Origin of the sequence: Nocardia sp. CC227C (assembly GCF_030767025.1) — a bacterium.
GTDB lineage: Bacteria > Actinomycetota > Actinomycetes > Mycobacteriales > Mycobacteriaceae > Nocardia.
Map to the genome: position 1 here is coordinate 57,162 of NZ_JASITE010000014.1, position 54,683 is coordinate 111,844.

At 69.8% G+C, this 54,683-nt stretch carries 57 protein-coding genes and 2 tRNA genes (2 of these 59 cut by a window edge); 29 read left to right on the plus strand and 30 right to left on the minus strand.

Translation table 11 applies throughout. The annotated features are described in order from the left end of the window. On the plus strand, positions 1-624 hold the 3' end of the coding sequence (locus tag QMO76_RS26045) for a tetratricopeptide repeat protein (protein WP_306363959.1). It extends 1,083 nt beyond the left edge of the window; 624 of the gene's 1,707 nt are visible here — the last part of the coding sequence; its start codon lies beyond the left edge, outside the window; its stop codon occupies positions 622-624. A gap of 371 nt (positions 625-995) precedes the next feature. Here QMO76_RS26045 and QMO76_RS26050 read toward each other — a convergent pair whose 3' ends face one another. Continuing rightward, positions 996-1,802: an MBL fold metallo-hydrolase gene (locus QMO76_RS26050; RefSeq protein ID WP_306363960.1), complete on the minus strand. Its 807-nt coding sequence runs from the start codon at positions 1,800-1,802 to the stop codon at positions 996-998. A 46-nt stretch (positions 1,803-1,848) separates the two neighbouring features. Here QMO76_RS26050 and QMO76_RS26055 point away from each other — a divergent pair, with 46 nt between their 5' ends. Then, positions 1,849-2,277, plus strand: a complete 429-nt coding sequence (locus tag QMO76_RS26055) for a MerR family transcriptional regulator (protein ID WP_306363961.1) — start codon at positions 1,849-1,851, stop codon at positions 2,275-2,277. Here QMO76_RS26055 and QMO76_RS26060 read toward each other — a convergent pair. Both QMO76_RS26060 and QMO76_RS26065 read right to left on the minus strand, forming a co-directional pair. Beyond that, entirely contained in the window at positions 2,274-2,783 is a 510-nt protein-coding gene (locus tag QMO76_RS26060) for a GNAT family N-acetyltransferase (RefSeq protein WP_306363962.1), read from the minus strand. The genes QMO76_RS26055 and QMO76_RS26060 overlap by 4 nt on opposite strands. A 41-nt stretch (positions 2,784-2,824) precedes the next feature. Further along, positions 2,825-3,169 carry a helix-turn-helix transcriptional regulator gene (locus tag QMO76_RS26065; RefSeq protein WP_306363963.1) on the minus strand — a complete coding sequence of 115 codons (345 nt, stop codon included), beginning with the start codon at positions 3,167-3,169 and terminating at the stop codon, positions 2,825-2,827. A 92-nt stretch (positions 3,170-3,261) separates the two neighbouring features. On the opposite strand from QMO76_RS26065, the gene QMO76_RS26070 reads away from it, so the two are divergent. Both QMO76_RS26070 and QMO76_RS26075 read left to right on the plus strand, forming a co-directional pair. Next, positions 3,262-4,458: an MFS transporter gene (locus QMO76_RS26070; RefSeq protein WP_306363964.1), complete on the plus strand. Its 1,197-nt coding sequence runs from the start codon at positions 3,262-3,264 to the stop codon at positions 4,456-4,458. A gap of 148 nt (positions 4,459-4,606) precedes the next feature. Beyond that, the gene (locus QMO76_RS26075; protein WP_306363965.1) at positions 4,607-6,046 is read left to right on the plus strand and encodes a pentapeptide repeat-containing protein; all 1,440 of its coding nucleotides are present in this window, start codon (positions 4,607-4,609) and stop codon (positions 6,044-6,046) included. Here QMO76_RS26075 and QMO76_RS26080 read toward each other — a convergent pair. Then, a complete protein-coding gene (locus tag QMO76_RS26080) occupies positions 6,043-7,278 on the minus strand; it encodes a sorbosone dehydrogenase family protein (protein ID WP_372342084.1) in 1,236 nt (411 codons plus the stop codon). The two genes, QMO76_RS26075 and QMO76_RS26080, sit on opposite strands and share 4 nt — an antisense overlap. Before the next feature lie 263 nt (positions 7,279-7,541). On the opposite strand from QMO76_RS26080, the gene QMO76_RS26085 reads away from it, so the two are divergent. Then, the gene (locus QMO76_RS26085) at positions 7,542-9,533 is read left to right on the plus strand and encodes a peptidoglycan DD-metalloendopeptidase family protein (RefSeq protein ID WP_306363966.1); all 1,992 of its coding nucleotides are present in this window, start codon (positions 7,542-7,544) and stop codon (positions 9,531-9,533) included. Positions 9,534-9,537: 4 nt separating this feature from the next. On the opposite strand, the gene QMO76_RS26090 is transcribed toward QMO76_RS26085, so the two are convergent. Then, the gene (locus tag QMO76_RS26090) at positions 9,538-10,191 is read right to left on the minus strand and encodes a class I SAM-dependent methyltransferase (RefSeq protein ID WP_372342085.1); all 654 of its coding nucleotides are present in this window, start codon (positions 10,189-10,191) and stop codon (positions 9,538-9,540) included. Between the two features lie 80 nt (positions 10,192-10,271). Between QMO76_RS26090 and QMO76_RS26095 the strand changes: the two genes are divergently transcribed. The 4 genes from QMO76_RS26095 to QMO76_RS26110 all read left to right on the plus strand — a co-directional run bounded on the left by QMO76_RS26095 (position 10,272) and on the right by QMO76_RS26110 (position 13,153). Next, positions 10,272-11,387, plus strand: coding sequence for an alcohol dehydrogenase catalytic domain-containing protein (locus tag QMO76_RS26095; RefSeq protein ID WP_306363967.1), 1,116 nt, complete (start codon positions 10,272-10,274; stop codon positions 11,385-11,387). 325 nt (positions 11,388-11,712) lie between these two features. Then, positions 11,713-12,453, plus strand: a complete 741-nt coding sequence (gene dapB, locus QMO76_RS26100; protein WP_306364107.1) for a 4-hydroxy-tetrahydrodipicolinate reductase — start codon at positions 11,713-11,715, stop codon at positions 12,451-12,453. Positions 12,454-12,464: 11 nt separating this feature from the next. Further along, positions 12,465-12,674 carry a hypothetical protein gene (locus QMO76_RS26105; protein WP_306363968.1) on the plus strand — a complete coding sequence of 70 codons (210 nt, stop codon included), beginning with the start codon at positions 12,465-12,467 and terminating at the stop codon, positions 12,672-12,674. Next, positions 12,671-13,153 carry a hypothetical protein gene (locus QMO76_RS26110; RefSeq protein WP_306363969.1) on the plus strand — a complete coding sequence of 161 codons (483 nt, stop codon included), beginning with the start codon at positions 12,671-12,673 and terminating at the stop codon, positions 13,151-13,153. Before QMO76_RS26105 ends, QMO76_RS26110 begins: the two co-directional genes overlap by 4 nt. Positions 13,154-13,191: 38 nt before the next feature. Here the strand turns inward: QMO76_RS26110 and puuE are convergent, their stop codons facing one another. From puuE to QMO76_RS26150, 8 genes are all read right to left on the minus strand, one after another. Further along, on the minus strand, positions 13,192-14,076 hold the full coding sequence (puuE, locus tag QMO76_RS26115) for an allantoinase PuuE (RefSeq protein ID WP_306364108.1): 885 nt from the start codon (positions 14,074-14,076) through the stop codon (positions 13,192-13,194). Positions 14,077-14,105: 29 nt separating this feature from the next. After that, positions 14,106-15,137, minus strand: a complete 1,032-nt coding sequence (gene alc / locus QMO76_RS26120; RefSeq protein WP_306363970.1) for an allantoicase — start codon at positions 15,135-15,137, stop codon at positions 14,106-14,108. Beyond that, positions 15,134-16,348: an aldolase/citrate lyase family protein gene (locus QMO76_RS26125; protein ID WP_306363971.1), complete on the minus strand. Its 1,215-nt coding sequence runs from the start codon at positions 16,346-16,348 to the stop codon at positions 15,134-15,136. The genes alc and QMO76_RS26125 overlap by 4 nt, the downstream gene beginning before the upstream one ends. Further along, positions 16,345-17,091, minus strand: coding sequence for an aspartate/glutamate racemase family protein (locus QMO76_RS26130; protein WP_306363972.1), 747 nt, complete (start codon positions 17,089-17,091; stop codon positions 16,345-16,347). Before QMO76_RS26130 ends, QMO76_RS26125 begins: the two co-directional genes overlap by 4 nt. A 5-nt stretch (positions 17,092-17,096) precedes the next feature. Next, positions 17,097-18,596: an NCS1 family nucleobase:cation symporter-1 gene (locus QMO76_RS26135; protein ID WP_306363973.1), complete on the minus strand. Its 1,500-nt coding sequence runs from the start codon at positions 18,594-18,596 to the stop codon at positions 17,097-17,099. A 91-nt stretch (positions 18,597-18,687) separates the two neighbouring features. Further along, the gene (locus QMO76_RS26140) at positions 18,688-19,425 is read right to left on the minus strand and encodes a GntR family transcriptional regulator (RefSeq protein ID WP_372342086.1); all 738 of its coding nucleotides are present in this window, start codon (positions 19,423-19,425) and stop codon (positions 18,688-18,690) included. Between the two features lie 106 nt (positions 19,426-19,531). Then, positions 19,532-20,053, minus strand: a complete 522-nt coding sequence (locus QMO76_RS26145; protein ID WP_306363974.1) for a hypothetical protein — start codon at positions 20,051-20,053, stop codon at positions 19,532-19,534. Between the two features lie 324 nt (positions 20,054-20,377). Further along, positions 20,378-21,238, minus strand: coding sequence for an alpha/beta fold hydrolase (locus QMO76_RS26150; RefSeq protein WP_306363975.1), 861 nt, complete (start codon positions 21,236-21,238; stop codon positions 20,378-20,380). Positions 21,239-21,470: 232 nt separating this feature from the next. Between QMO76_RS26150 and QMO76_RS26155 the strand changes: the two genes are divergently transcribed. Beyond that, positions 21,471-22,073 (plus strand): maleylpyruvate isomerase family mycothiol-dependent enzyme, encoded by a 603-nt coding sequence (locus QMO76_RS26155; RefSeq protein WP_306363976.1) that lies wholly within the window; start codon positions 21,471-21,473, stop codon positions 22,071-22,073. Positions 22,074-22,352: 279 nt separating this feature from the next. Here the strand turns inward: QMO76_RS26155 and QMO76_RS26160 are convergent, their stop codons facing one another. Continuing rightward, on the minus strand, positions 22,353-22,697 hold the full coding sequence (locus QMO76_RS26160) for a DoxX family protein (RefSeq protein ID WP_306363977.1): 345 nt from the start codon (positions 22,695-22,697) through the stop codon (positions 22,353-22,355). 82 nt (positions 22,698-22,779) lie between these two features. On the opposite strand from QMO76_RS26160, the gene QMO76_RS26165 reads away from it, so the two are divergent. Next, the gene (locus tag QMO76_RS26165; protein WP_306363978.1) at positions 22,780-23,655 is read left to right on the plus strand and encodes a sigma-70 family RNA polymerase sigma factor; all 876 of its coding nucleotides are present in this window, start codon (positions 22,780-22,782) and stop codon (positions 23,653-23,655) included. 147 nt (positions 23,656-23,802) lie between these two features. Then, positions 23,803-24,210: a transcriptional regulator gene (locus tag QMO76_RS26170; RefSeq protein ID WP_306363979.1), complete on the plus strand. Its 408-nt coding sequence runs from the start codon at positions 23,803-23,805 to the stop codon at positions 24,208-24,210. A gap of 11 nt (positions 24,211-24,221) precedes the next feature. Here the strand turns inward: QMO76_RS26170 and QMO76_RS26175 are convergent, their stop codons facing one another. Continuing rightward, a complete protein-coding gene (locus tag QMO76_RS26175) occupies positions 24,222-24,680 on the minus strand; it encodes a DUF6194 family protein (protein ID WP_306363980.1) in 459 nt (152 codons plus the stop codon). Between the two features lie 43 nt (positions 24,681-24,723). Between QMO76_RS26175 and QMO76_RS26180 the strand changes: the two genes are divergently transcribed. Continuing rightward, positions 24,724-25,476: a MerR family transcriptional regulator gene (locus QMO76_RS26180; RefSeq protein ID WP_306363981.1), complete on the plus strand. Its 753-nt coding sequence runs from the start codon at positions 24,724-24,726 to the stop codon at positions 25,474-25,476. Between the two features lie 64 nt (positions 25,477-25,540). Here the strand turns inward: QMO76_RS26180 and QMO76_RS26185 are convergent, their stop codons facing one another. Beyond that, complete coding sequence (locus QMO76_RS26185; protein ID WP_306363982.1) at positions 25,541-26,572, minus strand: AraC family transcriptional regulator; 1,032 nt, start codon at positions 26,570-26,572, stop codon at positions 25,541-25,543. A 432-nt stretch (positions 26,573-27,004) separates the two neighbouring features. Here QMO76_RS26185 and QMO76_RS26190 point away from each other — a divergent pair, with 432 nt between their 5' ends. Continuing rightward, complete coding sequence (locus QMO76_RS26190; RefSeq protein WP_306363983.1) at positions 27,005-27,469, plus strand: DUF5946 family protein; 465 nt, start codon at positions 27,005-27,007, stop codon at positions 27,467-27,469. A 326-nt stretch (positions 27,470-27,795) separates the two neighbouring features. After that, complete coding sequence (locus QMO76_RS26195; RefSeq protein WP_306364110.1) at positions 27,796-28,248, plus strand: flavodoxin family protein; 453 nt, start codon at positions 27,796-27,798, stop codon at positions 28,246-28,248. Between the two features lie 14 nt (positions 28,249-28,262). Here QMO76_RS26195 and QMO76_RS26200 read toward each other — a convergent pair whose 3' ends face one another. The 3 genes from QMO76_RS26200 to QMO76_RS26210 are packed head-to-tail and all read right to left on the minus strand — an operon-like array spanning position 28,263 to position 29,946. After that, positions 28,263-29,102: a helix-turn-helix transcriptional regulator gene (locus QMO76_RS26200; protein ID WP_306363984.1), complete on the minus strand. Its 840-nt coding sequence runs from the start codon at positions 29,100-29,102 to the stop codon at positions 28,263-28,265. Further along, a complete protein-coding gene (locus QMO76_RS26205; protein WP_306363985.1) occupies positions 29,099-29,650 on the minus strand; it encodes a DUF6879 family protein in 552 nt (183 codons plus the stop codon). Before QMO76_RS26205 ends, QMO76_RS26200 begins: the two co-directional genes overlap by 4 nt. Next, entirely contained in the window at positions 29,650-29,946 is a 297-nt protein-coding gene (locus tag QMO76_RS26210) for a hypothetical protein (RefSeq protein ID WP_306363986.1), read from the minus strand. Before QMO76_RS26210 ends, QMO76_RS26205 begins: the two co-directional genes overlap by 1 nt. A gap of 719 nt (positions 29,947-30,665) precedes the next feature. On the opposite strand from QMO76_RS26210, the gene QMO76_RS26215 reads away from it, so the two are divergent. The 3 genes from QMO76_RS26215 to QMO76_RS26225 are packed head-to-tail and all read left to right on the plus strand — an operon-like array spanning position 30,666 to position 33,632. After that, a complete protein-coding gene (locus QMO76_RS26215; protein ID WP_306363987.1) occupies positions 30,666-31,334 on the plus strand; it encodes a response regulator transcription factor in 669 nt (222 codons plus the stop codon). Beyond that, positions 31,331-32,617 (plus strand): sensor histidine kinase, encoded by a 1,287-nt coding sequence (locus QMO76_RS26220; protein ID WP_306363988.1) that lies wholly within the window; start codon positions 31,331-31,333, stop codon positions 32,615-32,617. The genes QMO76_RS26215 and QMO76_RS26220 overlap by 4 nt, the downstream gene beginning before the upstream one ends. Further along, the gene (locus QMO76_RS26225) at positions 32,604-33,632 is read left to right on the plus strand and encodes a hypothetical protein (protein ID WP_306363989.1); all 1,029 of its coding nucleotides are present in this window, start codon (positions 32,604-32,606) and stop codon (positions 33,630-33,632) included. The genes QMO76_RS26220 and QMO76_RS26225 overlap by 14 nt, the downstream gene beginning before the upstream one ends. Positions 33,633-33,662: 30 nt before the next feature. On the opposite strand, the gene QMO76_RS26230 is transcribed toward QMO76_RS26225, so the two are convergent. Continuing rightward, complete coding sequence (locus QMO76_RS26230; protein ID WP_306363990.1) at positions 33,663-34,109, minus strand: hypothetical protein; 447 nt, start codon at positions 34,107-34,109, stop codon at positions 33,663-33,665. A gap of 147 nt (positions 34,110-34,256) precedes the next feature. Here QMO76_RS26230 and dapA point away from each other — a divergent pair, with 147 nt between their 5' ends. After that, positions 34,257-35,165: a 4-hydroxy-tetrahydrodipicolinate synthase gene (gene dapA, locus QMO76_RS26235; RefSeq protein WP_306363991.1), complete on the plus strand. Its 909-nt coding sequence runs from the start codon at positions 34,257-34,259 to the stop codon at positions 35,163-35,165. Beyond that, a complete protein-coding gene (locus tag QMO76_RS26240; RefSeq protein WP_306363992.1) occupies positions 35,162-37,171 on the plus strand; it encodes a ribonuclease J in 2,010 nt (669 codons plus the stop codon). Before dapA ends, QMO76_RS26240 begins: the two co-directional genes overlap by 4 nt. 153 nt (positions 37,172-37,324) lie before the next feature. Here QMO76_RS26240 and QMO76_RS26245 read toward each other — a convergent pair whose 3' ends face one another. Next, positions 37,325-37,885 (minus strand): hypothetical protein, encoded by a 561-nt coding sequence (locus QMO76_RS26245; protein WP_306363993.1) that lies wholly within the window; start codon positions 37,883-37,885, stop codon positions 37,325-37,327. Between the two features lie 30 nt (positions 37,886-37,915). After that, entirely contained in the window at positions 37,916-38,299 is a 384-nt protein-coding gene (locus QMO76_RS26250; protein ID WP_306363994.1) for a DUF4189 domain-containing protein, read from the minus strand. Positions 38,300-38,537: 238 nt separating this feature from the next. On the opposite strand from QMO76_RS26250, the gene QMO76_RS26255 reads away from it, so the two are divergent. The 3 genes from QMO76_RS26255 to QMO76_RS26265 all read left to right on the plus strand — a co-directional run bounded on the left by QMO76_RS26255 (position 38,538) and on the right by QMO76_RS26265 (position 45,324). Continuing rightward, the gene (locus QMO76_RS26255) at positions 38,538-39,161 is read left to right on the plus strand and encodes a TIGR03085 family metal-binding protein (protein ID WP_306363995.1); all 624 of its coding nucleotides are present in this window, start codon (positions 38,538-38,540) and stop codon (positions 39,159-39,161) included. A 154-nt stretch (positions 39,162-39,315) separates the two neighbouring features. Beyond that, on the plus strand, positions 39,316-42,195 hold the full coding sequence (locus QMO76_RS26260; RefSeq protein WP_306363996.1) for a BTAD domain-containing putative transcriptional regulator: 2,880 nt from the start codon (positions 39,316-39,318) through the stop codon (positions 42,193-42,195). Positions 42,196-42,732: 537 nt separating this feature from the next. Further along, positions 42,733-45,324 carry a DNA translocase FtsK gene (locus tag QMO76_RS26265; RefSeq protein WP_306363997.1) on the plus strand — a complete coding sequence of 864 codons (2,592 nt, stop codon included), beginning with the start codon at positions 42,733-42,735 and terminating at the stop codon, positions 45,322-45,324. A 3-nt stretch (positions 45,325-45,327) separates the two neighbouring features. Here QMO76_RS26265 and QMO76_RS26270 read toward each other — a convergent pair whose 3' ends face one another. Genes QMO76_RS26270 through QMO76_RS26285 form a run of 4 tightly spaced genes read right to left on the minus strand, consistent with a single transcriptional unit; the run spans position 45,328 to position 47,340 of the window. Then, positions 45,328-45,699, minus strand: a complete 372-nt coding sequence (locus QMO76_RS26270) for a hypothetical protein (protein WP_306363998.1) — start codon at positions 45,697-45,699, stop codon at positions 45,328-45,330. Positions 45,700-45,702: 3 nt separating this feature from the next. After that, complete coding sequence (locus QMO76_RS26275) at positions 45,703-46,188, minus strand: roadblock/LC7 domain-containing protein (protein ID WP_306363999.1); 486 nt, start codon at positions 46,186-46,188, stop codon at positions 45,703-45,705. Further along, positions 46,185-46,991 (minus strand): hypothetical protein, encoded by an 807-nt coding sequence (locus QMO76_RS26280; RefSeq protein ID WP_306364000.1) that lies wholly within the window; start codon positions 46,989-46,991, stop codon positions 46,185-46,187. Before QMO76_RS26280 ends, QMO76_RS26275 begins: the two co-directional genes overlap by 4 nt. Beyond that, complete coding sequence (locus QMO76_RS26285; protein WP_306364001.1) at positions 46,981-47,340, minus strand: hypothetical protein; 360 nt, start codon at positions 47,338-47,340, stop codon at positions 46,981-46,983. The genes QMO76_RS26280 and QMO76_RS26285 overlap by 11 nt, the downstream gene beginning before the upstream one ends. Before the next feature lie 380 nt (positions 47,341-47,720). Between QMO76_RS26285 and QMO76_RS26290 the strand changes: the two genes are divergently transcribed. After that, positions 47,721-48,143, plus strand: coding sequence for a hypothetical protein (locus tag QMO76_RS26290; protein WP_306364002.1), 423 nt, complete (start codon positions 47,721-47,723; stop codon positions 48,141-48,143). Between the two features lie 33 nt (positions 48,144-48,176). On the opposite strand, the gene QMO76_RS26295 is transcribed toward QMO76_RS26290, so the two are convergent. Both QMO76_RS26295 and QMO76_RS26300 read right to left on the minus strand, forming a co-directional pair. Then, positions 48,177-48,250: transfer RNA gene (locus QMO76_RS26295), tRNA-Arg, on the minus strand. Positions 48,251-48,318: 68 nt separating this feature from the next. Then, a tRNA-Leu gene (locus tag QMO76_RS26300) sits at positions 48,319-48,393 on the minus strand. Positions 48,394-48,855: 462 nt separating this feature from the next. Here QMO76_RS26300 and QMO76_RS26305 point away from each other — a divergent pair. Beyond that, positions 48,856-49,077: a DUF397 domain-containing protein gene (locus QMO76_RS26305; protein ID WP_306357853.1), complete on the plus strand. Its 222-nt coding sequence runs from the start codon at positions 48,856-48,858 to the stop codon at positions 49,075-49,077. Between the two features lie 93 nt (positions 49,078-49,170). Here QMO76_RS26305 and QMO76_RS26310 read toward each other — a convergent pair whose 3' ends face one another. Both QMO76_RS26310 and QMO76_RS26315 read right to left on the minus strand, forming a co-directional pair. Then, positions 49,171-50,091 carry a helix-turn-helix transcriptional regulator gene (locus QMO76_RS26310; protein WP_306364003.1) on the minus strand — a complete coding sequence of 307 codons (921 nt, stop codon included), beginning with the start codon at positions 50,089-50,091 and terminating at the stop codon, positions 49,171-49,173. Positions 50,092-50,314: 223 nt separating this feature from the next. Next, positions 50,315-51,055, minus strand: a complete 741-nt coding sequence (locus QMO76_RS26315) for a GntR family transcriptional regulator (RefSeq protein WP_306364004.1) — start codon at positions 51,053-51,055, stop codon at positions 50,315-50,317. A 212-nt stretch (positions 51,056-51,267) separates the two neighbouring features. On the opposite strand from QMO76_RS26315, the gene QMO76_RS26320 reads away from it, so the two are divergent. The 4 genes in view from QMO76_RS26320 to QMO76_RS26335 are tightly spaced (each overlapping or abutting the next) and all read left to right on the plus strand, a layout consistent with a single transcriptional unit that may run on beyond the window. Beyond that, positions 51,268-52,413, plus strand: coding sequence for an ABC transporter substrate-binding protein (locus tag QMO76_RS26320; RefSeq protein WP_306364005.1), 1,146 nt, complete (start codon positions 51,268-51,270; stop codon positions 52,411-52,413). Further along, positions 52,413-53,303, plus strand: coding sequence for an ABC transporter permease subunit (locus tag QMO76_RS26325; RefSeq protein ID WP_306364006.1), 891 nt, complete (start codon positions 52,413-52,415; stop codon positions 53,301-53,303). Before QMO76_RS26320 ends, QMO76_RS26325 begins: the two co-directional genes overlap by 1 nt. After that, entirely contained in the window at positions 53,291-54,103 is an 813-nt protein-coding gene (locus QMO76_RS26330; RefSeq protein ID WP_306364007.1) for an ABC transporter permease, read from the plus strand. The genes QMO76_RS26325 and QMO76_RS26330 overlap by 13 nt, the downstream gene beginning before the upstream one ends. After that, positions 54,100-54,683, plus strand: partial view of an ABC transporter ATP-binding protein gene (locus QMO76_RS26335; protein WP_306364008.1) — the 5' portion only. It continues 463 nt past the right edge of the window; the window shows 584 of its 1,047 coding nt (coding positions 1-584); the start codon lies at positions 54,100-54,102; the stop codon falls past the right edge of the window. The genes QMO76_RS26330 and QMO76_RS26335 overlap by 4 nt, the downstream gene beginning before the upstream one ends.

Here is a 54,683-nt window from a genome sequence, read left to right on the forward strand (position 1 = left end):
GCGGCCAGGGGATTTCTCGTCGTGCTCGTCGGCGGCCTGGTGGGCGTTGGCGCGGTCGCGGGTCTGGCCCGGTGGTCGCGGCAGCCCGACGCCGCCTGGGCGCTGGCCGCCGTGGTCAGCGCGGTGGCGCTCACCCTCGCCATGGAAACCCTTGTCACACTGCTGGTTCAGGCCCGCCGTCGCCGCCTGCGCCGCCTCGCGGCCATGCTCGCGGTCCTCATCGCCCCCGTGATCGTGGCGGCGGCCGCGGCCTTCTGGTGGACCGCCGGACACACCGCCGCGGCCGACTACCGCGGCACCGACCCGGACCCGGTACCGGTCACCCCGGCGGTGACCCCCGCACCGACGACCACCACCTCGGCCACCCCGACGGCCACCCAGGCTCCCCCGCCCGCCGAGCAGGTGGCACCCGCCCCGGACGCCCCGCCCCCCGGCGAGCCGGTCCCGCCCCCGCCCGGCGAGCCGGTCCCACCGCCCCCGGGCGAACCGGTCCCACCGCCCCCGGGCGAGCCCGCCCCGCCGCCACCCGCGGAACCGGCACCCCCGGCCCCGGAGCCCGCCCCGCCCGCGGACGTGCCGCCTCCACCGGCCCCCGTGGAGGGGGAAGTGCCGCCCCCGGCGTAGCGTCGCCCGCCCGCCCGTGCGCTCCGCTGACGCGGGGCACACGGGCGGAACAGCGTATGCCGCACGGGCCCGGCTTCGATCGCCCGCGCATCTCGGTCCTGCTCCGGTATTCGCCTGTGTCGCAGGCGATGGCGCATTTCCGGCCTCCGCTACCCACCGTGCGCAGCTGACTCGACCGCTGCGTGAAATGTGGGGGGCGATACGGCCGCCACTCGGCGCGCTGACAGACCCTGCCATGGCCTGGCGCTCCGGACGAGGGTCGACCGCGACCCGATCCTGTCGTCGCGCGTCCGGCACATCGCAGCGCGACGGCGCGCCGCCCGTCGCCGATCCGGTGCCGATATGGGCGGGGCTGTGTCCGCGGCCGATGGCTATTCGTGCGCCGTGGTCTGCCGGGCCTGGAGTTGCCAGGGGTCGTGGGCGTTGAACAGGGTGACCTCGTCCGGGTGGGTGCGCACGAGTTCGCGCAGGCGGGCCTGGGTGCCGAGGCGGAGGTCGCGGTCGAATTCGGTGGACTGCTGGAGGAGGTCGAGCAGCGGGTGCGGCTGGGGTGGGAGGTCCAGTTCGCGGTGGTAGAAGAAGGCGTCGCCGCAGTGCAGCAGCCAGTGGTCGTCGTGGCGGACCGCCACGCCCATATGTCCCGGGGTGTGGCCGCCGAGCGGGACCAGGCGGAAGTCCGGGCTCAGGCCCTGGACCGGCGACGAGGTGAAGCCGAACCACTCGTCGCCGGGTTCGGGGGCGTAGCTCACCCATTTCGGTCCGTGCGCCCAGTGCGCGGGGCGGTACCGCCCGGCCGCGGATTCGGCCAGCGCCGTGGTCAATTCGGCGGCGTGGACGTGCACCCGCGCGTCCGGGAAGTCCGGCAGCCCACCGGAGTGGTCCACATCGAGGTGGGTGAGGATGATGTGGCCGACATCGCCGGGGGAGTAGCCGAGCCGCTCGAGCTGGCGGATGGCGGTCTCCCGCTCGTCGAGTGCCGGTCGGGCGAAGGCGATCCAGTCGGGATCGAGGGTGCCCTCCGGATTCCGCACGTTCTCCAGCCCGAGCCCGGTCTCGATCAGCACCAGGTCGTCCTCGGTCTCCACCAGCAGGCAGTGGTTGACCGTGGCCGCCGGAGCCACGTCGTAGGTCGCTTCGATCTCGGCCATGGAGCCGCAGTTGAGGTGATGGATCTTCATGGGCGCTAGTCTGTGACTTGAAGCGCGCTTCAAGTCAAGGAGTGATATGTCCGAGGCCCTGTTGGATATCGCCGATGTCGCGGCCCGATCGGGGATGGCCGCCTCCGCCCTGCGCTACTACGAACAGCAGGGGCTCATCGCGTCGGCGGGCCGCAACGGGCTGCGCCGCACCTACGAACCGGAGGTGGTGCCCCGGCTGGCGCTCATCGCCTGCGCCCGCCGTGCCGGTTTCACCATCGCCGAGATCCACCATTTCCTGCGCGCCACCCCCGACGACACCGCGCTGCGCGCCCAACTGGTCCGCAAGGCACGGGACGTCGACGAGGACATCGCCCGGCTCACCCGCATGCGCGACGGTCTGCGGCATGCGGCCGTCTGCACGCACGCGCGGCTCGTCGACTGTCCGGAATTCACGCGCACCTTCGCGCCGCCGGGTGCGAAATCACCCGGCGGCGACGGCTGTTCGGACGACTAGGCCAGCTCGCGCCGCATGGCGATGCGGGGCCAGCGGTCCAGGCCGACCTCGGCCTCGTGGGCGCGGATCTCCCGCAGTTCCGGGGTGAGCTCCGCATCGGGCACCCGGCGGAAGCCGAGCCGCTCGTAGTACGGTGCGTTCCAGGGCACTTCGAGAAATGTGGTGAGGCTCAGCGCGGCCAGCCCCCGCGCTCGGGCGAAGTCGGCCAACCGTTCGATCATGGTGCGCCCGATGCCGTGGTGGGCGAATTCGGGGAGGACCGAGACCTGGCAGATGTGTTCGGTGTCGTCCACCGGCCTGCTGACGAGGTACGCGACGGGCATGCCGTCGTCGTCCACGGTCACCCAGGCCCGGCCCGCGCGCAGGTGTGCGTCGAGGGTCTCGATGCTGGGCGGGTCGTCATCGGCGATCTCGAGCATGCCGAGGGTGCGGAAGGGCTCTCCGGCGGCGATCTCGATCTTCTGCAGCGTGGGCAGGTCCTCCGTCGTCGCGACGCGAATACGCATGAAACGACGGTAGCGCGGCAGGGGGTCCGATGGATGCAGGGTCAGCCGTCGGATCTGTACTGATTGTCGGTGCTGTCACCGGACCGGTTGGCGGCCCCGATCACGGCCTCGAGCAGGCCGGGCAGCGCCGCGCCGATCTCCGCGGTGCGCAGCCGGACGAAGGTCTGGCCGTCCACGGATTCGCGGTCGGTGAGCCCGGCCTCGCGCAGGATCTTGAAATGGTGGGCCGCGGTCGATTTGCTGATGGAGTCGTAGAGCGCGCTACAGCGCAGCGGTTCGCCCGCGGTGCCGAGCCGGCGCACCATCTCCAGGCGAATCGGGTCCTGGAGCGCGCCGAGCACCGTGGACAGCGGCGCCACGGCGGGCTTCACATCGGTGTCGGACATGAGCTACCTCACTCGCAGACAGGTTTGACGATCATCGAACCCCGAGTATGGTCAGGTTCGATCACAGTCAAACTTACCTGATGGAGAGTTCGATGGCAGCGGATGTTGCGGTTCGGGCCGAGCCGAGCAGACAGACCTGGGCGTACGCGCTCGTACTGGCCGCCAGCGGCGTGGCGCTGGGGGTGTCCGGGGTACCGGCCCCGCTCTACGGCATCTACCAGCAGGAGTGGCATTTCACGCCGCTCACCACCACCTTCGTCTTCGCCGCCTACGCCGTGGCGGCCCTGGGCGCGGTCCTGGTGTCGGGACGGATCTCCGATGCGGTGGGCCGAAAGCCGGTGCTGCTGGGAGCCTTCGGGATCATGGTCGCCGGACTGGTGGTGTTCCTGCTCGCCGACAATGTGGCCATGCTGTTGCTGGCGCGGGCGCTGCACGGCGCGGCGGTCGGCGCGACGGTGGTGGCGGGCGCTGCGGCGCTGCTGGACCTGCGGCCCAAGCACGGCGCGCGCTCCGGACAGCTGACCGGTGTGGCCTTCAACGTGGGCATGGCCGTCGCCATTCTCGGGTCGGCGCTGTTGGCGCAGTACGCGCCGTATCCGCTGCGCACGCCCTATGTGGTGATCACCGTGGTCTGCCTGTTGGTCGGCGTCGGCGTGCTGGCGCTGCGTGAACCGCACACCGCCCGGGTGGCCGGACCCATCCGCATTGCCAAACCGGCGGTGCCGCAGGAGATTCGCGGCGACTTCTGGTTCTCCGCACTCGGCGTGATGGCGGCCTGGTCGGTGCTGGGCGTGCTGCTGTCGCTGTATCCGTCGCTGGCCGCGGCCCAGACCGGGGTGCACAATCTCGTCTTCGGCGGCGCGGTGGTGGCGGCCACGGCCACGGCCGGGGCGCTGGCGCAGTTCTTCGCCACCGCCATTCCGGCGCGTCGTGCGGCCATCGCCGGGGATATCGGCATGGCGGTGGCGCTGCTGCTCACCCTGCCCGCCCTCGCCACCCACAACGGGGTGTGGGTGCTGGCCGCGGGGGTGGTGCTGGGTACGACCTTCGGACTCGGCTTCGGCGGTTCGCTGCGCCACCTCTCCGATGTGGTGCCGCAGCACAAGCGCGGCGAGACCATGTCGGCCTATTACCTGCTGGCGTACTCGGCCATGGCGCTGCCGACGGTGGTCGCCGGGTGGGCGGCGACCACCTGGGGGTTGAACACGGTGTTCCCGTGGTTCGTGGGCGCGGTGGCGGTGGCGTGCCTGGTGGCGGCGGGCCTGGGGCTGCGGCGGCGGACGGTCTGAGGGCCGCGCGGTGGGACCGTCGGGCGGACTTCGTTTTTCGGACATAGCGGCTGATCGTGAACCATCCGGTCGGCATTGAATCTCATGGAGCGGAACGGGAATCGGGGCTCCCTGTGCGCTCCCGCGCCGCGGTCGTTACCATCTCGCTATGCGGCGTTGGGGCTGGTTCGGGTCCAGAACCGAGCGACGGACCCGAACGGCGCTCTCGCCGTCGGTGTTCCTGGCGGTGTTGAGCGGTGTGGCGGTGGCGGCTCTCACCTGGTGGGTGTTGTGGTTACTGTTCGGCGCGACCGATGCGCCACCCGATCGGCTCGATCTCGCCGAGATCGCGCTCTGGGTGACCGCCGGGGTCGGCGTCGCGGTGGCGCTGGTGCTCGCCGCCCGACGGCAGCGCGACCACGACCGCGGCCGCTTCTCGGAACTGTTCGGCGCGGCGGCCCTCCAGCTGGGTGCGGCGGATGTGGCCGTGCGGCTGGCAGGCGTGTACGCCATGGCCGGGGTGGCCGACGAATTCCCCGAACGCGCCCGCCGTCAGCAGTGCATCGACGTGCTGTGCGCCTACCTGCGGCTGCCGTACGCGGCCAAGGAGGGCGTCAACCACCTCGTCTCCCGCACCGAGCGGCTGGAGGAGGACGGCGCGGGGGTGGAGCGCGTCTATCACTACCGGCAGAACGACCGGCAGGTGCGCGACACCATCGTGCGCGTCATCGCCGAACACCTGCGGGAGACCGCCGAGAGTTCGTGGTCGGCCTGCGATTTCGACTTCACCGAAGCGGTACTGGAGAACGCCGACTTCCAGGACGCGGTCTTCGCGGGCGACAGCACCCGCTTCACCAACACCGATTTCGTCGCCTCCCGCGTCACCAGCTTCGAGGGAGCGCGCTTCATCGGACGGCGGGTCAGCTTCCAGGGCGCGGCATTCCGGGGCCGCGGCGTCACCTTCCAGCAGGCGCGTTTCCGGCCGCTGGAGGCGGACCGCTCCGAGCCCGACAGCACGGCGGTGAGCTTCGCCGAGGCCAGCTTCTCCTGTCCGACCAGCTTCGAGTCCGCCGAATTCTCCGGTGCGCGCACCACGTTCGACCGCGCCACCTTCGCCAACCAGCGCACCAACTTCGGCGAGGTGAGCTTCGGATCGGCCTTCACCTCCTTCGGCCGCGTCGTCTTCGACGGTGACCGCATCTCCTTCGACAGCGCCGAATTCTCCGGGGCCAAGGTCGCCTTCACCGGTGCGCGCTTCTACGCCGAGGGCACCAGCTTCGACGGCACCCAACTCGGCGCGCGCCAGCGCTGGCGCTCCGGCGGCACCCAGGAGATCGACTTCGCCGACGCCGAATACCACGGTGCGGTGTCCTTCGCCGACGCCGTCTTCGAGGCCCGCTCGGTGTGCTTCACCGGCGGTGACTTCTTCGGCGACATCTCCTTCCGGCGCGCCGCCCTGCACGCCCGCGAGGTGTCCTTCGAGCGGCCCAAGGCGTGGGTGGGCACGCAGTTCGACTGGGACGACGATCCCGGGGCGAAACCGGAGAACGTGAAGCCGGAGCACTGGCCGCCGCGCCCGGTGAGCTCCCAGCTGGAACCGCTGATCTAGCGCGCGGGGAAGCGGACGATCCGATCGTCGCCGTCGCGTACGTCACCGCGGCCGTCGGTGTTCGAGGTGGTCAGCCAGAGCGCCCCGTCGGCCGCCACCGTCACCGTGCGCAGCCGCCCGAGCCGATCGGTCAGGCGCGCGGTCGGGGTGCCGAGCGCGCCGTCGCGCAGCGGTACCGTCCACAGCCGCTCACCGCGCAGCGCGGCCACGTAGAGCGTGTCCCCGGCGATGGCGATCCCCGACGGCGACGCCTCCGAGGTGCCCCAGGTCAGCAGCGGATCGACGAATCGTCCACCGCCGCCGAAGCCCTCCACCTCCGGCCAGCCGTAGTTGCCGCCCGGTTCGATGAGGTTGATCTCGTCGGCCTTGTTGCGGCCGAATTCGGCGGCGAACAGGCGGCCCGCCCCATCCCACGCCAACCCCTGCACATTGCGGTGGCCGAGGCTGTAGACGGGGGAGCCGGGCGTGGGATTGCCGGGTGCGGGATCGCCATCGGCGGTGAGGCGGAGGATCTTTCCGTTCGGGCTGGCCGGATCCTGGGACAGCGCCGGACGACCGGCATCGCCGGTGCCGACGTAGAGCATGCCGTCGGGCCCGAAGGCGATCCGGCCGCCGTCGTGGATCGACGCCGCCGCGATGCCGGAGAAGATGACTTCCGCCGGTTCGCCGAGACGGAAGCGCACGATGCGGTTGTCGTCCGCGGCGGTGAAATAGGCGTACACGTAACGGTCTTCGGCATAGTTCGGGGAGACCGCGATGCCGAGCAACCCGCCCTCCCCGGCCGCCGCCACCTCCGGCACCTCGTAGACCGGCTCCGCCGTCGATCCCGGCACCACCCGCAGGATCCGCCCGGAATCGCGTGCGGCCACCAGTGCGCTGCCATCGGGCAGGAAGGCGAGCCCCCAGGGCGCGTCCAGTCCGTGCACCAGATCCTGCCCCGCGTCCAGGTCCGGCACTCCCGCGGAACTGCTGGGCGCGAGCGAGGTGGCGACGACCCGCGAATCACCGGAGCGGTCCGCGACGTCGCCGCAGCCCGTCAGCGCGGCTGACGCGAGGACGCTCGCCGCGACCACTCGCAGCGGCACCGAAGTCCTTGTCCACCACCGCGGTCGGCCGGAGCCGCCGTGCGGGTGGCCGGAGCCGCCGTGCGGGTGGCCGGAGCCGCGGTGCGGGTGGCCGGGGCGGGGTGCCGGGGTCGCGAGGACGGTGCCGATCGGGGGGATTCCGCGCATACCTCCCATCCTGCGCCGTCGCGATCGTGTTCGGGAGGAGATCGAGCCGAGCCGGGCGGTGAACACTCCCGGGAGATGCCGCCGCCCCCGCCGCGGGCATGGCAGAATGACCACGCGATCTGTGCCGATCACGCCCGACCCGTTCGCGCCGAAGGAGCATGACCGATGCCTCGCTCAGTGCAGTCCACCGCATCGGCGGTCGGCGCACCTGTTCCGGCGGTCGTGGCCGACTCCCTCGCCGCGCAGGCCGGGAGCGCTTCCGCGTGAAGGGCTCTCGCCTGGGGTTGATCGCGGGCGGCACGGCGCTGGCCCTGGTCACCCTGCTGCTGGTGATCGTCCTGCCCGCCAGCGACGATGCCTGCGAGCCCGGTATGCCCGCCATCGCCACCACGACTCGCCCTGCGACGGAACCGAATTGCCCGGCCACCGGCTCGCCGGCCGAGGCCGGTCTGCAAGAGGGGGCGCTGCGCGCGCTGCGCTGCGTGGTCGCCCGCTTCGGCATGATGGACATGCGCGGGCGCATCGACGACAGCGCCTACCCCGACCACCTGAGTGGCCGCGCGGTCGAATTCATCGTGGGCTCCGACGGCATCGGGCAGGCCGAGGGCGACGCCATCGTCGCCTTCCTCCAGGAGAACGCCGCGAATTTCGGTGTGGAGTACGTGATCTGGAAGCAGCGCAGCTGGACGCCCGACGCGGCGGCGGGTGTGCGCTGGACGCCGCTCGCGGATCGCGGCAGCGACGAACTCAACCATATGGACCGGGTGCAGGTCACCGTGAAGGAACAGGCGACCACTCCGGCCCTCGGCGACCCGACCGTTTCGCTGGCGGCCATGCCCGGTCCGGTCAACGAGGCGGGCGGTCTGCGCCCCAACGGCTCTCGCAGTTTCCCGCTCGCGGCGAACTCCTACACCGTGTCCGATGTCTTCGGTTCGCGCGGCGGCGGCCACCACGGCGTCGACCTGGCCGCTCCCTCCGGCACCCCCATCTTCGCGGCCGCCGACGGCCGGGTGGTGGCCGCGGGACCGGCCTCCGGATTCGGCGGCTGGGTGGTGATCGACCACCTCGACACGGCGGGCAACCGCTACTCCACCGTCTACGGACATATGTACCTGCCGCAGATCTATGTGAAGGTCGGCGATGTCGTGCGGGCCGGACAGCACATCGCCGATGTCGGCAATGCCGGTGAATCCACCGGTCCGCACCTGCATTTCGAACTCGTCCCCGGCGGCCGCATGACCGGCGGGCGGGCGGTGGACCCCATGCCGTGGCTGGAGGGCGGCGCCATGCCGTCGCTCGAGGATCTGGTCTCGGTGTTCTGCGACAACGGTTTCGGCAGCCCGGGCGGCAACCTCGCCAGCGGCAAGGTGCCGCCGGAGCTGGAGATCTGGTACCGGCGCGCCGGGTCGCTGTGCCCGCAGATCAGCGCCTCGCTGCTGGCCGCGCAGGGCCAGGCCGAATCCGGCTTCCAGCGCGGTGCCGTATCACCGGCGGGCGCACAGGGTTTGGCGCAGTTCATGCCCGGCACGGCGGTCTCGGCCGCACCGGACGGTCAGCCCTACGTCATCGACGCCGACGGCAACGGCGTGGCCAGCGTGTGGGACGACGGCGACGCCATCATCGGCCAGGGGCGCTACATGTGCGCGCTGGCGGAGAAGGTGCAGGGCTGGGTCGACCAGGGCACGGTGGCCGGTGACGTCACGGCGCTGACGCTGGCCGCCTACAACGCTGGTGAGGGAGCCGTGCTGGCCTCGGGCGGCATGCCCAACCAGTACGCCGCCCACTACACCGAGACCCGGCCCTACGTGGCGCGAATCCTGGCCGCGGAGGCCGGATTCCGCAGTATGGGCAGCGCCGGGCGCTTCGTCCCCGATCCGGGCGCGGATCTGGGTCCGCAGATCGTGGAGGCCGCGCACGACTGGGTCGGCACCCCCTACGTCTTCGGCGGCGGCGGACCGCAGGGGCCGTCCGCCGGTGGTTTCGACGAAGCGGGCTTCACCGCCGCGGCCGTCTCCGCGGCCAGCGGCGGCACCATCACCCTGCCGACCACGGTGGAACAGCAGTGGGAGGTCGGCGTAGAGGTGCCCGTCGGCCGGGTCGCGCCCGGCGATCTGGTCTTCAGCGACTTCCGTGCCCGCGGGCCGGTGGTGGTCGGCATCTACACCGGCGGCGGTGCCATGGTGTACGCGCGGGCCGACGGCACGGTGCGGGAAGCACCGGTGCCCGGCGATATGCGGGTGCGCCGCATCGGGTGACGGATCAGCGACGGCGGGCCACCGTGATCACATCGGGAACCAGGAAGTCCGGCAGCGGTGGCCGGTGCACCTTGCGCTGATCGGTGACCTCGAAACCGGCCCGCTCCAGCAGCTGTCGCGTCTCCTGCGGTGAGGGCGCGTGTGCCGGGAACTTCGGGCTGCGGGTGAGCCGCTGGAGGGGGCGGCTGGCCGGGGCGGACGGATGCACGGTGGCGACGGCCACCAGACCGCCGGGAGCGAGCACCCGGTGGAATTCACGCAGCGCCGCCGGGTGGTCGAAGAAGTGGAACGCGCTGGTGGTGACGACCGCGTCGAGTTCGCCGTCGGCCAGCGGGAGCCGCTCGGCCGGGCCGTGCACCCAGCGCACCGCCGTGGAACGCCGCCCGGCCCGGGCGAGCATGCCCGTCGAGGCATCCACGCCGTACACCACCTCGGGGTGCAGTTCGCGCTGGATGCGGTCGGTGAGAATGCCGGTGCCGCAGCCGATATCGGCGATGCGGCGGGATCCGGCGGCGCGCAGTTCGGCCACCACCTGATCCTGGGGCGGCCGGTACACGAGGCGTTGCAGCGTCGCGCTGTCGTACGCGCGGGCGACCTGTCCGAAGAAGTCGGTCACCACATGGTTGAGCGCCCGGCTGGACGTCTGGACTCTGCTCACGGTCGCCTCCTGGTGTCTGGGACAATAGAAGCAGGCTTGGGCTCGTTCCGGAAGGGGGAAAATTCGGTACCGTCTGGCCCATGAGGATTCGTGGTGCAGTACTGGAGCGGATCGGCGCGGAGCCGCCGTACGAGCGGTCCCGACCGATGACCGTGAGCGAACTCGACCTGGCCGAGCCCGGCGCGGGCGAACTGCTGGTCCGGATCGAGGCCGCCGGACTGTGCCATTCGGACCTGTCGGTGGTGGACGGCAACCGGGTGCGGCCGGTGCCCATGCTGCTCGGCCACGAGGCGGCCGGGCGGATCGAGGCGGTGGGGCCGGGGGAGAGCGCCTTCGCTGTCGGCCAGCGGGTGGTCATGACCTTCCTGCCGCGCTGCGGGGAGTGCGCCGGGTGCGCCACCGAGGGGCGCACGCCGTGCCTGCCGGGCAGCCTCGCCAACAATGCGGGCGAACTGCTCGCCGGTGGCCGGCGGCTGCTGCGCGACGGCGAACCGGTGCACCACCATCTCGGGGTATCCGGTTTCGCCACCCATGCCGTGGTCGACAGCCGCTCGGTGGTGCCGGTCGACGACGACGTACCCGCGGACGTGGCGGCGGTGCTGGGCTGCGCCGTGCTGACCGGTGGTGGGGCGCTGCTGAATTCGGCCGAGCCGGGACCGGCCGACCGCATCATGGTGGTCGGGCTCGGCGGTGTGGGCATGGCGGCCGTGCTGGTGGCCGCCGCGCTGCGGGAGGGCACCGGCCGCGATGTGATCGCCGTCGACACCGTGCCCGAGAAGTTGAAGCTCGCCACGGAATTCGGCGCGACGGCCGCCTACACCCCGGCCGAGGTCGCCGCCGGGGGCATCCAGGCCGAGATCGTCATCGAAGCGGCGGGCAATGTCCGCGCCTTCGAAACCGCCGTCGCCGCAACGGCTCCCGGCGGCACCACGGTGACCGTCGGCCTGCCCGCCCCGGACGCGACCGCCACCATCTCCCCGCTCGGACTGGTCGCCCAGGGCCGCTCCATCGTCGGCAGCTACCTGGGCTCCGCCGTGCCGTCCCGCGACATCCCCGAGTACGTGCGCATGTGGCGGGAAGGCAGCCTGCCGGTGGAACGGCTCATCTCCGCGCGCATCCGCCTGGAGGACGTGAACCAGGGCATGGACGCCCTGGCCTCCGGCCACGCCCTGCGCCAGGTCATCGTCTTCGACTGACGCCGCCGGCCGCGTGAGTCCGGCCACAGCGCCGACCTCGGCGCGGGTGTGATCGGCTCACAGCACCCGCCCTCGTCGGACCGCGGCGCGCACCGAACGCCGACACTCTGCGACCGCCGCCGACGGTGCGATCCGTGCCGAGAAGTCGTTCGACCCAGCCGCTGTACGTCCCGCCGAGGACGGTGCCCCGCGGTGAGCCGCCCCCACCCGCGACGCGATCCGGGCATGTCCCGCCCACCGGGGGTCCGGCGGCGATTCGCGGGCGCAGTAGGCTCGGTTTCGATTGCCGGACGACAGGTGAGGAGAACAGGTGACCACGAACCGGATCCGGGTGGGTGTGCTCGGGGCGCAGGGCAAGGTCGGGCAGGCGATCTGCGCGGCGGTCGAGGCGGCCGATGATCTGGAGCTGGTCGCGCGGGTGGACAAGGGGGATGCGCTGGACGCGTTCACCGAGTCCGGGACGCAGGTCGTGGTCGACTTCACCCACCCCGACGTGGTGATGCCGAATCTGCGGTGGCTGGTCGAGAACGGGATCCACGCCGTGGTCGGCACCACCGGCTTCGATGCCGCGCGGCTCGACGAGGTGCGCGGATGGCTGGCGCGGAACCCGGAGGTGGGCGTGCTCATCGCGCCGAACTTCGCCATCGGCGCGGTGCTGTCCATGCGGTTCGCCGAGCAGGCGGCGCGGTTCTTCGACTCGGTCGAGGTCATCGAACTGCACCACCCCAACAAGGCCGACGCGCCGTCGGGCACCGCCTACCGCACGGCCGGGCTGATCGCCGCCGCACGCGAGAAGGCCGGGGTCGGACGTAGCCCCGACGCCACCACCACCGAACTCGAGGGCGCGCGCGGCGCGGATGTGGACGGGGTGCGGGTGCACTCGGTCCGCCTGGCCGGACTCGTCGCCCACCAGGAGGTGCTGTTCGGCACCCAGGGCGAGACCCTCACCATCCGCCACGACTCCATCGACCGCACCTCCTTCGCACCGGGCGTGCTGCTCGGCGTCCGCAAGACCCCGCACCGCCCCGGCCTGACCGTGGGCATCGACCCGCTGCTGGACCTGTGAGCGGGCTCGCCATGACAGCGCGCCTCGCGTACGGCGGTGCCGGGCGGCGGCGCGGTGCGGCCGTGCTGGAGCTTGCGGGTGGGCCGGTGACACAGCGTGCCGCCCGCACGGTGGGCGGCGGCCAGCGGCGCGGTGCGGCCGTGCTGGAGCTTGCGAGTGCGCCGATGACACGGCGTGCTTCGCGCACGGTGGTGCCGGGTGGCAGTGAGGTGCGGTCGTGAGCGATACCGGCGGCAACCGGTCGCTGCGGACCATCGCGCTGATCGTCTTCCTGGTGGTCGCGCTGGGGTTCTACTTCCTGCTGCTCGGGCGGATCGCGCTCAGCCTGCTCGGATCCGGCGACCTGGCGGCCATCGGCATCGGCGTCGGCGTGCTGATCCTGCCGATCGTCGGCGTCTGGATCGTCTACAGCTCCGTCCGCGCCGCCCTCGACCATCAGCGCCTGGCTCGACGCATGGCCGAGGACGGCCGGGAACTGGACGTCTCCGACCTGCCCCGCCGCCCGTCCGGCCGCATCCAGCGCGACGCCGCCGACCAGCTCTTCGCCGAGGTGAAGACGGAGTGGGAGGCCGACCCGGACAACTGGCGCACCTGCTACCGCGTGGCCCGCGCCTACGACTACGCGGGCGACCGCTCCCGCGCCCGCGAAATCATGCGCCGCGCAGTGGAACTGGAGAAACTGGAGCGCCAGGGCGGCTGAGTTCCAGCGGGCCCCGAACGCACCCCAGCTCGCCGCGCTCAGCGCGCCGGATGCACCGTGCGCCAGTGCTCGGCGATATCGATGCGCCGTGCCAACCACACCTTCTCGTGCGATTGCACATAGTCCAGGAACCGCTCCAGCGCCGCCGCGCGCGCGGGCCGCCCCGCGAGCCGGCAGTGCAGCCCGACCGACAGCATCTTCGGCGCACCCGCCATACCCTCGGCATACAGCACATCGAACGCATCTCGCAGGTAGGCGTAGAATTCGTCCCCGTTGGCGAATCCGGCCGCCGACGAGAACCGCATGTCATTGGCTTCCAGCGTGTACGGCAGCACCAGCTGATCGGTGTCGCCCACCTGCACCCAGTACGGCAGGTCGTCGGCGTAGGAGTCGGAGTCGTAGACGAATCCGCCGTGCTCGACGACCAGTTCCCGGGTCTGCGGCGAGTCGCGTCCGGTGTACCAGCCGCGCGGCGGCTCACCGAACAGGCGGGTGATGATCTCCACCGCCTCCGCCATATGCTTGCGCTCGGTCTCGCGATCGACCATCTGGTAGGAGATCCAGCGCAGCCCGTGGCAGGCGATCTCGTAGCCGTTGCGCCGGAACGCCGCCACCGCTTCGGGATTGCGTTCCAGCGCCCGGGCCACCCCGAAGACGGTGAGCGGGATGTCGCGCCGTTCGAAGGCGCGCAGCACCCGCCACAGTCCGGCGCGGGAGCCGTACTCGTAGAGCGACTCCATGCTCAGGTGCCGGTTCGGGAACGACTGCGCCGGAACGATATCGGAGAGGAAGGTCTCCGATCCCTCGTCCCCGTCCAGGACGCAGTTCTCGCCGCCCTCCTCGTAGTTGAGCACGAACTGCACCGCGATATTCGCTTCGCCCGGCCACTGCGGATGCGGCGGGTTGGGGCCGTAGCCGACCATATCCCGCGGGTAGGTGGTGTCGAATTCGGTCACGACAGCTCCTCGTATTCGGCCCGCAGCCGTGCGCGGGCATCCTCGGTCAGGGTGCCGACCAGCCGCAGCCGGGCCAGGCCGCCGTCGGGGTAGGCATCCAGACGTACTTCGGTCACCGCCGCCTCGCAGTCGATGGCGAAGCGGTGCCGGGTATCGGGGCGCAGCACCGTGCGCGGCAGCAACTCCACTTCGCTGCCGTCGGCGCGAATTCCGGTGAGGGAGGCCGCGCCCGGGCTGTTGAACAGGAAGTAGGAGGTGTCGATCTCGGCCATGGTGAGCACACCCTCACCGGCCAGCCGCACCCGCACCCAGTCGTTGTCCTTGTTGCGTCGGCGCGCGGTCTCCCAGCCGTCGCCCATGACGCGCGCCCGGCCGGGCATCAGAATGTTCTGCGGATGCGAGTAGAAGCGGTTGGAGCAGTCGGACACCAGTCCGCCGTTCTCCAGCGCCGCCAGGTCGAACTGACCCGAATCCAGCAGCCGCAGATCCGGTTTCGCCTCACCGTGCACCCGCAGCCGGGCGACGCCGCCGTCGGGGAACATGCGCAGCCGCACGTGTGTCCAGCGTGTGTGCGAATCGACGGAGAACGGGTTGCGGCTGTCGCCCTCGACCTTCGCGCGCCGCACCAGGGTGGTCCAGTCGTCCCGGGCGATCAGCTCGTCGGTGGAAGGATACCCCTGTACCGCAATGGCTTCGACGGACACCTCGGGCGGGTAGTTGCCCTTGAACCAGGCGGTGTCGACCACCACGCCGTGGATCACGCCGGGTACGCCGAGGCGCACGATGGCGGTATCGCAGTCGTCGTCGTCCGGGTGCGCGCCCAGTTCGCCGCGGCGGCGGCGGGTCTCCCAGCCGTCGTACACCTGGCCCTTGTGGCCGAAGGTGGCGGGGGAATAGGTGGACTCCTCGGGGCGGATGAGATTCTCCTTCTCCGCGAAGGATTCGTCATTGGCCCACACCACCGCACCGCCGAGGGGGCGCAGGGCCAGATCCGGGAGCAGCGTGAAATCGGGGGTCGTGCCGGTCATAGGGTCGGCATCTTCCTTTCTCGCAGTTGGTGCAGTACGTCGACGGTGGCGCGGGGGACCAGCGCGGTGACCTCGGCGGGGGTGAACGCGCCGCAGTCCAGTCCGCGCAGCACCACGGTGGCCAGCGCCTGCGCGGTGGCGGGCTCGTCCACCACGGCCCCGCCCTGGCGATCCAGGTAGCGGCCGATGCGCGGGGCGGCGACGCCGAGCGCGGTGCGGTAGAAGGCGAAGGTGGCCAGCCAGCGGGTGACGAGATGGCCCGCGCCCATATCCCAGCCCTGGTACCAGCCGCGCTCCAGCGATCGGGTGACGAGCCGGTAGTGCCGCGAGATCGCTTCGCGCACTTCGTCGTCGGTGCCCAGCGGCAGCACCTGGGTGGAGCCGTCGCACACCCACACGCCGGTCTGCGCGGCGGCGGCCTGCATGACGGCCTTGGCGTGATCCGCCACCGGATGTTCCAGCGACTGGAACTGCGGTGCGATACCGCAGGCGGCGCTGTAGTCGTAGGTGCCGTAGTGCAATCCGGTGCAGCGACCGGCGCTGCGGTGAACCGCCCGGGCCACGGTGGCGGTGCCGTCGGCGGCGATCACGGCCTGCGGGCTTTCGATCTGGAGCTCGAACTTCAATGTGCCCGAAGGTAATCCGTGCGTGGATTCGAGGGCGTCGCAGAGCAGAACGGCGGTGTCCACCTGATCGGCGTCGCGAATCTTGGGGACGGTGAACACGAAGCCCGGTGGCACCCCGCCCGCACCCTCGAGCACCCGCTCCAGGGTGCGCACGGCCCGCGCCCATTCCACGGTGGTGAGGCCCTTGATCCGGATGCCGCGCGCGTACACCTGCTCGGGCAGCTCCCGCAGGATCTCCCCGGCGCGCAGCGCGTCCCGATCCTCGATCTCGTCGCCGCGGGTGCCGTAGCCGTCCTCGAAATCCAGGCGCAGATCCTGGATCGGCCGCTCCCGCAGTCGATCCAGGACGAGTTCCACCACGTCGTGCCCGGCCAGTCCGGTCAGCAGTTCGCGATGCTTCTCACCCAGTTCGATGGCCGCCGCGCCCCATCGGCGCGGCAGGTCGACCGTGGCGTCGGCGGCACCGATGTACGCGGTGTGGATCGGCTGTCCGGGGCGGTCCCCCGGGTAGTGCCGAGCCAACCGCGCATCGACCGCCTCGAGTCGGGATTCGATCCCAGCCAGCACATCCGGTGGCAGGGTCACAGGCGCTTGTCCTTTCCGTCGGTTCCGAATTCGGCGAGCAAGCCGATATAGCGTTTGGGCAGCGGGGCCGCGAACTCGCCGCGGCCGGATTTGCGCAGCCCCATGGTGACCAGCGACTGCACGGTCAGCGTCGCCGCGCCGACCCCGTCCACCACCGGTACACCCACCTCTTCGGTGAGGTATTCGCACAGGTCCGCCATGCCGGCGCAACCGAGCACGACGGCGTCGGACCCGTCGGCGTGCACCGCCTCCCGGCAGGCGTCGGCGATCACGGTGCGCGCCTTGGGGTCCTCGAGTTCCAGTACCGGTATCTCGCAGGCGTGCACGCCGAGGCAGAATCGCTGCATCCCATAGCGTTCCGCCAGGTCATGCGCCCGCCCCGCGGTGCGGGCCAGTGTGGTGACCACGCTGAACCCGCGCCCGAGGTGGCTGGCCGCGTGCATGGCCGCCTCGGCGATGCCGATCACCGGTCCGCGCGCCAACTCCCGCGCCGCGTCCAGTCCCGGGTCGCCGAAGCAGGCCAGCACATACCCGTCCACACCCAGCTGTTCCCCGCGTGCGATCTCGGCCAGCACGCCGGGTACGGCCAACGCCTCGTCGTAATGCGATTCTATGGAGGCCGGGCCCATGCTCGGCGTGATCCCCTCCACCCGGGTGCCGGGCGCGACCACCGCGCGGGCGGCCTGCTCGATCACCGCCGTCATGGCGGCCGTCGTATTGGGGTTGATCACACGAATACGCATATCCCTCACCGAGTTTCGGGCGCGGGTAGCCGTAGCGGCCCGCGCGTGGCCAGCAGGTGGTAGCAGACGAGCCCGAGTGCGCAGCCGATGAACCAGCTGTACTGGGCGGCGGTGTACATACCGGTGATATCACCGGAGGTCAGCACGGGGAAGACGGCCACGGTCGCGCCGATGGCGGTCGCCAGCACCGCGGCCGGGTTGTATCCCTTGCGGTACCAGTAGGTTCCGGTCTTCGCCATGGTGAACAGGTCGTCCACGATGATCCGCTGCTTGCGCACCAGGTAGTAGTCGGCGATGAGCACGCCGAACAGCGGGCCGATGAACGCGCCCAGGGTCTCCAGCGTGTAGTGGATGACCTCGGGGTTGTTGTACAGATTCCACGGCGTGATGAGCACCGAGCCGACCGCCGCGATCATGCCGCCCGCCCGCCAGCTGATGCGCTGCGGATCGACATTGGAGAAGTCGAAGGCGGGGGAGATGAAGTTGGCGACGATATTGATGCCGATGGTGGCGATAGTGAAGGTGAGCGCGCCCAGCACGATCGCGAAGGTGCTGTCGATGCGGGCCACGGTCGCGACCGGATCGGTGATGAGCTCGCCGTACACCGGCAGCGTCAGCCCGGCGGTGATCACCACGAGCAGCGAGAACACCAGGAAGTTCAGCGGCAGGCCCAGCAGGTTGCCGCGTTTGACGGCGGCGAAGCTGCGGCCGTAGCGGGAGAAGTCACCGAAGTTGAGCATCGGTCCGGAGAAGTACGACACCACCAGCGCGATCGCGCCCAGCATGACCGGCACCGCCTCCCAGCCGGACAGTGTGACCGCGCCCAGGTTCAGGTCGATGGCGCTCCACCCGGCCTTCCAGATGAGGTAGCCGCACAGCACGAACATGACCACGTAGACGGCCGGGCCGCAGAAGTCGATGAACTTGCGGATGGATTCCATGCCGCGCCAGAACACCGCCGCCTGCAACACCCACAGCAGCAGGAAGCTGCCCCAGCCCAGGGCGGACAGGCCGACGAAGCCGTAGTCCTCGACCACCGCGTACGGGGCGAGCCCCGGGAACAGTTTGATCAGCACCACGTCCAAGGCCGCCGAGGCCAGGAAGGTCTGGATGCCGTACCAGGCCACCGCGATGAGCCCGCGGATAATGGCGGGGATGTTCGCGCCGAGCACGCCGAAGGCGCTGCGGCAGATCACCGGGTAGGGTACGCCCGTGACCTGGCTGGGCTTGGCGACCAGATTGCACAGTCCGTACACGATGGTGATGCCGACGACCAGCGCCACCAGCACCTGCCAGCTGTGCAGACCGAGCGCGAACAGGCTGCCCGCGGTGACGTAGCCGCCGACGCTGTGCACGTCGGACATCCAGAACGCGAAGATGTTGTAGGTGCTCCAGGTCTGGTTCTGCAGCGGAGCGAGATCCTCGTTGGTGAGTCGGGGATCGTATGCCGGCGCGGTGGTCGCCGGGGCCGCCTCGGTCCCCGACAACACAACAGTGTCGGTCATGGTCGCACATCCGATCGTGAAGTCCCGCTCACGGCGGGAAAAGGCATTTGCGCGACGCTATCGAGCGGGTATTGCCCGGGTGTTGCGAAAACTATATATCTTTTACGGCGTCCGAATCGGCGGCCAGCAAGCCGCTGGTCGTCGGCAGCTGATCCAGCACCCCGGTCATGCGCGCATGGTGCTGCGCGGTTGCCGCCAGCAACGCCTCGGCATCGCGGGCCAGGAAGGCGTCCAGCTGCCGCCGGTGGTCGGCGTGCAGCACCACCCGATCGGCGGCGGTCACATGCACCATGGGCTGCACCGGCTCGGTGATGTTCCAGGCGTACTCCAACATGTGTACCAGGCGCGGCATCCCCGACGGCCGCACCAGAGCGAGATGGAACTCCCTGGTCTCGCGGTGATAGGCGACGGCGTTCTCGGTGAGCACCGCCCGCTCCATCCGATCGTGCGACTCCCGCGCCGCGCGGTGGTCCGCGGCGGTGGCGCGCGGGACCGCCGCCAGCAGGGCCGTGGACTCCAGGCGTTCGCGCACCAGATACAGCTCCCGCAACTCCGCGGCGGTCAGCTGGGTGACGCGGTATCCGAGGTTCGGCTTGTGCTCGATGAGCCCCTCGCCGATCAGGGTTTGCAGCGATTCCCGCACCGGAATCGCGCTGGTCCCGAATTCACGCGCCAGCTCGCCGAGCGGCATGCCGGTGCCGGGCGGCAGGTTGCCCTCCAGGATCAGCCTGCGCAACTCGTCCAGCACCTCGTGCTGCGCATAGCCGCGCCGCGCGTCGTGCGGCGGGGTGAGCTGCGGCAGTCGAGGTAGGCGGGGACGAGGCGGCACCCCGTCACCGTAGCGGGCGGCGCGGTGACGCACGCCGCCGGTGGCGCACCCGGTCGGCCGCGCTGCCGGTCGTCGGGCTTGCGGCCGCCGGGTGGCGCGGGCGGATTCAGCGGGCGGTGGCCGCGGTGAGGTCGTCGAGCAGGATCATGACCTCGCCCTGCCGCTTCACCACGTGCATGAGCCGCACCCGCAGGCCCACCAGGCTGGCGTCCGTCATCGACCGCGGCACCTCGAGTTCCACATGCTGCCACTCGCCGTCCGCGGGCACATTGGTGAACTGCGCCTCCGCCGCGCCCCGCGCGGATTCCAGCCGGGCGTGCACGCGGATGGCGGCGTGCGGGGAACGCACCCACAAACGCAGGGCCGTGAGCTCGCCCGCGATGGTGAACGGCCGACCGGCCTTGGCGACCAGCTCCACCTCGAAGTCGTCGGCGGCCCGACGGATCAACAGTACGAGCGCCCGGTAGTCGCGTCCGGCTGCCCCGTCGGCGAAGGACGCCAGCTCCTTGTTGGGGGCTCCCTCCGCGAAGGTGGTCAGATGCGTCCGCTCCGCCCCCGCACCGCCGAGTTCCCAGTTGCCCTTGTCCTCGAAGTCGTCCAGGAGCACCTCGACCGATGCTTCCGACATCCCCGCCGTCCCTTCGTCATTCGTGCACGGTGGGCCGTGCGGCCCGTCGGGAACCCTATCGGGCCGAGCCCGCGCCCGCGCGCGGATTCCGGCCTGGACCACGGGCGGTCACCGCGTGTTCACGTCCGGGTCCGATGAATGTCGGCGGCCGCCTCGAACTCCGCACGCTGTCCCCGGCGTAACCCCGGTCGGTCGGCAGTCCTCCCACCGGTCGAATGGCGTTCGGTGCGCACGTCTGCGCTCGATGCGCACTCTGCGCTCCGTGCGCACTCTGCCGTCGGCCGGGATGGTCGAGATCCGCCGCCACCACCTGGCCTGCCGGGTTCAGCCCTCGCCGGGACCGGCGACCTCGGCGACGAGGTCCACCACCTCGGTCACATGCGCGGGGGTTGTCAGATGGCCCATACCGCTGAAGATTCGAAGCTCGGCGCCCATGGTGCTCCGGACAGCGGCTGCCAGCTGCCGGGGTGGCAGGAATCGGTCGTGCATGCCGACGCCGACAGCGCAGGGGCTTTCGGCACGACGCGCCAACAGATCCGCGGGCAGTGGCGGCGGGGCCAATGTCGTTCTGCACCCGGTGGCCAGCAGCGTCATCCATTCCACCTCCGTCTCCGGCGGTTCCGCACCCGGTGCGACGAGCCATCGCAGTATGTCGCGAGTGTGTGCGGCACTGGGACGCAGAAGCCAGAGCGCGGACGCGAGTGCGACTCTCGGATCAACACGGAGCCGGATGAACCCGGCGGGCGAAACCAGCACCCGGCCGGCGATACGGGGCGAGCCGGCCGCGAGGGCCACCGCGGCGCCCAGCGAGTTGCCCACCAGCACAACACTATCCATCTCGGTGCTGGACAGCACCTCGTCCACGACCCGCCCGTACCAGGGCAGCCGGGCACGCCGTGGTCGGTTCGGGTCGCTCAGCCCCGGTTGCCCCGGCAGGTCGACGACGGTGGTCGGCCATCGAGACGACAGGGCCCGAAGCCACGGCAAGGTCGTCGCCGCGTTGAAGCCGGTTCCCGGCAGTACCACGATGCGCGGTGGCCCGACCCCGGCCGAGGTCAAGTGAATCCGGCCGGTGGAGCTGTCGATCGTCGTCGTGGAGAGTGGGAAGTCGGCTCCTGCCAATACCTTCGAACACCACTGCGCGATGGCCGTTCGATCTCGTTGGCTCTTGTACACGGCCGGCATCGCGTCAGTGTGCAGGATCAGCACCTCGGTCGTCCAGATTCGGCTGGCAACGCCCTTCCGCGCTGGGAGTCGACCGGCGTCTCCTGCCAGGCGGCCGCGGCGAGCGCCGCCAGGGCCGCCGGTATGGACACGATGACGGCTGCGGTTGACATGGGGCAACTCCTCGTCCGATGAATTTCGGCGGCCCGCGCCGTCACCACCGGTGATCGTCCGTCCGAACCGGGAGTGACCTGTGAACACTGAACTGATCCAGCGGTGGGTGCGCGAGGAGCGCCTGTCCCTCGCGGACTACCTCGACGGGCTCACCGCCGCCGACTGGTCCCGAGACTCCCTCTGCGACGGCTGGACCGTGCACGACGTGCTCGCCCACGTCACCCTCTCCAATCGGGACACCTGGCGACGCGTCCTCACGGACATCATCCGGGCCCGAGGCGACTGGAACCGCATGACCGCCGACCAGGCCCGCCGATACGCCGCGCGCCGCACCCCGGCCGAACTCGTCGCGGAACTCCGCGCGGGCGCCGACCTACACCGCCCCGCCCCGGGTGCGAGCCAACTGGACCCCTTGGTGGACACCATCATTCACGGCCAGGACATCGCCCGCCCCCTCGCCCGCCCGCGCCCCGTCCCCACCGCCCCCGGCGTCACCGCCCTCGACCACGTACTGAACAGCCGCTTCTACGGCGCCCGCAAACGCCTGCGCGACACCCGCCTGATCGCTACGGACGCAGACTGGACCCGCGGCGACGGGAGCACCGAAATCCGCGCCTCGATCGCCGATCTGCTGCTCGCCGCCACCGGGCGACTCGAACCCCGCGCACTGTCCCCGGCATAGCCGTGTTCACCGGCAGTCCGCCACCCGTCGGGCGACTGCTGGAATCGGCTCCTACAGCCGTGCGGTAGCGGCGAGCGCACCGGTCTCGTAACCGTTGTCGTTCACCGGTACGGCTCGACTCGACCCGCCTGGCGCGCCCGGAGGAGATCCCCCCGATGAGTTCCGAGTTCGATGACGACCTTCGATCCGCCCTTGCTCGATCCGAGGACGGTGACACCGGCACCCGTCTGTCCGCGATCGTTGCTCTGGCGTCGTTGATACGTGACGAGCGGGCAAGGGTCAGGCGAGTTGCAGCGCCAGTGCGGCCGCGGCGAGCGTCAGGTACGGCAGCGGGTAGGCGATGTCCGACCAGGCGCGGGCTCGTACCACGGTGGCGAGGGCGAGGACGAAGTACACCGTCAAACCGGCGGCCGCCGCGAGTGCCAGCGGGTGCACGGCCAGGCCGATCAGCAGCCCTGCCCCGCCCAGGGCCTTGATACCGGCCAAGCCCGGCAGCCACGTGCGAGGCACGTCGTAGCGGGCCATGTTGTTCGCCACCCAGTCGGTACGGACCACGTCGATCCCGGCGGCGGCGAGCGCCGCCAGGGCCGCCAGTATGGACATGATGATGGCTGCGGTAGACATGGGGCAACTCCTCGATATCGCTGTTCTCCCCGGCGAAAGGGGTCTCGAGAAGCAGACGAACGGGCGCGCGGAAAGGTGACCGATGTCCGATCAGGGCGAGTTGACGAGGCAGTTCGAGGCGCAGCGCCCGCGCCTGCGCGCCGTCGGCTACCGCATGCTCGGCTCGTGGGCCGCGGCCGACGACGCCGTCCAGGACACCTGGTTGCGCCTGCACCGCGCCGACCCGGCCGAAGTGGCGAGCCTGCCCGCCTGGCTGACCACCGTGATCTCACGAATCTGCTTGGACCACCTGCGTTCCCGCGCCGCCCATCCGGAGGATCCGCTCGGCGACGTCGACCCCGACCGCGTCCGGGGCACCGCCCACGACCCGGAAGAGGCAGCGGTGCAAGCGGACTCGGTCAGCCGCGCCCTGCTGGTCGTGCTGGATCGGCTGTCGCCCGCCGAACGGGTGGCTTTCGTGCTGCACGACGTTTTCGCGGTGCCGTTCGATCAGATCGCCGCGGTGGTCGACCGCACACCGGACGCCGCCAAAAAGCTCGCCAGCCGCGCCCGCCGACGCGTCCGGGGCAACCCCGCGGTCCCACCGGCCGATCTCGCCCGGCACCGCCGCACGGTCGACGCCTTCCTGGACGCGGCCCGCACCGGCAATCTCGAAGCGCTGCTCGAGATCCTGGCTCCCGATGTGGTCCGTCGCGCCGACGCCTCGGCGGTCCCCGCCGGCACCGCGCTCACCGCCCGCGGCATCACTCGCGTCACCGAGGACGTCGCCCGCTTCGGCGCCCGCGCCGTATTCGCCGAACCCGCCCTCGTCGACGGAATGGTCGGCGCCGTGGTCGCCCCGCGCGGTCGCCTCGCCCAGGTACTGCGTTTCCGCGTCGAAGGCACCCGCATCACCGAATACGAAGTCATCGCCGACCCCGACCGGCTGCACGGGCTGGATATCGCGGTACTCGGCTGAGTTCCGCCACCCGACCGGACGTGAAATACCTCCGGCGGTTCGCGGCGTGCGAAACATCGGCGTGCGAAACATCAATGGAGAGGTTCTTCGAAGATCCGTCCGGGGGTGCTCTGCTACCTCACGTAGTAGGTCGCTAGCATCGTCGCTGTGCCGGACAAGAGACGACTGACGCTGGTGGGTGCCGTGCTGTCGGCGGCGGCCGCGATGTTGCTGCTGCTCGGTTGGTTGGCGTGGGGGCGCGGGTACGGGTACGGGGTCGACGACAATCCGGGCTATGTGCTGCTGTTCCCGGTGTTCGCGGGTTTCTTCCTGTGGGGGCTGGTCCGATTCCGGGCGATGGAACGCGATGCCGCGGTGGCCGACAGCAAACCCTTGTCGGACAGGGGGAGTCGAGAGATTCCCGCCGGGCTGCTGCCCGCGCGCGAGGCGGCCGTGAGTGACACCGATCGCGCGATGGACGCGTACAACCGGTATCTGGCCGAACTCAATGCGCGCGAGCTGCGACACCATCTGCGCGAGGCGGGTTTGGACGTCTTCGCGGGCGACCGGACGTAGTCGGCGGACCGTCAGCCGGCGCGCCGGTCGTACCGGGTCCGGGCGCGGTCGTGGGCGGTGCGGAGCAGTTCTCGCACCGTGGATGCGGTGCGTGTGCCCGGGTTCACCACCGCCAGCCACCCGGCGCTCTTGTACACGGGGTGGGGCAGGACCGTATCGGCGACGCTCGCGTCGACCTCGGGGGCTTCGCGAGGCGAGTGGCCGATCGAGCGTTCGAAGACGTCTTTTCCGACGCTGATGTTCACGCGGAAGACGTCCGGCCGGTGCAGCTGTGACGCGGTGTCGTCGGGGTAGTCCTTGGTCACGATGGTCGCGAAGGGTTGGACGGTGGTCGGCACCTGTCCGTCGGGGGCGTAGTAGAAGAACGCGTCACCCCACGCGACCTCGGGAGTGCCGTCACCGGGCTGCGGCTTCAGGGTCAGCACGCCGCCGAGGCTTTCGATGTAGGCGATGATCTCGTCGATGCTCATGGTTACAGCGTGACATTGAAGTGCTTGTGTAGAGTTTTCCGCGATGAGCCCAGGTGAAGACCGCGAAAGTCGCAACTCGGGTCTGCTGCGCACCGCTGCGGTGGCGCAGCGGGCGGGGTACTCCGTTCAGCAGGTGCGCAATCTCGAACGTGACGGGGTGCTGCCGCCCGCGCGTCGAACAGCCGCCGGATACCGGGTGTACGACGACACTCACGTCCGCGCCGCTCGCGCCTACCGGGCACTGGCCGCGGGGGTGGGGCCGGTGCAGGCCAAGGTCATCATGCGGGCGGTGCACGCGGGGCCACCGACGCAGCCCCTCGCGCTGCTGGACGCCGCGCATGCGCACCTCGACCGGGAACGCCGCGACCTCGCGTTGGCGCAGGACGCGGTCCGTGCCATCGCCGACGAGTCCATCGACGATGTGCGTGCCGCCGATGCCATGAGCATCTCGGAGCTGGCCGAGGCCCTCGGCGTGCGGCCGTCGACCTTGCGGCATTGGGAGGCAATGGGTGTGGTGACGCCGGAGCGCAGCCCGACCGGTGCGTCGCGCAGCTACCGGCCCGGCGACGTTCGGGACGCGCGGATCGTGCACCAGTTGCGGCTGGCGGGCTACCGCCTCGCTCCGCTCCGGTCGCTCATGCCGCAGTTGCGCGGGGCGCGACGCTGGGCCGAGGTGCTGACCGGGCTGACCGCCCGGGACGCGGATATCACGACGCGCTCCCGGGCTCTGCTCACGGCGGCCGCCGAACTGGATGCGCTCCTCCCACCGCTCGATTCCGCACCCGGTGTTCGGTAGGCGTCGCGGGCTGTCGGGGTCGCTCCGCCGGTGCGGAGGGTGCATCGCCGCGGTCGTGCGGGCGTCAAGGTCTGGTGGCATCCTGACGGCTTTCCCGGGCGAATCGGCCGGGGGCCAACCCTTTCCAGGTGCGGAAGGCGGTCGAGAAGGCCGACATGCTGGAGTAGCCCAGCCGCTGCGCCACCGTGTCGACGGTGAATCCCTTGGCGAGCAGTTCCTCGGCGAGCATGCCGGTCGTCTCGTGGCTCAATGCGCGAAAGCTGGTGCCCTCGTCGGCGAGGCGGCGGCGCAGGGTGCGGACGCTGATATTCAGATCGGCCGCCACCTCGGTCTGGCCCGCGAGTCCGCCCCGGTAGACGAGCAGTTCGCGCACCTGTCCACTGAGCCCGGTGCGCGCGTGCCGCCGCTGGACGGTCTCGACGCAGAGCCGCTCGTACTGCGCGCGCAGCAGCGGGTGCGCCTGCGGCATGGGGTGGCGCAGGTCGGCGGCATCGAGGACGAGCACGGTGCGCTCGGCGTCGAACCTGATCTCGGGCACGTTCAGCAATGTGCCGACCGCCTCGTAGACGGGGGAGTAGCCGAGGGTGACATCCAGCCGTTGCACCGGAACATCCCAGCTCAGCAGTTCCCGCTGTACCGTGCGGATCAGGGTGAGGTCGCGTTCGAGCGCGAACCGCCGCACCTGTTCGGGAACATTCGAGGCATCCATGCTCACCAGCACCTGCGCGCCGGAGGTCTCCAGCGCGTACCGCACATACGCGAACGACAGGTCCGCGAACCGCGTCCACATCTCCACCATCTCCCGCACGGTGGCGCACGCGCTCAATGCCACCCCGAGGTTCCCGATCACCGGCAGATGCACCGCCATCCCCGCGATCAACCCCAGCCCCGGCTCATCTCCGGTCACATCCAGAATCCTGCGGATGATCCGGAACTCCTGATCGAGGTCGATCTCCACCGTCGGGTCGGTCAGCTCCGCCACTTCGATCCCCGTCCCCGCCAACGCGACCGCCCCGTCGATCCCCCTCTCCATCGCGAAATCGACCAACAGTGCCGCGCTGACCGTCGAGCGCACATACCAAGGGTCCCTGGCCATACCGAGAATCATCGCAACCCGAACCCGCCCGCATCCCCCGAATCGAAGACCACGACCCGGTTGCTTCGGCTACGCTGCGGTCGCGGCTCATGATCGAAGGAGGGCCACCGTGCGCATCATGATCTCCTCCTTCCCCGCCTCCCGGCCCGCTACGCCCTCATCGACACCCTGATAGCCGGTATCGGTGACCGCGAAGTCCAGGACCGGGTGCGTGCCGACGCCGCCCACCGCCTGGTCGGTTCCATCACCCCCGAATCGCCGGATTCCGCCACCCCCGCCGCGGTCCCGACCACCCTCGCGAAGCCCCTCCCGCCATCCGATTCGTGATCTCTCGGTGGGCCGCACCCATCGCGGACGGCGGTAGCCGACACGATCGCGGGTCGAGTCTCCTGCGGCTTTCGTGCCCATCCGAGGTAGACCTAGCCTGGAGCGATGGCCGATGGTGGCGCATGTGAATGTGGCTCCGCGAGACCGTGTGTCGACACGTGGTACGAGGCGCTCGCACAGGAGCATCAGGATCCGGAGATGGCGACGTGGCATGCGCCGCTGGTCTGCAATTTCGTGTTGCAGCACCCGTCTCGCAACAAGGAGCGGTTCGCCGATGTGCAGTTCCGGCTATTGCAGTTCTATCTCGACCGAGGTGTGACGGCTGTCAACCGGCTGGCGCGACATCAGGTGGCGCGCAACAAGAGTGGTGGGCCGGGGTACGACATGCGGCCTCTGCAGCCGTACCGTGCGCTGCCGCACAGGGATTCCGTGCCGCGTTTCGCGCTCGGCATACCGGACCTGAGGGATGCCGACGGCGGATTCGTCGGCGACGGTCACCCTGCCTACGGTGCGCGCATGCGGATGCTGAGCGAGGCGACCATCGCGGGCTACCTCGAGAGCGAGTCTTAGCTTTCCTCGTCGAGTTTCTCGCCATCGAGATGACCTCAACGTCGATTGAGTCTTCCGAATGTGTCGGTGCCGAGAATTGGAGGACTCGAACGAGTCTGAACGATCCGAGTGCCGAGGCGACCGCACGGGCGGTGGCGGCCGGTCTTGCCGCCGAGTTGCGGCGGGCGGTCGAGACCGACGACGCCGACCGCTATGACAGCTGGTTCGCCGCGGGTTCACCCTTCGGTGAGCCGATCGTCGGCCATGAGCAGATCAATGCGATTCACCGGCGCATGATCGGGGCGGCGAAGCCTGTCGCGCCGCCTTCGGCCCCTAGGCTCGACACCATGCCGCGGTTGCTGATCATCCACCACACGCCGTCCCCGTTCATGCAGGCGATGTTCGAAGCGGTGGTCTCCGGTGCGACCGACCCCGACATCGAGGGGGTGGAGGTCGTGCGTCGGGCGGCGCTGGCCGTCTCACCGACGGACGTCCTGGAAGCGGACGGCTACCTCCTCGGCACCCCGGCGAACCTCGGGTACATGAGCGGCGCGCTCAAGCACGCGTTCGACGTCGTCTACTACCCCTGCCTCGATTCGACCCGAGGTCGCCCCTTCGGGTGCTACCTGCACGGCAACGAGGGCACCGAGGGGGCGGAGAAGGGGATCACCTCCATCACCACGGGCCTGGGGTGGACGAAAGCCGCTGAGTACGTGGTGGTTTCGGGCAAGCCGTCCAAGGAAGCGCTGGAGGGGTGCTGGGAATTGGGTGCGACCGTGGCGGCGCGGCTCATGGGGTGAGCGCGGTCGGGCTCTCACGTCGTCCGGATACGTCGCTCCATCGCTGCCCGGATGAGTGCTCGGGCCGCGTCGTTGTAAGCGGCCTGCTCGGCGAGCACGGCGAAGGTCTTCTCGTGCAGGGTGATTTCGGACGGCCGGGTGATGGTCAGCTCCGCGCTGACGGTTTCGGTGAGCACTTGGGCACGGTCGTAGATGACGAAATTCGTCGCGGGGGCGCGGTACTCGGCACCGAGCGGGATCACCCCGAGCCGGAGGTTGGGCCGTTCCAGTTCGCCGAGGAGGTGTTCGAGCTGCGCCAGCATCACCGCGCCGTCACCGACCGTCGGATAGAGCGCGGCCTCGCCGATCAGGATGTGGAAGCGGTGCCCGGCGCGCTGGAGGACGCTCTTACGGGCCATCCGCATCGCCACGGCCTCCTCCAGGTCGTCACGGCCGCCGATCATGGAGATACAGACGCGCAGGATCGCACGGGCGTAGCCCTCGGTCTGCAACAGGCCGGGCATGGTGTCGGGGTCGTACCAGCGGATAAGGCGCGTCTCGCCTTCCAGCTTGATCGATTGGCGCTGCCGGTGCGCGTGCCCGGCGGCGAGGGTGCGCTGCCATTCCAGGTACATCGCGCGCAGGTTGCGCAGGCTCGCCACCAGGTCATCCAGCACGGCCATGCTGTCGCACGCCGCGCACCAGTCGGCGAGGTCGGCTTCGGTCGGCGCTTGCTTTCCGCGCTCGATGCGGCTGATCTTGCTGGAGTGCCAGCCGCATCGAGCAGCGAGATCGACGCCCGATAGATGGGCGGCCCGGCGCAGCTCCCGAAGGCGTGCGCCGAGCGCGGCCCGTGCGTCGTCAACAGCTCTCACGGCGCGTGCGCGTACTCGCTGTCGGCGTACCGGGCGTGGTCGATACCCTTCGGCCACAACGTCGCCCGTGCATGCACGCAGCGGGCGACGATTCCCGGGTCGGTGGTGATGGACAGGCCCATGAATTCTCCCGTCTCGGCGAACGTCGTGAACGCGACCGTGTCGTCGTCGAACAACCAGTAGTCGTCGCTCGGCACCTCGGCCGGGTCGGCGAGGTGGCGCGGCAGCCACCGGACGGCTTCCCCGGTCTGGACGTTGTTGTCGGTCTCGCTGAGCAACCACCGGGTATAGGTGGAGTGCGGGACGGTGACCACGCGCAGCCGTTCGAGCGCGACACCGCGCCCGGCCGTCTCCACCATCAGGTCATCCCACGCCTTCCACGACGCAGGCTGTTCCGCCGGTTCGTAACTCTCCCCGGTCTCCCAGCGCCGTAGCGCTTCGACCTCGTCGGCCACACCGTAGGTGTCCTGCACCTCCAGGTGGAAGGCATATCGGTGGGCCGCACGGAACAGCGGCTCGAACACCCCGCCACCGACAACGTGGAGCATCAGCGCACCACCACGGCCGTCTCGTGGTCGGCGAGCCGCAGCTGTGCGAGGACTTCACGGGAGGTGATCTCCTCACCGCTGACCAGGAACGCGCCGGGTGCGGCGACGGCCTCCACCGGCAGCGTCATGCCCGGTTCCAGCCAGTCGAGCAGGACGTGAGGTACGAGCACAGTTCCGGCTCTGTCGGTGATGTCGCCCTGTACTACCAGCTCGCCGGTCTCGGCGGCATACACCGCCGGGCAGGTGCCGCTCTTGGAGCCGGAGCCGAGCAGGCGCAGTGTGAGGTGCGAATGCATGGTGAGGCCTTCCTTTGCGATCGAGGCGAATGTATCTCGCAATGGTCGCGGTAATTGCCTCCCGCACACAAGATTACGCGCAAAGATGCACAAAGTTGTATCGGTTTCAGGTAACGCCGCCCCAGGATTGCCCTACGCCCCGCCGCCGGGTGCTCTCTTCCCCGGCGGCGGGTGCAACCCAGTCGGACAACGGAAGGGGCGAGCAGTGAGCACACCCGCGCTGTGGAGAGGCGACGTGCGGCAGCAGATGGATGCGCCGCGCCGTCGGCCGTGTGGCTACCTCCACCACGACGACGGCTCGTGGTCGTTCGTCGGAGACGATGGATGGCCGGTCGGTCCGGAGGAGTTCCGTGCCGATTCGCGCGTCGGGACCGTGGGCGCAGCAGTCGCCTCCCCTGCGATCGACGTGGTACCGGTATCCGTCACCGGCAAAACTGAGCGGCGGTCACCGACATGTGGGTGACAGTCGGTTTCGTCGTGGCGGTCGGCCTCCCGCTGGCGGTTGTCGTGGGCGCGGTCTGCTGGCCCGAGCGCATCCCGCCCGATCGGTCGGTGGACGGCATCCGGGCGCGCATCGGGGCCGAGGACGGGAGGCGGTCCGGTCGCCGGTGGAGCGGCCGAGTTCGCCCCCCGATTTCTGGTGGCTGACATACCTGGCGGAAATACGGTCATACTGCTCAACGGGGTACATCGTGATTGGGAAGAGGTGAAGGGTCGCCGTGGAGGCGCAGGAGTCGAGGCCACGCCGGATCGGATTGGTCGAGGATCACGAGTCGGTGGCGATCGGGTTGGCGGCCATGCTGGCGTCGGAGGCCGATCTGGAATTGGTGATCACGGCGGGTACGGTGCCGGAGCTGCTGGCGGCGGCGCCGGAGTTGGATCTGGTGGTGCTGGATCTGCGGCTGGCCGACGGGTCCTCGCCCGAGGACAATGTGCTGGCGCTGCGGGAGAGCGGTGTCGAGGTGCTGGTGTTCACCGGCGCGGACAACGCGTTCCTGGTGCGGGCCGCCGCGCGCGCCGGTGTGCTGGGCGTGGTCCGCAAGTCCGAGGACGTGCCCACCGTGGTGGCGGCGGTGCGCCGCGCCGCGCACAAGGAACTGGTGGTTACCACCGACTGGGCCGCCGCCATCGACGGCGATCCCAGACTCCAGGACGTGGGCCTGAGCCCGCGGCAGCAGGAGGTGCTACAGCTCTACGCCTCCGGTGAGAAGGCCTCGCGCGTCGCCCGGATGACCGGGCTGTCCGAGCAGACCGTCAACGACTATCTGGGCCGTATCCGGCAGAAGTACGCCGACGCCGGACGCCCGGCACACACCAAGACCGACCTGTACAAGCGGGCCGTCGAGGACGGTTGGCTGCCCGTGCCGGAACGCGATCCGCACGCATGACCGCGTCCAGCGCGCTGGACTCCCCGCCCGCCGACGCCACCATCTCGTGGACCGACGCGCTGCGGCGATTGCGGGGAGCGCTCGATACGGCCGACGGCAGGACGACGGCCGCCTCCGACCGGATCATGCGCCGCCTCGGCGTCTCGCTCGGCATCGGCGGGGTCATCATCGGCCTGTTCGAGGTGCCGGAGATCGCCGAGCACGGGCGGTTCGTCCCGTTCTGGTGGACGCTGACCGCGGCCCTGCTGACCTTCGGGTTCTTCCCGGTTCTGGCGCTGGTGGCGACGCTGACCGGGCAGCGGCCGATCAAGGTCGTATCCGCGTGTGCCGCGGTGAGTTTCCTGGTGGTGGTCGCCAGTGTGCCCGCCGTCTTCGAACCGGACACCGTGAACGCCTCCACCATCTGGCCGTTCCGGGTGCTCGTCATCGCGGTGACGGCGGCGGTGCTGGCGTTCCCCACCCGGTGGGCGATCGCCTACATGATCGTCGCGTCGGCGATGGCCGCCACCGCCAACGTCTATACGCTGACCGATTTCACCGCCGCGCTGTTCATCGAGAACTTCCTGCGCGCGGCCGGGCTCGCGGCGCTGTTCGTCTGGTGCGGCACCGCCGCGCGCGGAGCGGCCGAACGGGTGGACCGCGAATCGGCCATCGCCGCGCGCCGGGCCGCCGTGTCCGCCGCCGCGCAGGCCCGCGACCGGGAACGCGCCCGCTTCGCGGCCCTGATCCACGACGCGGTGCTGTCCACGCTGCTGGAGGCGTCGCGCGCGGGCAGCGAATCGGATGTGCTGCGCCGCCAGGCCGAACGCACCCTGGAACAGCTCGAGGAGGTGCGCGGCGGGGAACGCGATCCCGATCTGCTGGACGCCCGCTCGGCGGTGCTGTTCCTGCGCTCGGCCGTGCAGGAGGTGAATCCCGGCATCCGGTTCGCCACCCGGACCTGGCCCGGCTACGACGATCTGCGCATGCCGGTGCAGGCCGCCAGCACCCTGGCCGCCGCCCTCACCGAGGCCGTGCGCAACAGCCTGCGACACGCTTCGGTGCCGGGGCGGGAGGTGCGGCGCACGGTTACCACCACCATCAGCGCGGGCAGTATCCGCATCGTTTTCACCGATGACGGAGCGGGTTTCGACCTCGCGGCGGTCTCGGCCGACCGGCTCGGCATCTCCATGAGCATTCTGGGCCGCATGCGCCAGCTGGCGGGCGGCTCGGCCTTCGTGGAATCGCTGCCGGGGGAGGGGACCACGGTGACGCTGGTCTGGGGTGGCGATGGCTCACTCTGACGTTTCGGACAGCCGTTTCGGCCTCGGCGATCTGCTGGGGCTGCGTGGCGGCGCGGGCTGGTTGTTCCTGGTCATCCTGGAAGCCACCATCGCCCTGTACATGTACAAGAACTTCGACGGGGTGCCGTTCTGGTCCGCGCTGGCGGGTATGGCGCTCATGCTCGCGGCGGGCGCGCTGGTGATGGTGGTGCCCGTCGATCCGCTGCCGGTCCCGGTGGCGCTGTTCGCGGCCGCCGCCGGACCCGCCTCGGCGGCGCTGACGGTCATGAGCCTGTCCCCGGGCGGGCAGTCGCATTCGGTGTGGACCGCCTACGCCAGCTCGTATGTGCTGTCGGTGCTGGTGTTGCGGGGGCGGGTGCGCATCGCCTGGATGGGCGTGGCCGCCATCGCGGCGGTGGTCGCGGTCGCCAGGCTGGGGCCGCAGTTGGAGGCCAGCGCGGTGGTCGGCTCCATCGTGCCCATCGGGACGGTCGCGGCGATCACGGTGTTCGCGGCGATCATGCGACCCATGCAGCGGTCATTGCGCCTGCTGCGCGAGGAGGCCATGCTGCGCGCGGCCGCCGAGGCCACCATGTCGGCCGCCGACAATGAGCGCACCCGGCAGCTCACCCGACTGGACCGAGTGGCGGGGCCGATCCTGGAGCGCATCGCCGACGGTGTCGAACTCACCGTCTCCGAGCGCGAGGAATCCCGCCTGCTGGAGGCCGAACTCCGCGACGGGCTGCGGGCGCCGCAACTGGTGACCGATGAGCTGAGCTGCGCGGCGCGGGGTGCGCGTTCGCGCGGGGTCGAGGTGGTGCTGCTCGACGACGGCGGCTTCACCGGCGTGCCGGAGTGGGTGCGCAAACGGGTGATCGACGCCGCCACAAGGGAATTGGACGCCGCCAATATGGGCACCGTGACGGTGCGAGTACTGCCGCTGGGGCGGCGGCTGCTGGCCACGGTGCTGGCGACCGGCCTGGATCACGACCAGCGCACCGAGATCGACACCGACGGCAAGGTCACGGTGGCCTGATGCGATCCGGACGCGGATCGCGTCACCGGGTCAGTCGTCGCAGCGTCCGGGGCCGCCCTTGCGCATCTGGTCGCGCAGCGCGCCCTGTACGGCGGTCGACAGCCACGAGTTCAGCGATTGCCCGCTCTGTGCTGCGGCCTCCTCGGCGCGCGATTTGATCTGCTCGACCAGGCGCAGGGTGACCCGGCTGATATCGCCGGTGACCTCCTCGAAGGAGGGCGGTTCCTCGTCGGATGCGGTCTTGCGCACATCCACGTGGGCGTCGGTGCCGTCGACGGAGACGTGCACGGTCCGATCGCCCAACGTGGCGCTGATCTCGCCGGCCAGATCCGAGAGCGCGGCGAGCAGCGTGAGGCGGGCCGAGTTCTCGGTGGCGGCGGCCAGCGCGGCGGCCGTGGCCTGCGTTTTCTCATCGCCGAGCGTGGCGGCGGCAATGAGGTCCTCGCGCAGGCGAGCCGTGTATTTGTTCAGGTCCATGACACCAGTGTGACGCCATGGATGACGCCACACAAGGAGTGAAATGATGTCAGGTACAACCCCCATTACACGAACCGTCATCCGACTGGCGGCGGTTCGGCGACAAGGGTGCAAAACCCATTCCTGCCACCGGGTAGCCTTCTGGCTATGACGAACGGTAATTCGACGCGAACCGAGCTGCACGCGTCCGGCACTGTCGGTGTCGCGATGGTGACCCCCTTTACCGCCGAAGGCAAGCTCGACGTCGATACCGGTGTCGCCCTCGCGTCCAGCCTGTGCGACCGAGGCGTCGATCTGCTCGCCATCTCCGGCACCACCGGCGAATCTCCGACCACCACCGAGTCCGAGAAGTTCGACCTGCTGCGTGCCGTCGTCGACGCGGTGGGCGACCGTGCCACCGTCATCGCGGGCGCGGGCACCTACGACACCGCGCACAGCATCGAGTTGGCGCGCAACGCGCAACGCGCGGGTGCCCACGGTTTGCTGGTCGTCACCCCGTACTACTCGCGGCCCTCCCAGGACGGGTTGGTCGCCCACTTCACCGCCGTCGCCGATGCCACCGATCTGCCGGTGACGCTCTACGACATTCCGCCGCGCTCGATCATCCCCATCGGACCGGACGCGCTGCGGCGGCTGGCCGAGCATCCGCGCATCGTCGCGGTCAAGGACGCCAAGGGCGACCTCAATTCCGGTGCCGAGATGATCGCCGAGACCGGGCTGGAGTACTACTCCGGCGACGATGTGCTGAACCTGCCCTGGCTGTCCATCGGGGCCGTCGGATTCATCAGTGTCATCGGGCATCTGGTGCCCGATCGGCTGCGCGCCATGCACACCGCCTATCGGGCCGGTGACATCGTCCAGGCGCGCGAGATCAATGCCAGCATGATTCCGCTCTATCGGGCCATGGCCCGTTTCGGAGGTGTTGCCATGACCAAGGGTGCCCTGCGCCTGCTCGGCGTCGAGGTCGGCGAACCGCGCCTGCCGCAACTCATCCCGAACGACAGACAACTCGACGACTTGGCCGCGGACCTGCGCGCCGCGGGGGTGCTGGCATGAGCAACCCCATCGGTCGTCGTCCACGCCGTACCGCGAGTCGCGCCGCGGGAGCACCGGAACCGGTGCGGGAGCGCGACACCCAGCCAGCAACCGCATCTACGAAGGAGACCGCCGCGCCGACGACAGCAACCGCCGCACCGGCTTCGACGTCTGCCACGACGCCGGAACCCGCTGCCGCGCAACAGGAATCGACCGACCGTAACCGAAACGAGCAGGAGGGGGGACGATCCGGCCGGGGCCGTTCGCAAGACCGCAACCGGCGTGGCGGCCGAGGCCGCCAGTCGGGCCGGTCCGATCGCGGCGAACAGTCCGCGCCGCCGGTGCGCGATCCGCACGCCTTCGGCACCCCGCCCCCCGCGCCGCGCGGTGGCCTGCGGGTGTTCGCCCTCGGCGGCATCAGCGAAATCGGCCGGAACATGACCGTTTTCGAGCATGACGGCAAGCTGCTCATCATCGACTGCGGTGTGCTTTTCCCTGAGGACCAGCAGCCGGGCGTCGACCTGATCCTGCCGGACTTCGGCCCCATCGAGGACCGGATCGACGATGTCGCGGCGGTGGTCCTCACCCACGGGCACGAGGACCACATCGGCGCGGTGCCGTTCCTGCTGCGTCTGCGGCGCGACATCCCGGTGGTGGGCGCGAAGTTCACGCTCGCGCTGGTGGCGGCCAAGTGCCGGGAGCATCGGTTGCAGCCCAAGCTCATCGAGGTCAGCGAGGGCGAGCACACCCAGCACGGGCCGTTCGACTGCGAGTACTTCGCGGTCAATCACTCCATTCCGGACGCGCTCGCGGTGGCGGTGCGCACGCCCGCGGGCATCGTCCTGCACACCGGCGACATCAAACTCGACCAGCTGCCCCTGGACGGCCGCCTGACCGACCTGGCCGGTTTCTCGCGGCTCGGCGACGAGGGCGTTGACCTGTTCCTGGTGGACTCCACCAATGCCGAGGTGCCCGGTTTCGTCACCCCCGAACGCGAGATCGGGCCGGTGCTCGACTCGGTGATCGGCAAGGCGCGCGGGCGGGTCATCGTGGCCTCCTTCGCCTCACACGTGCACCGCATCCAACAGGTGGTGGACGTGGCGCAGCGCTACGACCGCCGGGTGTGCTTCGTGGGCCGGTCCATGGTCCGCAATATGCAGATCGCCCAGGATCTCGGCTACCTGGACATTCCCGACGGCCTGGTGGTCGATCTGGACCAGGCGGCGAATCTGCCGGTGCACAAGCTGGTGCTCATCTCCACCGGATCGCAGGGTGAGCCGCTGTCGGCGCTGTCGCGCATGGCGCGCGGCGACCACCGGCAGATCAATATCCGCGCCGACGATCTGGTGGTGCTGGCGTCCTCGCTCATCCCGGGCAATGAGAACGCGGTCTTCGCCGTGGTGAACGGGCTGGCGCGGCTGGGGGCCACCGTGGTGACCCAGCAGAACGCGAAAGTCCATGTGTCCGGCCATGCCTCGGCCGGAGAGCTGCTGTACCTCTACAACGCGGTGCGGCCCACCAATGCCATGCCGGTGCACGGGGAATGGCGGCATCTGCGCGCCAATGCGGCGCTGGCGGTCGCCACCGGCGTGCCCGAGGAGCGGGTGGTGCTGGCGGAGAACGGCGTCGTGGTGGACCTGGTGGACGGCATCGCCAGCATCACCGGCAAGCTGCGCGTGGGCCAGGTGTACGTGGACGGTCTATCCGTCGGCGATGTGGGCGAATCCACGCTGTCGGACCGGCTGGTCCTGGGCGAGGGCGGGTTCATCTCGATCACCGTCGCCGTCGACGAGACCACCGGAAAGGCCGTCACCACACCGGAACTCAACGGCCGCGGTTTCTCCGACGACCCGGCCGCGCTGGCCGACGCCCAGGAACTGGTGGAGGCCGAACTGCGCCGCCTGGCAGGTGAGGGCGTCACCGAGACCCACCGCATCGCCCAGAGCGTGCGCCGCGTTGTGGGTCGCTGGGTGGCCGATACCTACCGCCGCCGCCCGATGATCGTGCCGACGGTCATCGGCGTGTAGCCGGTCTGCCGTCGCAGCAGTGCCCCAGCGGATTCCGCTGGGGCGCTGTGCATTCCCGGCTCGGGATATCCGCGGCTCTCGAGCGCGGCGTCTCCGCGGAGCGGTGGTGCGCTGCGATGCACCCCGGACGGCTCGGCCGCCCGGGGCGGCGGCTCAGTTGTCCTGGCAGGCGGCGGAATCCAGCTTGGCGGCCTTCACGATGCTGCACGCGAAGCCGTGGTCGACCTTCCATTCGTTGCCCTCGGCGACGAAGGCGACGGTGGCGTTCTCCACCGGGGAGCCGTCGATGGTCACATTGGCGTCGGCCTTCAGCTTGCCGTCGACCGGATCCTGCACATTGGTGATCTCGACGGTGACGTTGTTCTGCTTGGCGGCGTCGACCAGCTTGTCGACCAGCTGCGGGTCGACGGCCGCGTCCTCGATCCAGCTGATCTTGGTCTTGGCGTCGATGGAGGGATCGAACGCCTTGTTGATCTTGTCGTTCAGCTCCTCCACGGTCGGCTTCGGCAGATTCGGGACCTCCGTGGTGGAGGGCGCGGCACCGGTCACCTTGTCCTCGTCCTCGGTGGAACCCTCGAACTCACCGGCGGGCGCGGCGGAGGTGGTGGCCGATCCGGTATCGGTGTCGTCGCCGGAGCCGCCGCAGGCGGTCAGGCCGAAAGCCATCGCGGCGATCGCCACGGCGGCAGCGGCGCGGAAAACAGTGTGTTTCAACGAACTACTCCCTGAAATCGGATTGAAGAATTAGAGCCGGTAACCGCTGGTGCAGTTCCAGTGGATGATGGTGGCGTCGGAGAGGTTGCGGCTCAGCGCCTGATTGCGCGCCGCGCTGCGGGATTCCGCCGCCCCGAACGTGTAGTAGCCCTGGCGCGAGTAGGCGACCGCGCCGCAGCCGTTGGCGAAGCGCGCGACGATCTTGCAATCCATCCCCCGGCATTCGCTCAGCGCGCCGTCCTGCGCGGCTGCCCGCGTGGCATAATCGTAGGAGTAGCCGATGCTGCCGGTGGAGGCCGACAGCGCGATGGCACCATAGTTGTACCCCGCCGCGTTGGCCGGAGCCGCCGTCACGGCCAGCAGGGAGCCCGCCGCCGCGATCACAGCGGCCGCGCCGCTGACAATCTTCTTCAAGGTGTTGCCCTTCTTTGCTTATGGGTCCACGACCCGATGGACCGAGGAGTCAAGCTACCGACCCGGATTGGCCGACGCCAACCCGGAAACAGCGGAAACGAGCGGGTGCCGCATGATTCGCGTTCCGGACTGCCTGCCGGTGATGCGGCAATGATCATGTGGAGCGCTTATCGCCGACCGGGTGTTTCCCTTAAGGCCGACCCTTCTGCTGAGCGGTTTGTCCGGTTAGGGTGCGCGTATGAGCATGGCCCAACGCGAGCGGCAACATCTGGTGCAGACCATGGCGGCCGCCGGTCCGGACGCTCCCACCCTCTGTGGCGAATGGACGGTGCGAGATCTGGCCGCCCACTTGGTCGTTCGTGAGCGCCGTCCGGACGCGGCTCCCGGAATCCTACTGAAACCGCTGGCCGGATATTTGGAACGCGTGCAATCCAAAGTGGCGCGGCGACCGTTCCCGCAACTGCTCGAACAGGTGCGCACCGGCCCGCCCGTCTGGTCGTACCTGCGGCTGGCCGACTCGGTCGCCAATCTCACCGAGATGTTCGTCCACCACGAGGACGTCCGCCGCGCCGGAAGCAGCTGGGAAGCGCGGGAGATGTCACCCGCCGACGAGGATCGGCTGTGGCAGGCGCTGCGGCCCGTCGCCAAGATGGCGTATCGCAAGTCGCCGGTCACCGTGGTGCTCGCGACCCCGGACGGCCGCCGCCACACCGCGCACACCGCCGGCGGCCACACGGTGGTGCTCACCGGGCCGCCGTCGGAACTGCTGCTGCACGCCTTCGGACGCGACGAGGTGCGGCTGAGCATGTCCGGCGACCCGGACGATGTGCGGGCGGTGCTGGCCACCGATCGCAGCGTCTGATCCGCCCGATTTCCGGGCACCCGCCGACCACATCCCGGTTCGGCTGGTAATAACCACCGTGGTCGTGCAACGATCACGACGAGCGGTGGCTCACCGTGACGAGCGCCACATCCGGCGGTCGGCGCGGGAGTGTAGGTATGAGGTGGTAAGTGCGATGACATGGCGACTGTCGGTACTCGGGCCGGTCGAGCTGAGTCACGAGGGCGTGCCAACGGCCGCCATGCCGCCCAAACAGCAGGCCGCCCTGCTCATCCTGGCCGGGGCGCGCGGGCGCACCGTCTCGGTCGAGGAGTTGGTCGACGGCATCTGGGGTGAGCGGCGGCCGCCGTCCGCACTGGGCGCGCTGCGCAACTACGCCTGGGCGCTGCGCAAGCGCTTCGCCGCCGGCGCGCACGCGGTGCGGTTGACCTCCGGCACCGGCGGCTACCGGCTGGACGGGGCCGTCGAACTCGACACCGACCTGGTCGACCGGTTCCGGGTCGAGGTCGAACAGCTGCGCATCGCCGGAGATCTGGATCGCGCCGAAGCCGTGCTGGAGGCGGCGCTGGGACAGTGGCGCGGCGATCCGCTCACCGGGGTGCCCGGTCCGTGGGCCGAGGCCGAACGGGCCCGGCTGCGCCGCCTGCACCGGGTGCTGTGCGAGGACCGGGTCGAACTCGCCGTGGCCGCCCAGGACTACCCGCGCGCCATCACCGACCTGGAAGGGCTGATCACCGCCGACCCGCTCAGCGAACGGCTGCGCGGACTCATGATGACCGCGCTCTACCGCGCGGGCCGCCGCACCGAGGCGCTGGAGGAGTACCAGCGCATCCGCCGCCTGCTCGTCGCCGATCAGGGCATCGAACCGGGACCGGCGCTCATCGAGCTGCATCAGCGCATCCTCACCGACGAACTGCCCACCGTGGCCGCCGGTGCGCCCGCACCGCTGCCCGTACCCGCCCAGTTACCGCCCGACACCGCGGATTTCACGGGCCGGCGCGAGGTCGTGGAGCGGCTGTGCGATGAACTGCGCGACGATCTGAGCCTGCCCATCGCGGCCGTCTCCGGTATGGGCGGGGTCGGCAAGACCACCCTCGCACTGCATGTGGCGCATCGGATGCGCGCCCGCTTCCCGGACGGGCAGCTGTACGTGGACCTGCACGGCGCGGCCGCGCTGCCCGCCGACCCGGGGCAGGTGCTGGGCGGATTCCTACGTGCCCTGGGCGTGCCCGAATGGGAGATGCCGACGGGGGTGGACGAGCGGGCGGCGCTGTTCCGGTCCACGGTGAGCGGGCGGCGGCTGCTGCTGGTGCTCGACGATGCCTACGACGGCGCCCAGATCGCCCCGCTGCTGCCCGGAACGCCCGGATCCGCGGTGCTGGTGACGGCACGGCGACCCCTGACCGCACTGCCCGGGGCACGGCCCACCGCGCTGGGCGTGCTCGCCCGCGACGAGGCCGAGGAGCTGTTCGCGCGGATCGTCGGCGTGGACCGGGCGGCCGTCGAACCCGAGGCGACCCGGCGCGTGGTCGAGCTGTGCGGGCTGCTGCCCCTGGCGATTCGGATCGTGGCCGCGCGGGTGGCGGCCCGGCCCACCTGGACCCTTGCCTCCGAGGCGCGGCGACTGGCCGAGGAGCGCGCCGGACTGCGCTGCTTCCGCACCGGGGAACTGGCCCTGGACGCGGTGTTCCAGGCCGGATACGACCAGCTCGATCCGGCGGCGGCGCGGGCGTTCCGACTGCTGGCCGGCACCGGTCTGCCGGAACTGCCGCTGCCCGCCGCCGCGGCGGCGCTGGGATGCGCGCCGGACGAGGCCGAGGAGGTGTGCGAGGCACTGGTCGACCGCGGCATGCTCGAATCCATCGGGCGCGGCCGCTATCGCTATCACGAACTCATGCGGATGTTCGCACTCGGCCACGGCTCCCACCCCGACGAGGCCGATGTGCTGACGCGGCTGCTCGACCACTATCTGGCGACCATGAAAACCGTCCTGCGCGTGCGGCATCCGGGACTGGTGCTGCCGTCGGCGGCGACCGTGTCGGCGGGTGAGCGGCTGCGCGACCTGGACGACACCCGGAACTTCCTCGAACTGGAGCGGCGCAATGTGGCCGCGCTGTACCGGCTGGCGGCCGCCGCGACACCGCGGCACCGGGCGGTGGCCGCGGACCTGGCGATCACGGTGGCGGTGACCCTGCTGGCAGGTGATGCCACCGTCGACCTGGAACAGGCCCTGGACGGCCTGATCGCGGCGACGGCCGCCGACGGGAACGCGACCGCGTGCCGACGGGCTCGGTTGGCACTGGCGTTCGCGCTGCTCGTGGAGTTCGGCGAACCGGAACGGGCGGCGGCCGAGCTGCGGCAGATCCTCGACGGCATCGACCCGGGCGCGGAGATCTGGGTCGGCGGCGCGGCCCATCTGCTCACCGGCGCGCTGGCCCTGGGCGACGGTGAGATCGACGCCGCGATCGACTCCTTCCGCACGGCGCTGCGGCTGCACCGGCTCGGCAACAGCCCGGAATGCGTGCGCGTCGCCTACGCCATGCTGGCCGGTGCCTACGCCGTCGCGGGCCGCGACCGTGACGCCTTGGCCGCCGCCGCGCGGGCCGTGGTCGGCGACCAGCGCCCCGGCACCCGGCACAACATTATGTGGGCGCTCACCGAGGCGGCCTGGGTCATCTGCCGCGACAACGACCCCGACCTGGGGCAACGCCTCTTCGATGCCGCCCTCACCGCCGCCCGCCGCGCGGGCAGTCCCCGTTTCGAATCCGCCGTCCACACCCGCGCCGCCCTCGCCAATCTGGCCGCGGGCCGCCTCCGCGAGGCCGTCGACGAGGCCGACCGAGCCGAGGCCACCCGCGGCGGCCCCACTCGCAGCACCCACCCGCACAACCAATTGATCCGCTACACCGCCCTGCGCCGCCTCGGCCGGACCCTGGACGCCGCCGAGTGCTACCGCACCGCCGCCAGCCAGATCCCCGATTTCGACACCGCCCTGGCCCGCTGGACCGCCACCACCCCCGCCGCGAGCGCACACCCCCTCCCCAGCGCCAGCTGAACCCAACCGCTGCCGCCTGGCACGCCGGTGCGCTCAGGACGACCGATGTGCCTTCTGGCCCGCTGCGCTCGGGCAGTCTGCGCCAGGGGCGCAGGCAAGCGCAGCACGCTCCGACCACGAGCGTTCGCCCGGACCACGCGCCGGCGAATCCGCTCCACCCGACAAGCGCATCTCCCCTGCGCTCCGGAGGACGCCCCGCACCCGCACCGCGCCGCCGACCATGCGGCTGGGCCGTCGCCCGCCCGCCGACGCGGCCGCCCGCCACGGATCGGGCACGGCGGTGTCGCCACCTCCGTGCCGAGTTCCCGCACCGTGTTTCCCCGGCGTGTCGCAAGCGAGTGACCGGACGACCTCGGCACGGTGCGGTTCACTGGTAGCCAGCCGAACGGCACGGCGTCACCGCAGCTCGCACGACCGGCTCCGCCCCCGTGGCGACCTCCGGTTCGCCCGCCGCCCGCCCCGATCTCCCGGGTGTGATGTGCGTGGGGTGGGTGTTGCGGATGGTCCGGATGATGCGCCAGCGGCTAGCCTGAGTGCATGGCAGGTAAGTCCCGCACCACCGCAACGTCCCGTTCGCGGGCGGGATCGACGCGGGGGCAGGCTCCTGCACGGTCTCGGTCCAAGGCCCCGCGTTCGGCCCCCGCCACCCAGCGCCGGTCTGCGTCGGCGGGCCGGGTGCGGCGTTCCCCGGCGCGCCGCCCCGCCCGCGCCCGCTCCAACACCGCCCCGCTGGCGGTGTTCACCCGCGGGGTGAGCAGCGGCTGGAACATGCTGGCGCGCGGGCTCGGCGCCACCACCCGGGCGCTCGGCCGGGCGGGGGAGATCGAGCACGGCCACCGTCGCGACGGGATCGCCCTGGCCCTGGTCGCTTTCGCCTTCATCATCGCCGCCGCGGTCTGGCTGTCGGCGGGCGGCCCGGTCGGGAGCTGGGTCGACACCGCCATCCGCTGGGTCGCCGGATCCGCTTCGGCCGCACTGCCTTTCGTGGCGTCGGCGATCGCGGTGATCCTGATGCGCACCGAACCCCACCCGGAGGCGCGCCCGCGCCTGGTGCTCGGCGGGCTGCTGGTCGGCCTCCCGGTGCTGGGCCTGTGGCACCTGGCCTCCGGTTCGCCGTCCGATATCGACGGCCGTTCCCGCGGTGCGGGTTTCGTCGGCTACGTGGTCGGCGGCCCGCTCAGCGACGGTCTCAGCGCCTTCCTGGCGGTGCCGCTGCTCATGCTCGCCGTCCTCTTCGGCGTGCTGCTGCTGACCGGCACCACGGTGCGCGAGATTCCGGAGCGGATGCGTGAGCTGTTCGGCACCGGCAGCGGCGGCGACGAATACGACCGCGAGCCCGGCGAATTCGGCCTCTACGATCCCGCCGACTTCGACGCCGACGGCTTCCCGATCCACCGGAAGGCCAAGCGCCGCGGCAAGTCCCCGTCGGAGAACTATCCGACCGACGAATTCGGCGGCTCCGACGCCGTCACCGAGATCATCGGCGAACCGCCGCTGCAGGACGCCAAGGGCATCACCCCGCCCGAGCCGCCGAAACCCAAGGCGCGCAAGGCACCCAAGGCGGTGGACCAGACCCCGCCGCCGCAGCAGGCCGAGCAGCTGGAGTTCGTCACCGACCGCGAGGTCGAGGGCGACTACCAGCTGCCGCCCATGACGCTGCTCACCGACGGCGATCCGCCCAAGAAGCGCAGTGCCGCCAACGAATCCATGATCGAGGCGATCACGGAGGTGCTGGTGCAGTTCAAGATCGACGCCGCCGTCACGGGTTTCGTGCGCGGGCCGACGGTCACCCGCTACGAGGTGGAACTGGGCCCCGGCGTCAAGGTCGAGAAGATCACCGCGCTGGCCCGCAATATCGCCTACGCGGTCGCCACCGAGAACGTGCGCCTGCTCGCGCCCATCCCCGGCAAGTCGGCGGTGGGCATCGAGGTGCCCAACTCCGACCGCGAACTGGTCCGGCTCGCGGACGTGCTGAAGGCCCCCTCCACCCGCAACGACCATCACCCGCTGGTGATCGGCCTGGGCAAGAACATCGAGGGCGAGTTCGTCTCGGCGAATCTGGCCAAGATGCCGCACCTGCTCGTCGCAGGTTCCACCGGCTCCGGCAAGTCCAGCTTCGTCAACTCGATGCTGGTGTCACTTCTGCAGCGCGCCACCCCCGATGAGGTGCGCATGATCCTCATCGACCCGAAGATGGTGGAACTCACGCCCTACGAGGGCATTCCGCATCTGATCACGCCCATCATCACCCAGCCCAAGAAGGCCGCGGCGGCGCTGGCCTGGCTGGTGGAGGAGATGGAGCAGCGCTATCAGGACATGCAGGCCAACAAGGTCCGCCATATCGACGATTTCAATCGCAAGGTGAAGTCGGGGCAGATCACCGCGCCGCTGGGCAGCGAACGGGTGTACCGCCCGTACCCGTACATTCTCGCCATCGTCGACGAACTCGCCGACCTGATGATGACGGCCCCCCGCGATGTCGAGGACGCCATCGTCCGCATCACCCAGAAGGCCCGCGCCGCCGGGATTCACCTGGTGTTGGCCACCCAGCGGCCGTCGGTGGACGTGGTCACGGGTCTGATCAAGACCAATGTGCCGTCCCGGCTGGCCTTCGCCACGTCCTCGCTGACCGACTCGCGCGTCATCCTCGATCAGCCCGGCGCGGAGAAGCTCATCGGTATGGGTGACGGCCTGTTCCTGCCCATGGGCGCGAACAAGCCCACCCGTCTGCAGGGCGCGTTCATCTCCGACGAGGAGATCCACGCCGTCGTCGAATTCACCAAGGAGCAGAAGGAACCCGAGTACCAGGAGGGTGTCACCACCGGTAAGCCGGGTGAGAAGAAGGACGTCGATCCGGATATCGGCGACGACCTCGACCTGTTGCTACAGGCCATCGAGCTGGTGGTCACCAGCCAGTTCGGTTCCACGTCGATGTTGCAGCGCAAACTCCGCGTCGGTTTCGCCAAGGCGGGTCGCCTCATGGACCTGATGGAAACCCGCGGGGTGGTCGGCCCCAGCGAGGGCTCCAAGGCACGCGACGTCCTGATCAAGCCCGATGAGCTGGACGGACTGCTCTACACCATTCGTGGTGGGGGAGACGCGGATTCGGAGCCCTCCGACGCGGAGTGAGGGTCACACCTCGAGATCTTCCTCGATGCCCTTGAGGCGGTGGCGGGCCATGGCCAGGTTGGCCCGGTTCTTGTCCAGCGCCAGATACAGGAACAGGCCCTTGGATTTTCGGCCCGTCATGGGCCGGATGATGTGGTACTGGCCGGAGAGGGTGATGAGGATGTCCTCGATATCCTCATTGAGCCCCAGCTGTTCGATGGTGCGCATCTTGGCCCGCACCACCTCGGTATTGCCCGCGGCGGCGACCTGCAGGTCCAGCGCCTTCGAGCTACCGAGCATGCCGAGGGCCATACCGCTGTTGTAGTCGACCACGGCCGCGCCGACCGAGCCGTCGATGACCATCATGTCCTTGAGTGCGATATCCAGATTGGACATAGTTCATTCCTTTCCCACTGTTTTCTTGCGCTGGTCTTTGCGGTGCTGGCCCGTGGTCGGCGACAGATGGTCGGAGATGGCACGGGCCACCGGGCGCGACTCCAGGTGGAGGCGGCCGATATTCACCTCGGGACCGGCCAGCACGGTCAACGAGGTCCAGCCCGCCGCGTAGATGACGACGGACCCGTCGGTGCCGTTGACCACCACTTCGTGGAAGCCGCCACCGTGTGCGGTGGTGGCGAGGCGGTGCGACAGCGACAGATGTGCGGCGGACATGGCCGCCATGCTCGCGGGTTCGATATGCGGCGGTAGATCGTGTGCGACCAGCAGTCCGTCCGCGGACGCCACCAGCGTGCCGGTCAGCCGGGGCACACGGGCGCGCAGCGCCTTCAACTCCGCCAGCACCGCCGGATCGGGTTCGGGTCCGGTCATCGCCACCTTGGTCAGCCTTCCCATCAGATCGCCGAGCAGTCTTTTCCGCGCGGTCACGCAAGTTCCTCCAACGCCGCCCGCAGCCGGATGAGCACGTCGCGATCGACCGGCTCCCAGCGATCGGGGACGGAGATCACCGGGGTCTGCCTGACCCGGCGGCGCAGCGGCGGTGCGGGGCTGCCGATCGCGGGTTCGGCCACCATCGACTCGGCCATGACCAGTGGCGCTCGAACCGGGGCGGCGGGTGGTTCGACGAGGCCGACGGCGCTGAGATCGCGTACGGCCGCGAGGCATCCGTAGGTGGTGCGGCCGAGTTCGCGGGCGATGGCGGTGACGCTGCGGCGGGCGTCCGCGGCGGCGAGCACCTCGGCCGCGCCGCTGGTGAGCACCACCCGCCGCTGCCGGAAGTGCCGGGCGGGCACCACGGGCACCCGATCCACCAGATCCGGTGTCCAGGGCCCGGATTCGCGGTTCGAGCGCCGGGCGCATTCGTTCACCAGGATGCGGGGCGCGATCCGGCAGACCGGTGCCAGCCAGTGCGGCGGTGCGGGCCGGAAGTCCATCGTGGCAGCGGATTCCAGCAGGAAGTAGGCGGCGTCGAAGACCGACAGCAGCGCCAGCGCCTCCAGCCGCGGCCGCTCCAGGATCGGCCCCGGGTCGCCGGTCTCGGCCCGTCGCCATTCATCGGCGCTGGCCACCCCGGCCTCCACCACGAGCCGGTCCATGCCGGTGGTCCGGCGGCAGTCGGCGAAGGCGATGGTGCCGCTCACCAGATGAAATATGCCGTCGCCCGCTCGCAGTATGCCGGTTTCCCTTTCCGCTTCCAGTCGACCCAATTCCGTGGCGAGATCAACGCTCATGACCACCCTCGGTCAATTCCGCCAGAATTCCCCGTAGCTGGAAGCGCGCCATGGCGAGATTGCCGGTGGTTTCGTCGACGAGCACGTGCACGAACAGCCGCCCGTCGAAGTCGCCGTCCACCAAATTCAGTAGGTGGAATCCGTGTGTGCCGAATACGACGATCTCACTGATGTCGTCCCCGTCGCGACCGCTCGCCAGCGCCGGGCAGGCCAGCACCGCCCGCACCACATCCGTGGTGGCGGCGGCGTCCTCGTGCTGGTCGACCAGTTCGTGCTGCCCCGCGGCGGCGATCGCCAGCCCACTCGCCCCATCCACGAGCGTGGCGCAGCGCGCACCGGGAATATCCATGATCGATTGCAGACAACCGTCGATACCGAGCACCGTGCCACCGCATTTTTCCCGTGAGACATTCGAGCGCTGGCGACATTACACACCGTTCGCCAGCAATGTGCCGGAACCACAAGAGGATTGCTGAGATCGAGGAATGTTTGCTGGCTCGCGGAAATGGATACCCGAAGGTATCGAATACCTTTCGGTTGCCGATAATGTGTATTCCCAACGTTGTCTAGAGCCTTTCCGCCCTTTCCTCATGACAATCCGTGCCTACCTGGCGATCCGCCGCACGGCCGGGGAAGCGTGCGATCCCGCCTTGCGGTGATCGTAAGCGTGTGCATATTATCGTTGGACGCTTACCAAATGGGTGAGGCGGACGAGAGCCCGAGGTGGTCATGAACGAGATATTGGCGGACGGCGGCGTGCTCATGCCGTGGAAACCCGGTCCGCGCCACGATGTTCCGGGTACGGTCTTCGTGGCCGTGACCGACTTCCTGGCCACGTCCGAGGAGGATGTCCGGCAGGTCTACGAGATCGGCCTGGAGCTGGGACGCACCTGGCCGGTGATGCAGGGTGCGGTGGGGCTGTGGTTGTGGGGCAGACCCGGAGAACTGCGCGGCGGATCCATCTCGGTATGGGAGTCGCGGGCCGATATGCTCCGGTTCGTGCGCTGGCCGGTGCACACCGACATCATGCGCACCTGGCGGGGCCGCGTCGGCGTCGCCTCCGAGTCCTGGACCGCCGACGCCTTCGAGCCCACCCCGATCCTGAGCCGTGCGCGCACCGTGATCGACAATCCGCACCGCGCGACGGTGTGACCCCGTCGCCAGGCCGGCCCGGTCCTTCGGTCGTGTGCCCGGGAGGATTCGAACCTCCGGCCTCCTGCTTCGTAGGCAGGCGCTCTGTCCGGCTGAGCTACGGACACTCGGCCCCGCGCGGATGTCGTCGTTGACATCCACTCCGCGCTGAGCTGCGCGGGGCGGGAAGAGTGGGTTCCCTCGGTGAGATTCGAACTCACACTGTCCGGATCCTGAATCCGGTGCCTCCTGCCAATTGGGCTACGAGGGAAGGGGATACGAGAGTGACGGAATGCGAGAAGGGCCGCTCCGGCAGCGTGTCCTGGAGCGACCCTCGCGGTGATCTCGGGTGAGATCTAGGGAACGCTCCGTATGCCTACGCGCAGGCGCAGGGGGAAGGCGAGGGTGCGTGCGATGCGACGCTGCGTCGGCTCGGTCACGGTGCCGCCTTCCCTTGTCGTCGGAATGTGTCGAGACCACGGTAGCAATGCGACCGTGCGGCGGTAAAACGATTTTCCGACCTGGCGATACGTCGTGCGACGGGGGTTCGTACGCCCCCGTAACTTGTCGGTGGGTGGCCGTAAGCTTGCGTTCATGAGCGTTTCGGTGTATCAGCGCGCGGGTCCGGACGAAATCAGTTGCGCAGCTGGGGGTTCGGATATCAGTGTGGGTGTCGTAAGCGTTGTACGCGAGGGTCATGGGGAGTGACCCTCCGGGGGAAGGAATGAATGCCATGAACGGCAATATGATTCGCGGGGAGCGTCGCGGCCCGAAGTTCGCCAAGAGCAGCTTCAGTTACGGTGGCGGTGATTGTGTCGAGGTCGCGTACCACGACGGCCGGATCGCATTGCGTGATTCGAAGGACCGGTGCAGCCCGACGTTGTGGTTCACCCGGTCCGAGTGGCGGGCGTTCACATCGGGAGTGCGGGCCGGTGAGTTCGATTTCGGCGACTGACGCCGGTCGGTGGTGCCGCAGCGAATTCGCTGCGGCACCACCACCCCCCACCCCCAGATGCGGCCGACCCCTCGTGCGGCCGCTGGAAACAGGTCAATTCATTGCGATGCGGTGTATTTCGGCGCGAAGTTCGGCGAGATATTCCCGGGCATCGGAGTCGAATACGGCCATTCGGGTCAGCGCCACCCAGTGGCGGCGGTGGGCGTCGACGAGGTCGGGTCCGCGAGTGACCATGCTGCCCGCGATCGGCTCCGCGGCGGCTACGGCGTGGTCGGAATTCTCGTAGATGACGAAACCGTGCGGGATCGTGGTGCTCGCCTCGATATCCTGCGGAATGACCCCGATGCTGACCGTGTCGAGGGTTTCGATCGAGATGATCCGGTCCAGCTGGGCGAGCAGCACGCGATGCGGACCGGGCCGAAAGCGCAGGGCCGCTTCGGTGATCAGGAATTCGAAGCGCTTGTCGGGGTCGTACAGCACCCGCTGGCGCTCCAAACGTGCGGCCAGCGCGGCCGCGAGGGCATCGGGCGCGTACGGCGGATCGAAATTGGCGAACACCCGGCGGGCGTAGTCGGCGGTCTGCAGCAGACCCGGCACCAGTGAAGGCTGGAAGTTGCGCACCAGCTGTGCGTCCTCTTCGAATGCCCGGACGTCGTCCTGTAGATGTGTGCGGTCGGCGAGCGCGGCCGCCCACTCGCGTACCTCGGGCGAGTGCGCCGCCTCGGTGAGCGCGCGCAGCGCCTCGCGGCAATCCGGTTCCGCCCCGACCGCCTCGGCCCAGTCGAGCACCTGCGGTAGCGGGGGGACCACGTGCCCGCCCTCGATCCGCGACAGTGTCGACTGACTGATCCCGACCTGTTTGGCCAGCTCCCGCCCGGAGACTCCGGCCAGGTCCCGCAACCGGCGTAGCTCTGCGCCCAATTGCTGACGCGGATGCGTGTGGCGCGCAACGGTATTCGCGGCGGCTGCTGCCGCCGCGGTCGCGTCCTCCGCCGGGTGATTCAGTGGAACCATGATGATTCGAATCGAATCATTTTGATTCAGCCGAGTCAAGCCGTGGCCGGTCGGCGAGAGTTCGCCGCGCGCAGGGGGATCCGGCTCTGTGGGCGCGTGAGGCCGGGTTTCGGCACGCCACCGGGCCGGATGTGACATACGGCACATGCCGGCGGTCGATACGGCCGAGATCCTGTGTGCCGGGCTGGATTCGACAGACCGGCCGCCCGCACCGATGCGCGGGTCAGTTCTGCGGGAGCCGCAGCAGCGGATTGGATCCGACCGAGTTGCGGATGCTGAAGGTGACGCTGCCGGGCCGGTAGCGGTCGTCGGAGTATTCGGCGGGGGTGCCGTCGGGGGTGGTGGTGACGCGGCGCTGGCGCAGCAGCGGGCTGCCGCGCCGGACTCCGAGCAGGCGGGCGTCCTGCGAGCCCGCTCCGACGGCGTCGAGCAGGTGCTCGCCGTAGGCGAAGACCGTGCCGACGCTGTCGCGCAGACTCTCGGTCACCGAGACGCAGTCGGCGGGCAGCTTCTCGATCTCGGGTGCGAGGAACGGCGCGTAGACGGTGCGCTCCAGCAACACCGGCGCATCGTCGAGGAAGCGCAGCCGGAGCACATGCAGCACAACGGCGTCGGCGGAGAGCTTCAGCTGCTGGCGTTCAGCGGCGGTGGCGGGCCTGCGCTTCTGGGCCTGTACCCGGCTGGCGATCCGGTAGCCGTGGAACTGTGCCCATTGTGCGAAGCTGTGCAGTTCCGCGAACGATTGGCGCCGTTCGCTGCGCAGGACGATGCGCCGCGCACCCTGGCGCGACCCGATCAGGCCCTCGGACGCCAGCAGCTCCACGGCACGGCGCACCGTTCCGCGTGCGGCTCCGAAGCTCTCCATCAGTTCCGACTCGGAGGCCAGTTGCGAACCGACGGGGTACACGCCGCCGATGATGCCCTCGCGGATCGTTGCCGCGATCTCCTCATAGCGCGCGGGCATCCGGTCTCCTCTGGTCTGAAGTGTGCACAGTTCGGTCACGTTGCCGCTTCAGTCGATCATCGTATGACGCGCGTCCGAGACCGCTCGAGCTGTTGCTAAGTTCGCATATCCGTCACTCCCAGTTAACCCGCAGGTGGTGAATCCCTGGCAGGCTCCGCCGTACTTGTTCAGACAAGTTGTGCACTGACCTCAACCCCCACACGGGAGACAGCGTGAAAGCAACGCGCATTGCCGGCCTCACCGCCGGCCTGATCGTCGCGACGGCGGCCCTCGCCGGCTGCGGCGCGAAGAACGAGAACGACACGGTCACCTCCACCGGTGTCGATGCCGCGACGACCACCTCCGCCGCCGACTTCGGCGGTATGGACGGGCTGATCGAGGCCGCCAAGGCGGAGGGTGCGCTGCATGTCATCGCGCTGCCGCCCGACTGGGCCAATTACGCGGAGGTCATCTCGACCTTCGAGGCCAAGTACGGGATCAAGATCGAGAGCGAGAATCCGGACGCCTCCTCCTCGGAGGAGATCGACGCCATCAAGACCCGCAAGGGCCAGGACCGCGCGCCCGACGTCCTCGATATCGGCGTCCCATACGCGCTGTCGGGCACCGAGGAAGACCTGTTCGCGCCGTACAAGGTCGCCGGCTGGGATTCGATCCCGTCGAGCATGAAGGATCCGGACGGCAACTGGTACAACGACTACGGCGGCTATGTGTCGATCGGCTGCGATGCCGCCCGTATCGCGGTGTGCCCGACCTCGTTCGCCGATCTGCTGAAGCCCGAGTACAAAGGCAAGGTCGCGCTCAACGGCAATCCGACCAAGTCCGGCTCGGCCTACTCCGGCGTCTTCGCGGCGGCCCTGGCCAATGGCGGATCCTTCGACGACATCCAGCCCGGTATCGACTTCTTCGCCGAGCTGAAGCAGTCCGGCAATTTCAATCCGGTCGAAGCGACACCGGCCACGGTGCAGAAGGGCGAAACCCCCATCACCATCGACTGGGACTACCTGAACGCCGGTTACGCCGAACAGTTCAAGGACAAGGGCGTGGACTTCAAGGTCGTGGTCCCGTCGGACGCCAAATTCGCCAACTACTACGCGCAGGCCATCAACAAGCACGCCCCGCACCCGGCGGCCGCGCGCCTGTGGCAGGAGTTCCTCTACAGCCCCGAGGGTCAGAACCTGTGGCTGAAGGGCTACGCGCGTCCGGTCCTGCTGCCCGCGATGATCGAGGACGGCACCGTCGACCAGGCGGCTGCCGCCAAACTGCCTGCGGTGCAAGGTGATCCGACATTCCCGACTCCGGACCAGGTGACCGCGGCCAAGAACGCGCTGACCGAGGGCTGGGACAAAGCCGTCTCCTGATGACAGCGCTACTCGACAGTGAGCCGACCCCGACCGCGTCGCGCAGGCGCGAGCGGGGCTGGCTCGCCACCGTACCCTTGCTCGCCTTCATCGGTTTCGCCTTCGGCCTGCCGCTCGGCGCGATCGTGCACGCCGCGTTCCGGGTGAAAGATCCGGAAACGAAACAAGTTTCGTTCGGCACCTCGAATCTGTCGGCCTCCCTGCAGGACGCCTACCTGAACGCGCTCCGATCCAGTATCGAGATCTCCGCGACGGTAGCGGTGCTGGGCGTGATCTGCGGAACGCTGCTCGCGCAGGCCGTGGTCTCGTCCCGGTCGCCGTGGCTGCGGGAACCGGTGCTGACCGCATCGGGAGTGCTCGCCAACTTCGGCGGCGTACCGCTCGCCTTCGCCTGGGTCGCGACGCTCGGCAATGCCGGAATGCTCACCGACCTTTTCGATCTCACCGAGCGCGGCTGGAGCCTGTACAGCTTCACCGGCCTGACCGTCGCCTACCTCTATTTCTCGATTCCGCTGATGATTCTGACGATTACCCCCGCGTTGGACGGGCTGCGACCGCAGTGGCGGGAAGCCGCGCAGAACAGCGGGGCGTCCACCTGGCAGTTCTGGCGGCACGTCGGAATTCCGGTGCTGACGCCGTCCCTGCTCGGCGGCGGTGTGCTGCTGTTCGGGGCGTCGTTCGCCGCGCACGCCACCGCGGCGGCCATGCTCGGCACCGGCAGCGCCGTCCCGCTGATCACCCTGAAGATCGCCGCCGCGCTCGGCGGAGACGTCCTGGTCGGACAGGAGAACGTGGCCTTCGCCATGAGCCTCGACATGATCCTCGTGGTCGCCGTGGTGATGGCGATCTACCTTCCCCTGCAACGCCGGAGCAGCCGATGGCTCGCCTGACCGCGCGCCCGCTCATCCTGGCGCTCGGTGCGCTGTATTTCGGCGTGCCCATGCTGGCCGCGTTCCTGTTCACCGTGCTGGTGCCCGGGGACGGCCCGGACAGCGGCTGGAATCCGAGCGCCTACGGCCGGATTCTCGACGCCGACGGAATCGGCGCCAGCCTCGCGCTCTCGTTCGGCTTGGCCGCGGCGACGATCGTGATCGTGCTGGCGCTGACGCTGCCCGCCATGATCGCGATCCGGCTCTCGGCCCCGCGGCTGCGCCCGGTGCTCGAGGTGCTGTGCACGCTGCCGCTGGTAGTACCGCCGATCACCTTCGTCGCCGGAATCAAGCGGACGCTGACCTGGCAGGAGCCGCTGTCGGCGACACCGCTGTACACCACGTTCAACGCGGTGCAGGATCCCGCGTTCCCGTTCGTGCTGGTGATCGCGTACGTGGTGCTGGCGCTGCCGTTCGTGTACCGCGCCCTCGACGCCGGGCTGCGCACCCTCGATCTGCGCACCCTGGTGGAGGCCGCCTTCAATCTGGGCGCGAGCTGGTCGCAGGTCGTCTTCCGGGTGCTGCTGCCGAACCTGCGGTCGGCGCTGGCCGGGGCCTGCTTCCTCACCCTGGCGCTGGTGCTCGGCGAGTACACGGTCGCGGCGCTGCTCAACTATCAGACCTACCCGGTCTGGATCGTGTGGAGTTCCGGCGTGGACCCGCAGCTGTCCGTCGCCGTCTCGATCTTCAGTTTGGCGCTCACCTGGGTGCTGCTGCTGGCCCTGTCCACGGCCGGGGCGCGCCGGAAGGAATCCCTATGACGACATCGATCACCCCCGCCCGTGTCGAATTCGCGGGCCTGCGCCGGGTTTTCAACGGCACCGTCGCGTTGGACGGGCTGGATCTCGAGGTCGAGCCGGGCGAACTGGTGGCTCTGCTCGGGCCGTCGGGCTGCGGTAAGACCACCGCATTGCGCTGCGTGGCCGGGTTCGAGCATCCCGATTCGGGGGCGGTGCTCATCGACGGCAAGGACATCACCGGTATCCCCGCCAGTCGCCGGGACACGGGCATGGTGTTCCAGTCCTACAGCCTGTTCCCCAATCTGACCGCTCGCGAGAATGTGGCGTTCGGGCTGCGGATGCGCAAGGTGAAGGGGCGCGAAAGGCGCACCCGGGCAGACGAACTGCTCGAGCTCGTCGGATTGCCCGAGCTGGCCGACCGCTATCCGCATCAGCTGTCGGGCGGTCAGCAGCAGCGCATCGCGCTGGCCCGCGCCCTGGCGCTGCGCCCGCGGGTGCTGCTGCTGGATGAACCGCTGTCCGCGCTCGACGCCCAGGTGCGCACGGCGCTGCGCGACGAGATTCGGCGGTTGCAGCTCTCGCTGGGCATCACCGCCATCTT

Excerpts from the sequence above, each read along its gene's own strand:
- QMO76_RS26050 (WP_306363960.1), bottom strand. The coding sequence starts at position 1,802 with ATGAAGATCCATCACCTCAACTGCGGCTCCATGGCCGAGATCGAAGCG.
- QMO76_RS26055 (WP_306363961.1), top strand. The coding sequence starts at position 1,849 with ATGTCCGAGGCCCTGTTGGATATCGCCGATGTCGCGGCCCGATCGGGG.
- QMO76_RS26060 (WP_306363962.1), bottom strand. The coding sequence starts at position 2,783 with ATGCGTATTCGCGTCGCGACGACGGAGGACCTGCCCACGCTGCAGAAG.
- QMO76_RS26065 (WP_306363963.1), bottom strand. The coding sequence starts at position 3,169 with ATGTCCGACACCGATGTGAAGCCCGCCGTGGCGCCGCTGTCCACGGTG.
- QMO76_RS26070 (WP_306363964.1), top strand. The coding sequence starts at position 3,262 with ATGGCAGCGGATGTTGCGGTTCGGGCCGAGCCGAGCAGACAGACCTGG.
- QMO76_RS26075 (WP_306363965.1), top strand. The coding sequence starts at position 4,607 with ATGCGGCGTTGGGGCTGGTTCGGGTCCAGAACCGAGCGACGGACCCGA.
- QMO76_RS26080 (WP_372342084.1), bottom strand. The coding sequence starts at position 7,278 with ATGCGCGGAATCCCCCCGATCGGCACCGTCCTCGCGACCCCGGCACCC.
- QMO76_RS26095 (WP_306363967.1), top strand. The coding sequence starts at position 10,272 with ATGAGGATTCGTGGTGCAGTACTGGAGCGGATCGGCGCGGAGCCGCCG.
- QMO76_RS26105 (WP_306363968.1), top strand. The coding sequence starts at position 12,465 with ATGACAGCGCGCCTCGCGTACGGCGGTGCCGGGCGGCGGCGCGGTGCG.
- puuE (WP_306364108.1), bottom strand. The coding sequence starts at position 14,076 with ATGGTCGGCTACGGCCCCAACCCGCCGCATCCGCAGTGGCCGGGCGAA.
- alc (WP_306363970.1), bottom strand. The coding sequence starts at position 15,137 with ATGACCGGCACGACCCCCGATTTCACGCTGCTCCCGGATCTGGCCCTG.
- QMO76_RS26130 (WP_306363972.1), bottom strand. The coding sequence starts at position 17,091 with ATGCGTATTCGTGTGATCAACCCCAATACGACGGCCGCCATGACGGCG.
- QMO76_RS26135 (WP_306363973.1), bottom strand. The coding sequence starts at position 18,596 with ATGACCGACACTGTTGTGTTGTCGGGGACCGAGGCGGCCCCGGCGACC.
- QMO76_RS26145 (WP_306363974.1), bottom strand. The coding sequence starts at position 20,053 with ATGTCGGAAGCATCGGTCGAGGTGCTCCTGGACGACTTCGAGGACAAG.
- QMO76_RS26150 (WP_306363975.1), bottom strand. The coding sequence starts at position 21,238 with ATGCCGGCCGTGTACAAGAGCCAACGAGATCGAACGGCCATCGCGCAG.
- QMO76_RS26160 (WP_306363977.1), bottom strand. The coding sequence starts at position 22,697 with ATGTCTACCGCAGCCATCATCATGTCCATACTGGCGGCCCTGGCGGCG.
- QMO76_RS26165 (WP_306363978.1), top strand. The coding sequence starts at position 22,780 with ATGTCCGATCAGGGCGAGTTGACGAGGCAGTTCGAGGCGCAGCGCCCG.
- QMO76_RS26175 (WP_306363980.1), bottom strand. The coding sequence starts at position 24,680 with ATGAGCATCGACGAGATCATCGCCTACATCGAAAGCCTCGGCGGCGTG.
- QMO76_RS26180 (WP_306363981.1), top strand. The coding sequence starts at position 24,724 with ATGAGCCCAGGTGAAGACCGCGAAAGTCGCAACTCGGGTCTGCTGCGC.
- QMO76_RS26185 (WP_306363982.1), bottom strand. The coding sequence starts at position 26,572 with ATGGCCAGGGACCCTTGGTATGTGCGCTCGACGGTCAGCGCGGCACTG.
- QMO76_RS26190 (WP_306363983.1), top strand. The coding sequence starts at position 27,005 with ATGGCCGATGGTGGCGCATGTGAATGTGGCTCCGCGAGACCGTGTGTC.
- QMO76_RS26195 (WP_306364110.1), top strand. The coding sequence starts at position 27,796 with ATGCCGCGGTTGCTGATCATCCACCACACGCCGTCCCCGTTCATGCAG.
- QMO76_RS26205 (WP_306363985.1), bottom strand. The coding sequence starts at position 29,650 with ATGCTCCACGTTGTCGGTGGCGGGGTGTTCGAGCCGCTGTTCCGTGCG.
- QMO76_RS26210 (WP_306363986.1), bottom strand. The coding sequence starts at position 29,946 with ATGCATTCGCACCTCACACTGCGCCTGCTCGGCTCCGGCTCCAAGAGC.
- QMO76_RS26220 (WP_306363988.1), top strand. The coding sequence starts at position 31,331 with ATGACCGCGTCCAGCGCGCTGGACTCCCCGCCCGCCGACGCCACCATC.
- QMO76_RS26225 (WP_306363989.1), top strand. The coding sequence starts at position 32,604 with ATGGCTCACTCTGACGTTTCGGACAGCCGTTTCGGCCTCGGCGATCTG.
- QMO76_RS26230 (WP_306363990.1), bottom strand. The coding sequence starts at position 34,109 with ATGGACCTGAACAAATACACGGCTCGCCTGCGCGAGGACCTCATTGCC.
- dapA (WP_306363991.1), top strand. The coding sequence starts at position 34,257 with ATGACGAACGGTAATTCGACGCGAACCGAGCTGCACGCGTCCGGCACT.
- QMO76_RS26240 (WP_306363992.1), top strand. The coding sequence starts at position 35,162 with ATGAGCAACCCCATCGGTCGTCGTCCACGCCGTACCGCGAGTCGCGCC.
- QMO76_RS26255 (WP_306363995.1), top strand. The coding sequence starts at position 38,538 with ATGAGCATGGCCCAACGCGAGCGGCAACATCTGGTGCAGACCATGGCG.
- QMO76_RS26260 (WP_306363996.1), top strand. The coding sequence starts at position 39,316 with ATGACATGGCGACTGTCGGTACTCGGGCCGGTCGAGCTGAGTCACGAG.
- QMO76_RS26265 (WP_306363997.1), top strand. The coding sequence starts at position 42,733 with ATGGCAGGTAAGTCCCGCACCACCGCAACGTCCCGTTCGCGGGCGGGA.
- QMO76_RS26270 (WP_306363998.1), bottom strand. The coding sequence starts at position 45,699 with ATGTCCAATCTGGATATCGCACTCAAGGACATGATGGTCATCGACGGC.
- QMO76_RS26280 (WP_306364000.1), bottom strand. The coding sequence starts at position 46,991 with ATGAGCGTTGATCTCGCCACGGAATTGGGTCGACTGGAAGCGGAAAGG.
- QMO76_RS26285 (WP_306364001.1), bottom strand. The coding sequence starts at position 47,340 with ATGGATATTCCCGGTGCGCGCTGCGCCACGCTCGTGGATGGGGCGAGT.
- QMO76_RS26290 (WP_306364002.1), top strand. The coding sequence starts at position 47,721 with ATGAACGAGATATTGGCGGACGGCGGCGTGCTCATGCCGTGGAAACCC.
- QMO76_RS26305 (WP_306357853.1), top strand. The coding sequence starts at position 48,856 with ATGAACGGCAATATGATTCGCGGGGAGCGTCGCGGCCCGAAGTTCGCC.
- QMO76_RS26310 (WP_306364003.1), bottom strand. The coding sequence starts at position 50,091 with ATGGTTCCACTGAATCACCCGGCGGAGGACGCGACCGCGGCGGCAGCA.
- QMO76_RS26315 (WP_306364004.1), bottom strand. The coding sequence starts at position 51,055 with ATGCCCGCGCGCTATGAGGAGATCGCGGCAACGATCCGCGAGGGCATC.
- QMO76_RS26325 (WP_306364006.1), top strand. The coding sequence starts at position 52,413 with ATGACAGCGCTACTCGACAGTGAGCCGACCCCGACCGCGTCGCGCAGG.
- QMO76_RS26330 (WP_306364007.1), top strand. The coding sequence starts at position 53,291 with ATGGCTCGCCTGACCGCGCGCCCGCTCATCCTGGCGCTCGGTGCGCTG.